The organism is Candidatus Nitrosocosmicus agrestis (assembly GCF_008389435.1).
In the GTDB taxonomy this organism is placed as follows: domain Archaea; phylum Thermoproteota; class Nitrososphaeria; order Nitrososphaerales; family Nitrososphaeraceae; genus Nitrosocosmicus; species Nitrosocosmicus agrestis.
The window spans coordinates 57,672-111,229 of record NZ_VUYS01000010.1; the positions used below are offsets into that span (position 1 = coordinate 57,672).

A 53,558-nucleotide genomic window follows, 5' to 3' on the forward strand; every position below is an offset into this window, starting at 1 on the left:
AAAAGACGGGGATAGTAATACGAGAGCGATTATATCCTATAAACCGGTTGAAGCATTTCACAATACTTGGATAGTCCTCGTAATGGAAACACTTCCATCAAATTAATCAAAAGCATTATATAGTGACTAAGAACGGATGAGAAACAGAGCGATTTTATTGACACCGCGAGTCATCATTTTAATTATTTTCTATATGTTTTCCCTTTTAATAAAATGTCACTAAATAGTACCAATTGTTCATTGTGAATAGAGCATCTCTTATACAATTAGGAACATAATAATCCAGTCCCATGACTTGAAAAGAAGTTTCTTGTTCAGTGTTATGGTTTGGGCTGTCAGTATTTTATTCCTCTCATTCATTCGGATTCCTATTCTGAACTCAGTCATGAATTCTGCCCTTTTGTATATTAAACAGATCCTCAATGAAAAATTCTTCTGAAACTTTCTGGTTGCCCTTAATCATGAGTAATTTGATGGCTTGTTATTTATTAAAGGTTCGTAACATGTCTACTAATTCACAAGCATTTGCTTAAAATAAATAATTTGCTCCTCTATCTTGAATATTTTGATTCTTCCTGATTAATAATCCAAATATCATTTTAAAAGTAAGATTAAATCGTAGGATGTTTGTCATTTGCAAGGATTACTATCTAACTTAAGGGATATCAAAATAATAAACCCTGTTTTCGACGGCATCGACAATAATTTTCTATCCATGATACCACTTGATAGTATTGATGATCAAACCTGATCAACTTTGATCACTTGCTATATTGAATTTTAAAGCTGACAAATCCATTTTTTATGGAACCAAATCTCCTGATTGATTATAAAGATTCTATGGAATTTAATCAATATTATTTTCCCTTAAATAATATTGTGCACTACTAGGTTTGATAAAAATGACTCATGTAGCAAAAGTAGTCGAAATCATAGGTTCTTCTTCCACTAGTTGGGAGGATGCTGCCCAAAACGCCATATATGAAGCCATCAAAACGGTTCGAGGAGTAAGAGGTATAGAAATAATAAAAAAGACTGCAACGGTGAATCCTGATGACGGGAAAATAGCAGAATACCGCTCCACTGTAAAGATAGCGTTTGCAGTAGAACATACATAATATATCAAATATTGTAATAAAGAAACATTCCTAATGGTGATTAATATTATTTCTTTCAAATTGTGAAAGATGTTACTAGATATCTATTTCTAGTAGAAAATATTTTTATTTACCGTGTATTAAGTTGAATTTAAATTTAGACATTATACTTACAACCTAATTGTACGATAACTTGCATCCGATACAATTTTTGTATATGTTATTTGTCATCAGTTCTACTGACAGTTATTTTATATTTATTCAAAGGAAACCAACAAGTGTCTATATTTATAGAATATGACTTGATGATCAATCTTTTGATACCAAATGAGGATTAAGAAATAAGTCAAAATATGCTTGGTTATTGAGCCATAATTACAATGTTTATTAAAACAAGATACGCCATCTATTTTCAAAGTTGTTTCAAAAAATAATGGCAAAAAAATATCTCGTCTAATTTAGATTTATTTGCAACTAACACTTTCATTTATGTGTGATACAATATGGCAGTTAATTTTTTTGAAAAATTTTTGGAATCTTTCTTTACAGTAATACTATTATATTTAAATCAAGTGTCGGGAGAAAATAAATTAATGATGTATTTGTACATGGTTGAAACAATGTCTATGGATTATTAACTTTTATTTGTATTTCATTTTTTTCGTTATTGTTATAGTCAATTTCACTTAAGGCTGAAAATTTCATTTCAGGTTCATTAGTAAATGTAGTCGAAAAGTGAATTCTGTAGTCTTGAGAAAAAGCCAATCCTCTTTTCGTAAAACTTTTAATGCTTTTCTTCTAAATGTGCAGGGTTTGGATATGTTAATATTTTTGCTTTAACCATGAAACATGATAAAAATAAGTAGTATTTGGTTTATAGTGGATTTTTTGCAGATTTTTTCTTAATACTCGTTCTATATTGTCAAGACAAATTTGCATGAATTTTTGCATAAAATAGTATCTTTTGAACTATGTTAAATAGAAATAAGATAATAAATTACAAGTAACGTTTGTTCCATCAGGAAAGGAATAAACACTCACATTCCTTTCTCATACCTTGTCCTTAAGAGATGACATGTCAATTACAAATCGGTATTTCACGTCGCTTTTTAGCATTCGCTTATAGGCTTCGTTTATATCCCTTATTTTGATCATTTCTGTGTCTGCTGTTATGCCATGCTTCCCACAAAAGTCGAGGAGTTCTTGAGTCTCTGCTATACCACCGATATCAGAACCTGCTATTGACCTTCGCCCCATCAATAGTGGAGTTGTGTTTAACGTGGATTCCAGGTTGCCTGGAAATCCTACGAGCACTAGGGTACCGTTTACCGATAATAATGGTATATAGGGATTGAGCTCGTGAGTATATGGAACAGTATCTATGATTAAATCAAATTCGTTATTTATCGCGTCCATCTGTTTAGTATCAGTTGAGATCACTACTTTGTCTGCACCTAAATCATGAGCATCATGCTCTTTACCTGGAGATCGTGTAAACAGTGTTACGTTTGCACCAAGCGCTTTTGCTAGTTTCAAAGCCATATGGCCCAGACCTCCCAAACCTATAACTCCAACATTTGATCCCTTGTCTATTTTCCAATGACGAAGTGGTGACCATGTGGTTATCCCTGCACATAGTAACGGTGCAGCACCCTTTGGATCTAGGTCTTTAGGAATAAGTAATACGAATTTTTCATTGACTATTATTTTTTCAGAATATCCGCCAAATGTTGGCATCTTATCACGTCGATCGATAGAATTGTATGTGAATGTCGGACTATCCTTACAATACTGTTCCAGCCCTTGATTGCAAGAAGAACATTTCTGACACGAGTCAACCATACAACCAACACCAACAATATCATTAGGTTTGAACCGATGGACGTCTTTACCTGTGTCTATAACTCTGCCGATTATTTCATGTCCTGGGACTAAAGGATAAATGCTCCTTCCCCAGTCGTTTTGGATGTAGTGTAAATCCGTGTGACATATCCCGCAGTAAAGAATCTCAATAACCACGTCATCAGCACGTGGATCGCGTCGAACAAAATTATATGGAACTAATGCTTCTTTTGCAGACAGTGAAGCATAACCAAGTACATTAGTTGTCATTTTCTTTTTTTATCTTCCTTTATTATCCGAAAATAAGATAATATTTAAATGATATTGTTAATTTGGCTTTTAAAATGTGCAAAGTTCAGAATGTGTTCGTGATATCTTTTAATTCTGACAATCTATTGCATGAAAAGCAGATCAAATTTGTTTTACATATTGCCAAACTCCACTATGATTGATAATAAGTGATACAATGCCAAATTCCTGGTTTTATTTTAACCATATTTAGTTATCAAGCATGACCAAAAAATCCATGCGCCCAAAAACCGGTAGCTATGTGATAATTTCAAAAATATTCCAAAACAAATATCAAAAGTTTATCATCTTCAAAAATATATAAAACTCCGTGATACTCAAATTCCTGCCCAAGTTGGATTTTTAAGACAATGACGTGAAAATTTTTAATTAACCACTTGAAATCAACTTGAATTTCTTTTATTGATCGATATCAGGCACTTTTTTCATACTGCTATTCTAAATTATATCCAAAGTAAGCCGTCGTCAAACCTCTTGCTGGATAAATAGGGTCAAAATTACCATTTTTTGAACAAATTAATCTTTGGAAGAGAATTTAAGATTAATATAACTTTTTAATTCTTAAAAATTTCTAAGGGATTTTGCGATTTGATTTTATCCTAAATATATAAAGAGGGTGCCGACCTATTCCAGATTTTCAACATATTTGATGCAGAAAAAATGATTTCATATCCAAAAATATTAGGTACAATTCTCGCAGTTGGACTTCTAACACTTGCTAACATCTCAGTTCTTGACTGCCAAACAAACATTGCCGATATTGATTATCTGTTAATTAATGCATTGTGTAATTTGTAAATATATTCAATCCTTTTAATCATAATAATGCTAAAGCAATAATCCCCAATAATTTTAATTATGGTCCTTCAAAAATTCCAAAAAAAAGTTCTATATTTGATCTCTAAATATTTCATCAAATTTAGTAATTTTATAAAGGCAATTCGGATTAGCACATTCAAAATGCCAATCACCTTCTTCGGTTACCTTAGCTAGGTTTTGGTTCAAGAAATACGGATTTGTAATTTGATTCTTTATAAATGATTTAAAGCTATCCTTCTGTTGACATTTAGGACATCCTGAATCCTTTAAACAGTTTAGCAAATATGTTATTGTGCCATTGAAATTCATGTCACTGGTTATACAATGGCATTTTTAGAGGTTTCTAATTACCTGGACTTTTGACTAACAACATGGATGTCGAATATTAAAAAAAGTTCAGGAGAGACTTCCTATAAATAGCAAACAAGATTTCCCGAACTTATAACACCTTAAAATAAAAAAAACGGCTCACCAAATATTACATATATCAGCACTCCTTGCAGCGGGAGCACATCTGCTGTTAGCGTGTTAATCTTGATGGTACAAGTATGAAATCACTAAACCCATAACCTGAGGAACTTAGTCTAATAGAGCATTTGATAATCTTATCATCTCTTACAGGAAATTAACTATTATTGTGTTACATACTAGATTCAATAATAGTTGCCTGCTTGACCAATATATTATTTTGAATCGAAGCATAATGGTCAAGGAAACAAAATTAGATTATATGATATTTAAAAGGTAACAATATCAATATGGTTCTGTATATTTTCCTAATAAGCATCAGAATCTTATTTACTTGACGATAGATATGAAGGAGAAGATAATTACGTGGTTTTGAAGGAGGTAGATTAGTGACCAAGAAAACCTTACTATTACAACTCTTCCATCCATGGCAGTTCTTTTATATAATAAGTTGAGTAAACATACATTAAACAATAATACAAATTATCCTTATTTACTATGAAAATATTTTCTAATCAATGATCGTAAAATTGAATATTATTTTATTCTTTTCCGTATTTCTGCTAATTGGATTGGTTACTTTGGTTGGACACTTTGTTCCAATCGCAAACGCCTTGCCCACAAGTCAGATAACACAGGTAGAAAATACCATTTTTCTAGGCAACAAGGTTATGAATAAATCCCAAATAAATGAAGTTTCAAATTCTACAATTCTAAAACAATTAGGACTTTATCCAGTTTATCAGCAATTGAATAATACCATAGCAAGTTTGATGGCTATAGCAGAGAACCCTCTAAATGGGTTCATTTCCTTTGATAATTTTCCTTTGGTAGATCTTACAAATGAGATGAAAATGAGGTATCATGGTATACCTAGTGACCAAGAGATAGAAAAGAGAGATTTGGCCAAAGATGTTTTAGCCAATAACAAAGCCCTGCTAGATATAAGCTTACTTTTACCAAATGGAGATCGTTATCTTGCTGAACCATATTATCCTTATCAAACGAATGGCAGTGTATTTAATTTTGCACATCGTGACCATTTTAAGGGTGTAATGGAAACTAATAAACCGTATCTGAGCGGTGTTTTAGAGGCTGTAACTACAGATGAACGAATTGCAATACTTGCCAGCCCAATTTATTCGGATCTGGAAAATCAAAAATCAATGGTAGGCATACAAATATTGACACTGAACTTTTCTTATTTTAATAATTTGCTACAATCAGCTATTCTGAGAGAGGGACTGAACAATACCCTAAGTAATGATACCATGGTAATTGTAGACTCTAATGGTACAAAAATAGCAGGATCATTCTCTTCTAGCAATGATAATAAGACAGAATTTGTGGATCTTCAAAGCTACAAAAATGCCAAGGATGGTAAATCAGGATCTCTGGTAGAAAATATCAATGGAAGAAGTATGACAATTTCTTTCGCTCCGGTTGATATTGCCCAAACGAAATGGATTCTGTTATCCATATCTCCTAACTATTAAAATTTTTATCGGCCTATTACCTTCCTTATTTTTATTTATTAAAATATAAGATCATTAACCAAACACAAACCATTTTTGACTGTATCGAATCTGTGGATATATTTATGATTTACATCAAACCTATAACAATACTGTCTTTTTATTTAACCGTTTATTATATTGGTATTTCCGGTGACTGAATCCGCATACCAGTGTATAATAAATTTAGTATGCAATAATAAGAAATAATTTACATTGATATCATTATATTAATTTATATTCGGTCTAACTAGACCTTTCCAGTTAAAGGATATTACTTACTATATTTATTCTCTCTTTTTTCATTTTGTCTTTATCTTTTATCGTTGTTCTTCCTGCAGAGACAGTATAAGAATCTACTTCACTATTAGGTTAATTATTGGTTAGACTAGCATTCCATTTTTTTATTGGAGCTAGGAAATGGTGCATTTGTGTATATTATGTCTAAAATAATGATATACTAGATGTATTTCATTTCATTTTTTTCTATTAATTAATGGCACCGCAAATTCAGGCATCAAAGTAATATACTATTTGATTATATTTTACCCCTATATTAAAAAACCCATTGTATCTCTTGCTGATGATTTTGGCACTGAAAGTTTGGCCATCTGTTTGATTACTTCTGTTTAACTAACTGTAAATAGGATTAATTTAAAATTTGTGGTCTCGATTTTAATACTCTGTTAATCTAGTTTTCATTTCATAGTTATGATGAGGGATAAATCTGTCATCCAAACCCCTTCCATACTTTAACTTCTAATTCTTTAATTTACAGCATGAAAATTAATAGTAAAAGCTTTAAACGCTGTAATCGAAATATTGTGTCATTTTCTTCAATAGGCACTTTTACAAGACCGAATTATTATAATTATTGGAATCAAGGACTTTCAATTATATGTTAAGACCATACTTTAAGTAATGTCTTGTCCCTGTGATAATTTCTGGATTCTATATCTTTTGGTAGGGATTCATCAGTAATTAGGCTGAATTCACATGAAAGATCTGGAATTTTATCTTCTAATATGTAGCGGTTATTTTCTTTTATGGAATGATATTTGCGTATCAAGTCCAATAATTCACATTTTATACACATACATGTAATATCCAAAACTAATATATAGATATTGTGTTTGCAAACCAATTATTAGCATAAACAAATTTCTTAGCTTTTTATGATTTTAGCTGGTTGTATCTTCTCTTAGTGTATATTTTCTTTTTAAATAAATACTATAGATTTTTGTATTGTAAATAAATATTACATCCAAAACCCGATGTGGTTCTGAAAGTATAATGCGATAGATGTTGGAAGCATTATTTCCAAAACGCAAAATACAATATCGCTTAACTACTATACCTTAATCAGTATTTACAACCGTATTTGTCCTTGTTTGAATGGGTAAATCCAATAGCACTTGGATTGTTTACCATAATCATAGTAGCTTTAAACCCTTTTAAACGAAGATTTTGGTCTGATCACAGATTCAGAATATCAAGAATACGAGCATGAAAAATATAGAGAAGTAATTGATAGAACTTGTCATTGACAGTGAATCAACAGTATACCTATCAAATAATTCACAGATCTTAATTGAAATGGCGATAGAGCAAAGCCACCTCTTTACCCTATTCGAAACCACTGCTTTAACAGAACTGAATTTTGATAATGGAAACTAACCATACAAAAAGTCAAATCACCGCCTGTATTTTTTTAATTTTTTTTGATCAATACAAATTCTATTGAGAAACCGCTGGTTTTTGCCAGGGTTTCAGCAAATTTCTTTCTAAACAAGAGTTGAACGACAAAAATCAGTCAATTCTTTAATACAAGGTATCGAATTGATACTTGATAATAGAAACTATATGATGATAATTGATTTAGACTATCTGTTAAATTTATGTATTTAAAAATAAAATGATCTTGGTTAAATTTACCATTATAGGTACTTGTCACCTATGCGTATATTTTGCCATTGATATCCAGGATGCAACACTACTACTTGGTTTGTTGACTGTCCTTGGTGTGTAGGCAGTGGATACCTATTTCCTACGTTAATATCTCAGCCTGATTGTCCACTCGCATTCTTTCCGGAATTTTCTTGAACATTCACATTGAAGTTGTTATCCAAACCTGCTATTCCTTCCAAATCTAAAACAAAGGTGCTAGTCGCACTTTCGGGTTTATTCAATCGTAGTTTGATTGTTAATAACATATTTTAATAAAATGCTATCAAAAAAAGTGAGAAACCTGCTATTGTTTAATAAATTTTCAGTAGGATATATTCCCAATCCTATTACCTTTCCCTTCTCAAAATCATGCTCATACGTTGCAATTTTAAAGTCATTGAATTGACCTGGCTGTGAATAAGGGACTGTTGCATTATAATCTAGTATAATAAGGACGTTGGGATTGGTGATAAACTGTTCTTCATGTTTTACATAGCCAAATGGATTATTCCCAAAAATAACGTTCGAAGCCAGAGCATAATTGCTACCTGTCCAGTTGGATGTGTCTGCTATCCACCTTTCTTGAATAATACTCTTCCATGCAGTCTTACCATTATATTCCCAATTATGTCCTTTAACTAGGGTTATGCTATCCGCATTGTCGTCATATGATACCTCTGCATACAAGGAATTGCTGTACATAAGAATTAGTATCCCCCCATTTGCAACAAATTGTTTGAGATGATCATACTCATCTTGTGTTACATATTCTTGATGCCCTAGAATTAAGATGTCATAATTATCTAAATTAATCTTACTGTTCTTTAAAACGTATCCATTATGGATATCAGCATCAGAAAGAAAGGAAATATTAGCATTTGGAATCAACCCCGAAATATGATTTTTAAGACCATATTCATTAATATCAGGCTGTGGATCTTTTTCTAGGTTCGTTGTTAGCAAGTTTAAATAATTTGTAATATTTTGGCCATATAAAGAATTTAAGTAAAGATTGTAAAAGATGTAAAAAGCATTGTTGTAAGCAGCATTGGTAAAAGTTGGTTCAACTATTGCAATACTAACATTTTTGAAAATATCCAAAGTGTTTGCATTACTTTTGGTATCGTCATCAAAAGTATCTGGTTGTTTATGATTAGTTGTCTCATACAATATCCAATTATTGCTTAAATTTTTTCCATTTTTAATGTTGAGCTTTATATTTTTATTATCAACAGTGGGTATATCGATATTAAGAAAATAAACCTCATCATTTGAGGTTGATTTGCCATTTACCAAGATAAACAATCTATTATCTGTGTCCGATATCTTGACTTGAGGATCAAAGTAGTCTTCGTTATCGTGGTACAATGCTGGTCCTTGGTCATACACTGAATAATTACTTCCATTGAGTGTAACCTTTTTTAAAACAATGGAGGGAGTTTGAAGTATATTTCCCTGAGTCCAAGCAACAAAAATATCTTTATTCACTGAATCAAAAGTTGGATTGAATGAGTCTTCACTATCATTGCTTAAGTTTACCTTGTAACTACATCCTTTTGAATAAGTGCTGTTAATAACACAAAAATATATATCAGCGTTTTTGTTTTGGTCTTTTTCTGTCCATATTGCAAATATTTCGTTACCCGAGGACTTAATCATTGGTTGAATAGACCAACCAGTATAGTTATTCAGACTAATGGCTTCTTGGAATGTTTGTCCAGAATTGTTGCTATACCTGAATATTGTATCGGTGAGCAGTGGAAATCCTTCTGAAACAATAGTGCCATTGGTCCAGGCAACAAATACATTATTCTTAGAGGAGGTAATTTGTGGATCAAGCGAAATCTTTGAATTAGTTGTTAAATTGAAAGATTTTTCAAAAGTCTTTCCACCGTTGTTGCTTTTTGCGAAAGAAACTTCTACCCGCTCTTTTTCGGTCCCTTTATCATATATGGTTACCCATGCCATGTACACATTATTTCCGGAGGTAGTGATCTTTGGAAAAAATGAAAGGGGATTGTTTTCGCTTAGTTTTATAGGTTTTTCAAAATCTTGTCCTCCGTTATCACTCTTTCTTATTATTATTCCATTAGAAGCGTCATGCCATGTTACATATACTTTGGGCGAATAAATAACAAATCCTTTTGTGTTCTCATTTGAAATTGCTATTTGAGGAGTCCCAGATAATCCAGTATTGTTTCCCAAGTTTATAGGTTTTTCAAAAGTCTTTCCACCGTCGATACTTCTTTGGAAGTATATTTGTCCGTTGCTGTCTGGAGATTGTTCCCAAATAACGTAAACATAATTATCGGCTGATAAAACCTGATGATCATAAATACCTGTAAAATTCCTTCCCAAGTTTATAGGTTTTTCAAAAGTCTTTCCACCGTCGATACTTCTCTTATAAAAGAGGTCTTTAGCTCCAAATGTATCATCTAACCAAATTACTGATATGTTGTTTCCTACGACATCGAATTTAGGTAGTTCTGAATGTCCTTTATTTGAACTTATATTAACCATAGTATGGATTTTACTTTCCACATTGTCAGTATCCATATTCTTCAAAAAATTCTCATTTAGATTCGTCTGATTGCTATCACTCCTGCCTCCGGTAAAAAGTGACATCAATGAGGACTCGGTGGAAAATCCAAAAGGAATAGATCCAACATAATTATAGATTTGATAATAGATTAACAGCAGAACAAATACAAATATGAGATTAGAAATTTTCAAACTAATTATTTAAGGTAACGAAATAACGGTTATATATGCTAATTCTTCGCAGTTTGTGCTAAATCATGTTTTCTCAAAACATTCTTCAGAACATACGACATATTAAATTTGTTTTACATTTTTGTCAATTTCTAATATTTCAGGTTTAAGAATGCTTTGTCAGTAATTTGCAATAATATAGTTGTTTTAATTTTATATTACTTTCTATGATTCTACTACTTGTATGACCTTCCATCATTTTCTAGGGTTGGAGTAAAGGGATATAGAGAACATAAAAATGGATGATGTGGTTTATCCAGTCAATCGTATCCTAGTCAGGATGTTTTAATGCAACGATGAGTCAAAATTTGGTTCGAATATCAATACTCCGATACCTGGTGCAGCAACGGATAAATATTTTATATCTTTCCCTTTTAGATTGATTGATGAAAATTATGTCTTGCTCTTTTTTGGTTTTAGCAACAATATTGACTATACATTTTTTGTTCTTATCAGAACAGGAACTAGCGTATTCGAAGCAACATCAACAAGAAAAAAACATTTCATTGAATTTAAACGACATTCAAAATACCAACTTGACGCTCGGTAAGCCAATTTATGTGGAAAACTTTAAAGTTCCGGTGTCTTCAAGTGGTGATGGAGGCGATACTACTGCTGATGTTGCGAACAGCAGTTTTGTAAACAGCTCTGGTAACCCCATATTTTCATTTAAAGGAAATGGAACTTTAAAAGATCTGAAAATATCTGCTAGCGGTAGCGGTATTGTGGTTCCAAGAGATGATGGCACGAGTTCTATAACAGGAAGGGCAATGTTTGTATCTCAAAATGGAAGTGCCAGTTATGCCTTTGAGGATATCGCAAATACTGTGGATAATATAACACAGAGATTGGGTTCCGCATTCTTTGATGCCAATGCAACTGGAAACTTGGAGTTTCTTAAAAGTTCGGTAGGGATTTATGAATCATATGTAGATAGTAGAAATGGACAAGGAATATTTGCTATGTGGGGTATCAACGGATTTACAATTAATTAAAAAAAATAATCCACTACTATCAACTTTTTCATATCATTATGCGGAACTTAGTCCTCGCGCGCACAAACTAAGTGATCATATATTTGATATTGATATGTAAATAATCGGGATTGAACTAATTTCTAACTCTCATCAAAATAATTCTAAATCTATTCATATTGAACCATTTCCATTAGGTACATTGATCAAAAGACAAGATTAATAAAATTTTCTCGTCATCTTCATTAGCGCGTGTTTATTATTGTTACTACAATACTAGATAACGTCATCCAATTAATAATTCAGTGAATATGAGAGGTTAAATCAAGGATACAAATTATCAATACAACTGATATCCTTGTTTTAAGACTCTTTACTTCAATCCAAAATTTCATAAATATTAATTCAGGAACCAGGATGTATGTTCTTCATCTAAAAAGGTTAAAGCCCGTGAATTATCTTAGTTGTATCTAAAAAGAAACAAATGGATATATTCGTCAAATATACTAACCATTTCATCTCGATTCTTTGATTCTGTTTGCATATCGGAGTTGCATTTATTTAATTATGGTGAGAAGATTTGTCTAATTGATCTACTATTTTTAGTATTTCCTAGACTTTTCATGAAGATTTTGATAGGGGACTAATTCTCTGTCTCTTTACTTCTCTAGTAAATGCTGAAATGAATAACAAATGAATAGTATTACAAAAAAATAGGGACATGTTGGAATCATGACTTTTTTTATCTCAATACAAAGAATGGTGGCTCGAATACAACCTTTATCAATAAAAGACAGGGACTTGGTATTTCTCTACCTATTTACTTGATTACTTGATTACTTTCTCAAATTCCCCAAATTGACCTAACTTCCTAATATCACTAATCCTATGGAGAAAGTATCTTTGATGCAGGACCCGATGTAGAAAGGCTATGTACGGGAGGATTAGATGAGAATTTTTATTCAATTGGCAAAGTGAAAACTGCATATTAATATACAAAAGTGTCGGTCAGAACTAGTATCGTCTGTTAACTAATTCACTAATTCACTAATCCACAAGGTAATCAAGTGGTCCAAACTCTGTTAGCCAAGCTAAAACAAGTAAATTTTCTATCAACTTTGTTTAAACCATTTATAAAGCTGAGTTAGTATAGATATATTAAGGAAAATTAATTAAATAAATGTGTCGCAAGTGACACAACTTTTTTGTTTTCTTTTTCATAACAACTAAAGCAAATATTCATATTCATATTCATACCCGAGGTCTCACTATATGCTAGCTGCAGGTTACAGTATGTTTATATATGTGTAATCATAGTATTTAAAGGTTTTTATACCTGATTGGACTCTGTTAACTAAAGCGTTAATCATCTCTGCGTTATGATGATCCACAAATAGATTAGATTCAACCAGTTTCTTACATGCTTTAGTTTACAACTCTTCTTTCCACAAGGAAAGTAATCATCGAAACATTCGGTTCTGTCCTTGATAGACTGCATAGTACTTTCAATAAGGCTTTTCTCTAGAGACGAACGGACGTGATGATCCATTTTGGAAAACTCAAATGCTTGTGGATATCATGTACCACCGCCATCAGTAGATCCTGGATACATGCTTTCCATAATCTCTTACGACCCCTGACAGAAACCTCTCGGCAACAAACATGTTTCTTTCTTGAGTTATATTTTGTGCTAGAATTTGATGACTTTCTGGCTCAATTGCTATCCATAGATAGCAGATGTATTTGGAACCAACTTTCATCAAGGTTTCATCTATACAATGAATTCTGCAATCTTGTTTTTTCTCCTTAACTTTGGTCTTTGAGATCGGTATTTCTGAATCTAGTTCCAGATTGCAACATGGATTCTCTTGACTCTGTGTGTAATAATAACAATGCTTTGACAACGTTTCTTAACGATAAACCAAGAAAGTACAAATACAAACCATAGTCAATGAACTCTGAAGAAGGTGTTCTGTTTCTTTTGACAACCATATGGAAATAGGGCATCTTCAAGCTATAGATTTTTCGTTAAGTTAACAGAGCCCATGATTGCCATCGTCAAAGTTTAGGTAATCCAATCAAGATTGACCCTATCTCAGTGAATAGAACCAATCAAAGTATTTCTTGCAACTGAATGACATTTTATTTTAATTCAAAAGGCATTTGAACACCTAATATGCTGAAAAATTTGTTAAGCATGATGAAATCATAGTCAATGCCAGGAATATGTGACATAATGGTTAGAGTATTCTATAAGAAAAGATGTTATTGCATAGTAGGTGACTGTAATAATTTCTCTTTAGAAATGGCAATATGATTTTTCAAAAATTTATTTATTATTTCTTGCAATGCAAAAAAAAGAATTCTATAACTGGAGGAAGCCATTTTGTATTGTTATTTTTATTGTTAAATTCAAATGATATGGACTCAAGGTTTGAGGTTGTGTATCAATAATAATTTTATGATTTAGTTTCTCATTGGCTGTCATAAATTGTTTGACCTTTTTAATAGTCGCAACAGACTCTATTACAGCAGGGATCTTAATTGCGGTTAACCCTTTTTTGTTTTTTTAGGTGTTAGAATAGGGCAATTTTTTAAGATACAATCGGCCCAGCCATGCTATAATTAGATAATTTATTTGCCTAATGGTAATATCTGTTTGATTTAGAAGCAAAATGATCCGATGCATGAATAATGAAAATTCCAAGAAATCCCATGATACATCCAAAGGTAGCTAAAAATATATTTTCAGGCAAATGGCTGGGATATCCCAATCCTTTTAAAAGTATTTGAATGGCAAATATCATTATGAAATTAGAAGAGCCTATTGTTGCTGTAAGAGAGGCACCAATTCTACGAAGACCAATTACATAGGATAAAGAACCAATGAATGGAATTAAGGAAAATAAAAGCAAGATAATTATATTTCTATGTATCGACAATAATTCGATTTGTGAGAATGATTTCTCCGAGTATGGCATTGTCGTTGTGAACATTGTATCATATAGTAATGGAAAGATCATACATAACACAAGAATGAGGCCGGCAACAAACATAGATGCACCTGCAACATGAATGGAAGGATATTTTGTGACTAATTTTCCAAGAAATAGTACACCAGCTGCAAAACCTACGGCCGAAAGGATTGCTTCCAAATCGCCAAAGCTAAATAACGAAAGAATTAGGGGAAAAGGCGAATTGGTATTAACCTCCCCAATTGGATTAGATAAATTTACATTGTAAATATCATCAAAAGAGAAATCACTTGCCAGAGATAGGAAGAACCCTAGTGATCCTATACATATACCAATAATATGGAATTTATTTAATCGTTCTTTTAAAAATAGTCTTGCTAAAATGACTATCAGGATAATTTCAATCGGCCCAGCTATGAGGGCCTCTTTTGATGCCCCTATACGATTTATTGCGTCATACCACATAAATATCCCTAACGATAGCGATAGGGATGCCATTAGAAGTGGTTTCCAACTTTTAGTAAATAATTTAACAATATCTTTATAGGTTTTAGTAACAATACAAGCTACTACTATCAGCATTAATCCAGAAAGTGTTATACTTGTTGACGAAAGTACAATAGGAGATATTCTAGCAAAATATATTGTGAGATACTCGATAATGACTGATTCTAAAGAGAGTGCAAGAGCATACACAAAAACAATCCATGATTTATAAAATAACAAAAGAACATTCCTTTATAGTATTTGTCTTATATATTAGGCATTTCATTTTCGTAAAAATATTGAGTCATAGCAGAATCATATTGACTCCTCCTAAATAATCTTTTAATCAAATGTTATAAATTAAAAGTTGAATCTATTTGCTATGCCAATAGCAGGAAAGTTCTTCAGGGGCTTGTTGGATTAACTTTAAATGATAAGAAGAGAAGAATAATTGTATCATTTTGGAGAAGATCCAAATGAAGAGAGTCCTATTGATTTTTTTGGTGTTAATAACCTCTCATTAGACAGATGTGGTTTGGACTCTCCTGAAATTTCGGTAAAATCTGGATCTTCATCTATTCTTTCATCAATATTTCTATCTGTTCCGTTTCTACAAATTTCATCAAAAATTTAAGATATTTACTTGGTTACTTTGCAATTTTATGACCGTTTTGAATCATTCATGAATAAGTGGCATGATATGTTTGTGGCTCTTCCGACCCTACTTCCGAGTTTTCTTACGGTGTATTGTAGAGATTGCATACTTGCTGCTTTAATATTGTGGGACCCGATCCTAATGAGGACTTGATCCTCCAATCCGGGTTCACATGCATATTATAAATAGCGGTTTATAGAAGAAGTTGGTTTAAATATATATTATTCAATGAAATTATGTTGATTAGAACTTGGTTTTTAAATGAAATGTCACAAAATGACAAAACATTTAGCATGATATTATTGTCCATTTTTTGCATTACTGCTTTGGTTGTGTTGCCATATATTGTTCATGATAGTTCCTTTGCTTTACAAGTTATATCGGGTGATCAGATTGCGATAAGGGAACCAGTTCAAGATGAAGTCATGATATTCGGAGAAACAGTTTCAATTGATGCACCCGTGAAAGGAGCGATGGTGTTTGCTAATAATATTTATGTTAATGCATTCATAGATGGTGACCTACTTGCGGCTGCAAGATTGGTGGAAATAAATTCTAATGTTACAGGTAAAATAGTAGCTGCAGCAAGCGATGTAGAATTATTTGGAAAAACTACAAATGCGATAGTGGCAGCTAATAGCATACATTTTGCAAATACGTCTTCTATTACCAATGATGCATACGTTGCAGGAGCAACTATAAAACAAGATGGTATCATATCAGGGCAATTAAAAGCAATGACTGACAATTTCGTTAATAATGGTACTGTAGGAGATTTACAGGTAATAAAACAAGAGTCCAATCTGCAAGATGCAAAAGGCTGGCTGGATCTATTTAATTTCTTACTTGCTATAGGATTGGGTATCTTGGGTATTATACTTGTCAAATTATTCCCAAATCAGTTTGATGCAGTACGATCAAGCATGAAAAAATCAGTCATAAAAAACACGGTCGTCGGATTTCTATTGATTATTTTGTCTGTAATAGTGATAGTGCTGTCAGCAGTAACAGTAGTTGGAATTCCCGTATCGGTTTTTGGATTGATGATTTTACTTGTAGGATTAATGCTTTCGTCATTGGTAGTGTCTTTTATTATTGGAAAAAAAATTCTCGAGTTACTGGGACAAAAGTCGTCTAGAGCTATTCACAACATTTCGTCTTTTATAATTGGATTTGTCATACTGAATCTTTTATACATCATTCCTGTTCCATATGTTGGTCCTATAGTTCAGGTGATAGTAATTAGTGCAGGATTTGGATCTATATACTACGCTATTCGAAAAAGTAGATCTCCTGCTTTTGAACAGAATGTAAACACATGAATTTATTTTGTGATCGACCCTATTGGCCGATGCTTTACATACTACACTTACAAAATAAATGAATATTATAACTATACAAGACATTGTGGTAGGAAACATCTTTCTCCTAATCCGTTTCTGGAATTCAAGCCCATATGGATTATTGATGAAGTCACTTCCTTTCAATCAAAGTGACAAATCAATTAGTAAATACTTTTGGAGAATTTCAAGAAATGGACTATTTGTGCCCGGTTTATATGTATTAAAGTGCATCACTTTTCTACAAAAAAAGGTCTGTTTGGTTACTTACCAATGGCCAACTTGGAAATACAGACAAAACCGAATATTGGTTTGAAGAATTCATCAGCCATTGCTAGGAATATGTAGATAATGGCATATGCTTTACCACTTTATTTATGAAGGGTGGAAAACCTCTTGTATATTGGTTTAAAAACTGAAAATCAATCTGAATCCATCAAACATCTTCAATATAATCAAACAAGTAGTTAAAGAGAAGTTAGAAAATACTTTAGTTTTAGGACAAATTTGGGTGAATAACTACAATACCTTATTCTTACCTGGTATTTATGGTCTAGTCTGAGATTTGAAAGAAGGGTTTTATAAGTAGGGGGAAGGTATTTCAACGACAAAAAAAGTCATATCTTCGGCTTGTTGTGGTGCAACAAGTTTATTGCAGTCTCCTGACTTGGACAACAATTTCTCTACTAAAAACAAGAAAGTAACTAGATTTGCTAATTCGTAGGAGCAAATTGTCAAGCAAGATATGGGTTTTTTTGTTGGAAGACAAGTTGAAAGAATTAGAAGACAAATTTGAGAAAACTGAAAATTTGATCCTTTGTTGTGGGTGATAGACAAATTATGACAGGTCAAAATCCTGCCTCTGTTTTTCCAGAAACTAAAAAGTAGTCGAGATTTTAAAATAAAAATAAAAAAATAGATATGTTTAAAATCTTTGCATTTTCTAATATTGGTATAAACCAATTATCTGCATAATAGCTAATGATTATAGTACTGGATTAGCAAAGGCCATTGTTTCTTTAGGTTGTAATTTATTTAAACGATTATGAGGGTAAATCAAAATCATTTATTTTAGAATATATCTATTAAACATTTTCAACATTCAATATCTTGTATGATAATAAAGAGAAATTGGCGAGAGGTATATCCTACAATAGCTCATAAGAGCGGCATAGATTGGAGGTTACTTACGATGAATACTAAAACTATGGGCGATATCGACGTTGATACTGATCCAATATTCCAATGCTTAAGATCTATTACATATGTTTCCTTGGCTAGACTTCAACCAGGTTTATCGTATAAAAGACATATACACCAAGACCATGAAGAATTGTATTATATATTCCATGGTAAAGGAACAATCAAATTAGATGACGATACGGCAAATTTTAGAGATGGAGACATTTTATACATTCCACCAGAAACAGAACATACTATAATCAATAATGGAGAAGAAATGATCGAATTCTTGGCATTTGGCGGTTTTACTGGAAAAAAAGATGAAGGATCTTTAAGATCAACATAAGTCCCTTACAAGATACAATATTTTCATAACATAGAATATACCGGCTAGTAAATTCTAAAATGTGTCAATTTAATTAATCAATAAATCTATTTTAAATCAATCAATTTGGCTAGTAAGAATTTAGCCATTTGTTTACCGTGGCTTACTATATTAGAGCAAAATTTGAATAATATAGTTAGATATTGAGAGGTGTATAATATCGTAAAGTAGTGTGTACCTCTTATGGTGGGATACCAATTCCTTTGTTCATTAACATATCAATAACTAAAGATGCAGTCCATGAAAAATCTCTCCCACCTAAACCTTGTCCTTTATAAGGGTCATAGTATTCTCGAAAACCATGGTTTTTGACCAATTCAAATACTCCTTCTTTTATTAGATTTGCCTCACTGAAATAGCCATATTTTTGGAGTCCTAACCAAATCATCCAATTAGTGTTGATCCATACTGGCCCTCTCCAGTAGGTAATTGGTTTGAAATAAGATACCTCAAGGTCAGTACTAGGAATAGTTGGAACATGACAATAACTTCCTTCTCCACAAAAATGAGCGTGAGTTATCCATCTAACAATTACTTCTGCTTCTTCTTTGGATAATAATCCTGTATATATTGGAATAAGTGAAGAAATTGTTTTCTTCTTTATTGATTTTTTTTGAATCAGATCATAATCATAGAACAAACTTTCTTCATTTGAACCTAATTTTGCTGCCGTATTATTTCTGCTATCGGATGAATTAAAGAAATATTTGTGAAAGTTTTGTTCGGTCCTTGACAACCATTCATTTATTTCCTTTAGATCTTCTCCAATTATTTTCGCAATTTCAATTAGAAATTTATTTGCAACATATAAAATAGAGCTAAATACGATATCTTTTACTTTAAAAGGAAAAAGTTCATAAAGTTTTTTTTGATCATAATCATACTTTTTCATTAATTCAATTAGGTATATGAATCGGTCATACTCCCAATTACTGGGAATTGTATCTGCAGCATCTGGCCCTCCTACGGCGATGATATCTAATCTCTTGAATGCCGGAAGATCCTTTACATTTATTCTTGACATGGGTTCATCCCATATGGGAGAATCGTCCAGCCCTGATTCCCAGGGATGAAATATAGTCACAAGACCCGATCTTTCTGGATCTCTATCGGTCATTAAGAATCTATGAAAAAGTTTTAGTTTAGGATAAATTCTTTTTAGAAATTCTATAGATCTAGTTTTGTCTGTTGAATTGATAAATATGTAGTAGCAAGAAATTGCATGCACTGGGGGTTGTGTCATCCCTGATGTTCCTATAGTCGCGGGTGCATTCTCAGACCTTTTTATATCATAAAAATCAGCAGCCGGAAAATATGTTCTCTCCTTTTCATTAAATACTATATGAGGGATCATACCATTCTTCCACTGTGCATCATAGAGAAATTCAATCTCTTTAATAGATTTCTCAATATCCGAATATGAGTTACCTATCGCTATAAAACCTGCGTCCCAACTCCATTGGTGAGGATAAAGCGTTGGTGAAGGAATGGTAAATCTTCCATTCCAATTCTTTTTCAGTATTTCTTTTGCTTTATTATATAAAATGGTTTCTTGTTGTTCCTTCTCTTCCTTTGAAGTCACGATTCTTACAACCTTTTAATAAGTCAGATACATGACCATTTAATAATTATACTATTTAATACCATCAACAAGTTATAGGGGAAGACAAACAATCTCTATTGTATTAGTAGAATAGTATAGATTTTTTAGCCTGTAAATAGAATGTTAAACATGACTGTAAAGATTTCTGAAAAAATTTATGATATTAGTCACACAATAAGTAAAGATATGACCGTATATCCTGGAGATCCTGAACCGGATTTTATGCCTTATCACACGAAAGAAAATGACAATTTTAATGTTACTAAAATTATTATGGGATCTCATACAGGGACACATATTGATGCTCAAACCCATTTTTTAAACTATGGTAACAGTATTGATAAAGAACCTCTTAATAAATTCATAGGAGAATGCATCATAGTTGATTTTTCTAAAAAGAAAAAAATTGGTGAAGGAATTACAGATTCTGATTTAAAAAGTTATTTCGAATCAACAAAAGTCAAAGAAAACGACATTATTTTGCTTTATACTGGCACAAGCAAAGACTGTTATTTGGGACATATGGACACCAAACATAATTTTACATTTATAGAGCCACCTGCAGCACGGTGGATCGTAGACAATAAGATAAAATGCGTTGGAATAGATACAATGAGTATTGAAAAATACGGAACAAAGGATGGGGTTTGTCATGACATACTATTGTCTAATGGGGTTGGAATAATAGAAAATCTTAATTCTAACCTTGAGGAATTGTGTGGTAAAAGAATGTTCCTCGTATGTTTACCATTATCATTTAAGGGTATAGATGGATCTCCGTCTAGAGCTATACTATTTGATATCGATTATTGAACTAATTTGAATATTATGGTATTATCTCATTCCTATTAATAATAATATCATAATTCTTCTATTTATCTACCTGGATCATTAAAAATTTTTTCCTAATTCTGACCGTGTCTATTTTTTCTTTTTGATTAATTTTTTTGGGGTCTCAATATAGTTGTCGATTCTATATTTATTTGATAACTTGCCTTATAGTTTTTAATTTGTCTAATGTTTGAAAGTGCATTGATCTACGATTAATAAAATAACAATCTATAAACTAACTTAAATAATATTACTTTGAACCTGTAATAATTGTCAATTAATGAAATGAAGTTAGGTATTGTAGGGTTGGGCAAGATGGGTGGAAATTTATCTTTACAGGCAATTGAAAAAAACATTTCTGTAGTAGGCAAAGTAAGAAATGGTAAGCCAGAGTTAGAAAACCAAGGTGTTAAGTTAGTTACTGATTATGATTCATTTTTTTCTTTTTTGGGTAACCCTAGAGTTATTTATCTTTCTTTACCAGCTGGCCATACAGTAGATGAAGTGATAGGAGATCTCTTACCATACTTAAACCAAGGTGATGTAATACTGGATGGTGGTAATTCATTTTATTTGGACTCTATTGAAAGGGAAAAAAGATTGTATAAAAAAGGAATTTACTTTCTTGATTGTGGCACAAGTGGGGGGATAGATGGTGCTAGACATGGTGCATGTTTTATGGTGGGTGGCAGAGATCAAGGAGTAAGAATAGCTGAACCTTTTCTAAAGAAATTAGCAATAAATAGTGATGGATTTGTACATACAGGCGCACCGGGAAGTGGGCACTTTGTAAAACTTGTGCATAATGGTATAGAATTTGGAATGCTGCAAGCAATAGGAGAAGGTGTCTCATTACTCTTGGAAAAAAATGATTTCAATCTGAATTTAGAAGAGATATTTCACAATTGGTCGAATGGATCAGTTATTCGAGGATGGTTAGTTGAGTTAATGGAAAAAGGACTAAAAGAAACCAATTTCAGTGAAATACAAAGTTATATCGAAGATACCGGCGAAGTCAATTGGCTTATTCAGGATGCAATCAATAAAGAGATTCCAATTCCTGTAATTTCTGCATCAATAATGAGCCTTTTTAGATCTCGTATCAAAGATATCATTACCTATAAAGCTATTGCATTAATGAGACACGAATTTGGCGGTCATCCTTTCGGAAAAAATGAAGATATAATAAAAGAACGATCTACAAGCAGGATTACTAAGATATAGTATATCTGTATTTATCCAATAAATCTGGCAGTGGATCTAATCTTTTTTGATGCCATACTAAATAAGTTCTTTGCTCCAATACAATTAAGCATCCATTTTTTATCATAACTATCTGAAAGCAGTTATACCAAAAGTATTCCAATTGAAGGTAAGACTTGATTCATATGGAGAAGGTCGTGACAACTATAACCAGGAGGTTTTTAAAATTAGAGTATTATATTCATGCTTCTTTTACTACGTGGTGATTAGGGCTAATTGAATGTATCACACATCTTGTCAGAAATAGAAAAACGAAACCCTGCAATTGCTTTCTTTGTGGAAGATATAATTGCAACCCAAGGATGTAAGGAAATGACGAGAATTTTTTCAAACTATAAGTTAGAGTATAAAATAAACCCGTTGAATCAAAAAACCTATGCTCATAAATATTAATAATTATATTCCTGCACCTAAATCATAATACATATGATCTTCTCGATGCCCTCCATGTCCCATTCCAATGTGCTTGTAATCTGATACAAATTCGATAGATTTTATCCATTTTACCATTTTATATCCAAGCTGTGTTTCTACTCTTAATCTAAGAGGTGCACCGTGAGGTACATCTAAAGGATTGCCATTCATTTCATATGCTAGTATAGTCTGAGGATGTTTTGCAAGTTCCATAGGTATTGCTTCATAAAATTGATACCCATTCGTATATTGATAGGAATGAAAGACAATATATTTTGCTTGAGAAAGTGGCTTACATACCGAAATAATGTAATCCATAGATAAACCACCCCATTCTCCTATGGCAGTCCATCCTTGAATACAAGAATGTTCTGTAATTTGTGTTTCTTTTTTTAATTTATGCAAGTCTACGAGTGAAAGTTTGATGGGATTTTCAATCAATCCATTAACATCCAGATTCCAATCGACAAACTTATTTTCTAATAGTTTTTTGTATTCATCTGTTTCTGGAGGGTAGCCGTTGACTCTAAAAAAAGGTGTTACTTCTGATTTTGAAAACTGCTGTCTTGATACAGCCTTTCTAAATAGGATACGTCTGAAATATTCTATTAAAGCACCTAGTTTAACCTGTACAAATCTGGGATTCCTAAGTGAAATGGCGGTAGCCCAAATATTGACCGCTAGAACTATGAGAACAAAAAGTGCAAATATTCCGATAGCAATACCTAGACTTGTAGCATGACCTAAGAAAATATTGCCCATGTTTTGTGAAAAATCAGATAACATTACCATGGCTATATGTATAATTATAAAAAGAACAAATCCTACCATTCCTAGAAAGTGTAGGCTGCGTGCGACCTGTCGTCCCCCAAATATCTTTGGATATTGTGGAAACCTAGCACCAATAGCAGGAGACATCGCAGCACCCGTTGCAATCATAAAAGGACCAAGTAAAAACACTATGCTAAAATATGTTAACTGTTGTATCGAGTCATAAGGATTGCCATAAAGATTGAATTGAAAACTTGCATATAAGGTTAGATCATGAAAAGCGTCTGGAAATATTGACCATGACGTAGGGATAAGTCTTTGCCATTGGTCGCTTGTAAAGAGAAGAATATAATACGCGACACCATTACCAATCCAGAAAAGGATTGAAAAGAAATGCCAATGTCTTCCCATTCCGAGATTTTTATGACCTGGAAGGGATATCCACGAGGGAAAGGATTTTTCTTCTTCAAGAGAAATCCATACTCTTTTCTCAAAACTAGGTAAAAATTTCTTTTTTGTAAATTTTATCCATTCGGTGCCGGGCCTTGCATGGTCATTCCAATATAATTTAGGAAAGGCACTAAGTATTTCTATACCGCTACGTATCAGCAATACTATAAATATTAAATTAATAAAGTGAGCAAATCTCAGCCAGAATGGAAAATCATCTATTACCATCAGAAATACCTACCGGGTAAGATAATCTATATAGAGTAGTTTTAAGTTCTCTTTATCAATATTGGTTACTTTTAATCTAAAAACTCGACCAAAAGTGGATGTGCTGTGAGTCACATTGCATTTCATTTGATGTTGATACATGAAAAAAACTATTTAAGGATAGCAAACTAATATTTTCGTATAATCACACCTATATGATTTACCGCTTTAACAAACTTGGCTTTTTTATTATATGGAAGTAAAGTCTTGAGGTTTGGAATAATGTTTATTTTACAAGCTAATACTTTAGATCTTTTTATTGGGAAAAACTGACTGAAACACTCATTCAGGTATCACAATAATTTCTATAGAACTTGGAACTAGGACGAAATAATCCCCTGAAGCCTTCTCGATTGGTCATTGTTTAAAGATATGGAAAATAATTTATTTCCTAGAATATTTTGCCCAATAATTCCGGATTTTGTTCGACCCAGATTACAAGTTTTATTTTCATCGCTCAATTTGAGAGGGCACAAACCAGATTCTGTCTTTTTTATGTTTATCTTTTTTAGCGGCAAAATGTCTAGGTTATCATTTGGTCAAATCTCATCCCATCATATTTATATTTTGTATGCATATAATTTATATATTAATAATTAGTATACTATGTATATGTCTGAGTATGGGCCTACAATTAATTATGAAGAGAGTTTCTTATTCTTGATAAACAGGACTGCAAAAGCATTAATTCATACGGTTGATCAAATGTTGCGTGCCAAAGTGGGCATTACCTATGGTCAATGGAGGGTCATTACTGTTCTATTTAAAAAAGCCAATTCTGAAGAAGGTAAAAATAAAGGTCTGACTCAGAGAGAGATTGCTTCTAATATTGGAATTGAGGATTCTACCGTTATTCCAATCATTGACAAATTGCAAAAAGATGGATTAGTTTCTAGACAGCCGGACCGAAATGATAGACGTAATAACCGGATTGTATTAACAGAAAATTCTGATAAAATAATCCAAGACGTAATCACCTACGGGGAAAAATTAAAAAATGTTATTCTTTCAAATATCTCGCAAGACGAATTATCAATTACTAAAAAAACTCTGGATAAAATGTGGGATAACGTGCAATCTAAAATACAGCAAGAATTATTGTTTGCTCGGATGGATGGGGCAGAAATGCCACAAAGGATGAACCGTAGTAGAATTGATGGCTGACGAAAGAATGTATAATCTGCAAACTAAGTCTGCTACTTTTAAATTCCCTTTATCTTGGTAAGGTTAAAACCATGGTTTCAAGTAAAAAAGAGTCTAATCATAATAAAAAAAAGAATTATTACAGGACATTTAAGATTCAATTAACTCGTATTAATGCTACCACATCCAACCAACATGGAGAAAAAATTCCTTTTTATTCATGGAAGGTCCTCATTATCTTAAGCTGTATTGCTACAATGGTAATGTATGCAGAGACTATGTTGATACCTGCAATTCCAACATTAGTTGATAATTTTCATATAAACTATGGATTGTCTTCGTGGCTTTTAACAGCTTATCTTGTTTCAGCTGCAGTCATGACTCCTATAGCTGGAAAACTTTCTGATATTTACGGACGGAAGAAAATATTGCTCATTATAATGCTAGTGTATACAGCTGGAGTAATTGTTGGAGCGATTTCAAATGACATCTACATGATGATATTTGGAAGGACTGTACAAGGTATTGGAATGTCGATGTTTCCAATAGCATTTGGACTTGCACGGGATCAGTTTCCTATCAACAAAATATCACTTGCCCAAGGAATCATAACCTCTATGTTTGCAATAGGTTCTGTGATAGGTCTCTCTGTTGGAGGTATTATAATACACTACTTTGGGTGGAGAATGACCTTCATAACGATAATTCCTGTTGCTATGATACTCTTGTTGGCAATAAAGAAGCTTATTAATGAAAATAAATCCTACGAATATAAAACACAAGTACCAAATACCGGTATTAAAACGAATATTACTCAGAACAAAAAAGAAGTAGACCCTTCTCATATTGGAAGACCTTACAGGTCCGGAAGCAATAGACAGATTGACATAAAAGGTTCAATATTACTTGCAATCCTCATTACTTCATTTTTGTTGGGTATAACGTTATCGCATCCCGATGTCTCTGAAAATGATGTTCTTTCAAATCAAAATACTGTTTCGATAGCCTTATCTTTTTTCGTGGTATCAGTAATATCTTTGATTCTGTTTATAGTTGCAGAAAGACGTGCCAAGGATCCGCTTTTGAACTTTAAAATATTTTTGGAACCACGGATATTGATTTCAAGTATTATAATCATGATTATAGGCTTGTCAATGTTTATGGTGTTTCAGACGATTCCAATACTTGTCCAGACTCCACAACCAGTCGGATTTGGTGGAAATCCAATTGACACTGGACAAATTCAATTGCCATTTGCAATTGTACTTTTGCTGTTTGGACCTACATCCGGGCTTATCATATCTAGATACGGTTCCATGAAACCAACAATAGTAGGTTCTATATTAACAACAATAGGATTTCTCCTCATACTATTGTTCCATTCGTCTGAGGTACTGATATCCGTTGGACTTGGAATCATATCTGCCGGATTATCTTTGGCTGCAGTAGGTGCCATGAATATAATCCTTGTATCTACACCTAGAGAATATTCTGGGGCAACAATAGGGATGAGTAGTATGCTGAGAATTGTCGGAAGCTCTATTGGTCCAGCTTTAGCTGCTATGTATATGCAAGCAAATCAAACTGCAATATCAACAAACGGAATACATCAGCTCCTACCTTCATCCTCTTCGTTTGATCTTATTTTCTTCACAGCGGTGATGTTATCGAGCATGTCAATTTTGATATCGATATTCCTAAAGAAAAAAGTAAAATCTTCAGCCGGAATTATTCCCTAAGAATTTTTAGATACATGGGGATGGATAATCCCTATTTTTTTAAGATATTTTAACCCTATCCTATGATATATTGTTAGGCTTAATGAGTATCTACGTGAGTTTGATACAAGATCTTTTAAACCCTCGAGAACAAGATTAAAAACAAAAAATATGGTTGCTGTCAGATTAATAACAAATTATTAAATTTCTTGTTTACCTATTGTTCTGCAACTAATACTTGGAAACAATGATATTTGTTGAACTAGGTTGCATCCAAATAATTTGAGAGCGTAAAAAGCTGAAAATAAATTTGATTTATCCTAATCTTTATCCATACGGAATTAATTCCGTCGAATCAGATATCAATTACAATAATCATATGAGATATAAAAATAAACAAACTGGTTGTAAGATTTATCCCATGATGTTTCAAAAAGATGATGAAAATTATGTAACCTTTTTAATTATAGTATGACTACTTTAACGCGTTTTCCAATAAAGTAAGTTGATTTGATTTCAGGATCGTCATTTTAATTTATCTGTCTAAATCAATCTACGAGAACTAGTAAAGTAGATTCCATATCAAATTTGCAAACCCTTCTTTATGTAATAGACCAATATTTGCAATATCAATGTCTTTGTGGTCTGCACTGGAGAGCAAAACGATTCCTTTATGAGTCGATGGGTTAAATGCAATTATCGAATTGAATCCGTCGGCAGTTATACCATTATGCCATACTACTTCACTACCATAATTGGTATTTATCATCCGTCCTAATCCGACATAAAATCCCTCACCGCTATTGTTATCTGATACTTGAACATTGTTTGGTCCCAAAAATCCATTGTAGTGTCGAATCAAGTGTGATTCTTGCATAGCTGCGTCCAATTTGGTCTTGATCAACCCAATATTAACTGAGACAAATTTGAGCATATCATTAGCAGTAGAATATATTCCTCCACTGGGGGTCATCACAGGGGCTAGATTCCACATGGGAAGTTCATCTCCATTAATATGTCCCACAGCCAAATCAGATTTCTGTTCCTCTGTTAAAGTAATGCTAGTGTTAACCATACCTAGCATTGATAGAACTTTCTTTTCTAAAAGATCGTCATAAGACATATTCGACTTTAAGGCTAAAATATTATCTAATAACCCCATACCAAAAGATGAATATCCAAATTTTGAACCAAATTCTGTTGAAATTGAAGTATTGGCGAGACCCTGATACAGTTCGGAGGGCAAATATTTTTGAGAACATTCTATTATTTTCATTCGATATTCAGTAGTATGGTTGAGATCAAAGTTATTCCAATAATCTTTACAAAAATTATCTGGGAATTCGGGTAATCCAGCAGTGTGGGTGGCTAGATTTTCCAGAGTCATATTTTGTATACTGTATTTCGGTATCGTCACATTCGAAGGCAAATATTTTTGCAATGGATCATCAAGTTTTACCAGTCCGTCATTTACCATATCAGCAAGTAGTATTGTAGTAAATACTTTTGTGATCGAACCGATACCAAAAATTGTATTTTGGTCTACTTGGGAATTAATTGATCCTGATTTATTACCATAACCATAAAACTGGGTTCCATTTGGATCGACATAACCTAAGATAATAGCAGCGTTCGTACTATTACTGTTGGAGATATGCTTTTGATGGCTTCCTGCACCTCATCTGATATAGCATAATTTGATGACGGATTCAATTGGTTGTTTTGCGGTACAGCTTCTTTTGGATTTGTCGTGCTAAGAAATGATGCATCCACAGGACTTGTCATCCTAGTGGTTAATAATACATTTGAAATTATCACCACGGAAAATAAATCAACAATTTTGTTGAAAAAGGAATTAAAATCAAGATACAACGTGCTAATAGCAATGGAATATATACATACTTGTGTTTTGGGGTCTGCGAAATAAAGCGATAATCTTGAAAGCAATTTGATGTAGTGATCAAATAAGAACTTTGATGAAGAAAGTTAATCATCAAATAAGCTATGTCTATTATTGATAAGAATCGGGAAATTAAAGATAAGAATTACTCATTTTTTGTAATCGATCACCAGCAGATAATTCAAACAAATCGACATTCTTGATATTGCACTATAAGGTACAAGTGCTAACAATACAACCATGCAACCATGGCAACCCTGTGGTTTAAACATTCTCTGTTTTAATATTGTCATAATAAAACAGAATTATACAAACAATTGAATTCGTTTCATAAATTACCGTAATTATGAAATTTTTTAGTAACGATATGGCTTGCAATATGTGTGATACATATAGTTATTTGACATTAATACTAAAAGGCTTTTTATAATTACAAAGAACAATAATCACTGAACCTAAATTGAAAAGAGTCGCAGCCATACTGTCTGATTTTGATGGTACTTTGTGTCCAACCTCTGATTTAAGATCTGGTTACAATGATTCAAATATGATGTCAAAACCGCTTGAAGACGTACTTGTTGAAATATCCTTGACGATCCCTATAAGTATTGTGACCAGCAAGGACTTTGATTTCATATATCCTAAAACCAAAAAATTCGCAAAAATTTTATCCTGCATTTTGGGTTTAGAAACTTTTGTTATGGATAAAAATGAACAAATAAGCCAAGATAAATATTTTCTCAATAAAGACAATGAGGTTGACATAGATACTACCGCTGGTATTCTAAAAGACAATTACTTATTTTTTGAGTATGAAATGGCAGAAATCAACTCTGCTGTTTTAACTGAAACGGCCGCTTATTTGGAAAAAAAATATGGAGAGGTTGGTATTGAAAAAAAGTTCCTAAAAGGCAAAAACAATCTATTAGGTGGAATTACTGTTAATTGGAGGCATCGTGCTGATTGGACTGGATGTAAGAGAATGTATGAAGGGATCGTCAGAGAATCACTTTCCATCGCTTTAGAGAATTCTAAACAGAGGAATGAAAATAGTATTTCAAAAGAAAAATTCGACTATTATACCTCACATCTTTTTATACAGGAATATTCTACTCACCCTTTTGTTGACATATATATTACAAAAGTGAATAAAGGGAATGCATTTGATATTGTTGTATCTAATTTGAGTCAATTTTCGGATATCAAAGGGCAAGTAATATATCTTGGAGATTCTGAAAACGATAATCCTGCTTTTCAAAAATCTGATATCTCAATTGGGATAAGTTCCGATGATAGGTTACGTCCTAATTTGGATTGCAAATATAACATAAAGTTTGAGAATTTGCCTGCTGTTTTAAAAAGACTAGTTGACAATAACTACATTTTTTCAGAATCTCTACTAACCTTCTGATGAATAACAGAATTTCGCCTTACCGAAATGATAGCGAATTCATCGAAATAATGAAGGTGGTTTATTTTTCTGAAGATTGTTGGTTAAATCCTAGGTGTTTATATTAGGTAAAAAAATACTTGATTCTATTCATTTGTTATTGGAGTTACTTGGGTCTAGAATAGATAGTAAATATAGCAGGTAGTCTATCTTGGCATTTACTCTGCTTTATTGACTAACTGAAACATAGACCAAATCTATTTTGTATTTAAAGCAAGGAATTTTCTGACAATTCGACCATGAGTTATTGTTCGTCTTAAAAGGTGCAGGAATGATTGAAGGCAAACAACTCTAAATAGTGGCAATTAATATGATGGATAATGTTCGTTTGTCTTTTTTTTTTGGCACAATAGGGAGAAGAATCTTAATAATTCATTGACTACAATACTAGTTTAATAATCATGACACTAAAAGAAATGATTTGTCTTTCCATTCGAATAAAGAAAAATGATAATGTGAATGGAAAAAGACTGGAAAAGACCATACTGGATTTTTTAATGAAGTCAAAGGTCCTGGGTGCCATAGTTTGGCTTGGAGTAGATGGTTTTGGAAGAAGAGGAAAATCAACAGTGCATTTGGAAGGCTTAATGATAAACCAGCCTATGATGATTGAAACAATAGATGAGGAGGAAAAAATACAACCACTGTTATTACCGCTAAAACAAATGATAGGTGATAATGGCTTTATTACTATTCATAAGGTTCAGGTAGTTTAAGAGTTTTTTTCGTATTCGAATTCAAAGGCCAATTCTATCCAAGTCGAAATAGTTTAAACCTGTTAGTTTAAAATTGCCATCTTTACTCTGTAAATCGAGGCTAACAAGTGATCAAATTTTATTAATATACCTCCCAATCAGATTCTGTTGATGGTAACGAAATTGATAAATGAAATTTTAGTATGAAATATGTGATCATAAATTGCTAATGGTAGATTAAGGATATTCTTTTCTCATTATTAACAGAATAAACTAGAAAACTAAAAGAAATGAGAAAATCTTGTGATGATGATGCTGCATCTTTTCAATCTGATTCTTGTATGAATAGACATGCATTATTAATATAACAAAAATTCCGACAATGTTATTAGTAACCGCAACTTTTGAATAAGAAAGTTTTGAATAGTATCGTTACCTTACAATTTAGGATATGTGACTAAATTCTCATCGATTGAATGACGAGCAAAAGGGGTTACTACATGGAGGCTTGGACGAGTACTGGTATTATTTCTTATAATATCATAAACAGGAGTATTTTTTACTATAATAAGGTAATCTGATATTAATCGCCTATGACAGCGCCATGGCACTGCTTCGGAACACATAATGGCAAGAGAACCCCTGCGATTTGCTGTTAACGAAAGTAATTTTTCTATTCCCTCTTTAAATGATTTTGTTAACATGTAATTTGCATAAGATCTGAAGGACTTGTTTTGCCATCCTTCATTATTGTATTTCTGAGATGCAGCAATGTTGTTTCGCCTTCCTCCAAGTTTTTCAATATGTTTATAGTAAATGTGTTTTGTTAAGAGTTCTTTGGCCAACGTTTCTTTATTAAATTGTGGAAAAGATTTAGAACCCGGATATCGTCTTACATCGACTACTGTATCTATCTGATTGTCCTTTAATAGATGGACAAATTCATCTAATTCGCGATTTGAATGTCCTATTGTGAATATCAGAGTCATAAACATGAAATCAACCTGATTGCAGATTTTTTTTAAATGATTTTACCCCAGAAAAGCCACATAAACCCAAGCATGATCCTCTTTTGGTCTTGATATTCATTTAGTTTGTAACTCCTAGTCCCTTTAAAAAATTTAAAGGGTGTAAATTAATGATCACACATTAAATAGTATGTTATATAGCTTATATTGCTTTTATAGGATAGAACTATAATTTCGCAAGAAAATATGGTCCTTTTCAATAAAAGCGTTTTTGAATATGATTCATAGATGAGTTAAATTCTAAAAATTCTGTTAGGTTCCTTGATATAAATCCCAATACTAGTTCCAGGACCAAGTTATTTTTGTTTATTATGACGACATGGCTTTTGGTAATCGTTGGATACGGATTATAGACATTTGTAACTCTTTCCATAGAGTCTAAAAATGAATATATTCATACATAGATTAGAATCTAAATATTATTAATAATGAATCCGATTGGAGTCATATTATTACAACTTCTGAATGTATAACCTAATTCTCACGATGTTTAATGTATGGTCAAAAAGGGAAATTCATAAAAACTTTTTTTTTGATGCTCTGACTACCCTAAATTATTTTTCTCTGTTAACTTACCCAAATTACATCTAGTTACGATCTCATCCCTTACCCATTTAAATACTTAACTTTCTATAGTTACTATTACAAAGTGATTTAATGTTGATAGGAAATCAGTGTGATTCAAACTGCAAAGTTCATTATGAAAGGGAAGGACATGGATCCTCCTACCAAGGTCATATCAAGTATGGTGGACATTGTGAATGCAACAGTTGTGGATGTGAAACAATGCATCATGGTAGTAACGCTAGTTGTTCAAGTTGCAACAGTGATCCAATTGAAGGTGCAAAAAGACTATTAGAAAGCGCATTCTTTGAAGCTTTAAGAGAAGTTCATGTAGAGAAAATAAAGAAAATAATTGAAAGAGATTGGGGAAATAATATAGACCAAGCGGCTGAGTTAGCAGTCAGAACAATCGAAAAACAATGGCAAACTTCGTTATCTACTTCATCCCCGAGTAAGGAGTTTTATGATGAACTAAAAAAGATAATGACATCAGGTAATAAATAATTATTAATGATGTTCATAAAGTAAGCAAACCATACTTTTTTTTGATGATTTAATGTAGCTAAATCTACTATCTTTTCTTTTTTTAAGACTATGATATTTGATAAGATGGCAACAATAGTGGATTAGTTAGAGTGTGATTCTTTCTAACGGAGATATACATTATACTAAATATAATCTTACTCTATCATTGGGATTTTTCTACAAAGTACACGGTTCAATACATCTGCCATACATACACGAAATCTAACAACTCCATGTAATCCTATGGGTAATTAAAAGCGTAACCAATCTATGCATTATGCCAATTAATCTTATTGGATACATTGATGTTCTGAAACTCTGACTAAGCAATCGGATATCTGAGAAAGAACTTTTCTTATTTTTTAATTCTATATAAATTTCTGCGTGAAATTATAACAGTCTTGTTATCTCTTAGGCGCTTAATTTTAAAATCAATGGACAATATACCATATTTTTCATAATTTTCTTCCCCTTTCTTATCAGATATTGTATACTCAACTTCCAATTCTTCTCCTGCATCGACTTCACCTATAAATCGGGTGTTCCGGTTATCCCATGTTGGGTCCCCGTCCATTCCATACAATAGCATAACACAATTTGAAAAAATATCTAGTCTAGTCATCTCACCTTCCGCTCGTGCTATTATGGCTCGACCGGGCAGAAGCATATTGCTTTTAATCCCTTCCTTTAAAGCAAGTTCAGGATTTTCGTGTAGAATGTTTTTTGTCTTCGCAAATGATAGGTATTTGTTAAAATCATTTTTATCAATACAGATATATGATTTAAATGTCTGTCCTATTTTAAACTCTTCAAATTTCAAATACTGTTTTGAAAACTGATATTCGACAATATATTTTAACTACTTCTCAACCAAACAGAATCAATTTAATTCAATAATATTGAACTGGGGTCCTAATGGTAAACTTTCCTGGAGTTTTGAAAACTCCTAATCTGTTCTTCAATTTTAGAATAGAAGAGAAATTGTATAAATTGATTTCTTTTTTTATATAAATTCAATCAATGGATCATGTGAATTGCTAATTGAGTCAAATTTGTTACGTGTACAACTAAACCCGTATACTGTGCGGAACTTAATCCTGCCAGAGGTATTATAGACTACCTAAAACTATTTCAAACAAAATAAGGTATATAACGACTCCTATTTCTTTCTATATATGTATAAAAATAGCGTTTAATATATTCAAATAGTTAAAAACATGCACAAAAAATATTCTATTGGCATACTCTTAATTGCCACTTACATTGTTATTATTTTTACAATTCCGCCTTTGGTATTTGAAAAGAGTGTTACTCCCATCTTAGCTGGCATCACGGTAATTATGGTTGCGATCTACGTTTTGCTCGGTTTAGATATTGTGCACAGAACTGTCATTGCAATGTTTGGAGCCATCTTATCCGTTATACTGGCTATCATATTAGGTTCTATGCTATCTGAAGACAGTTTACACTTTGTAGTAGAGTCTATTGACTTTAACACAATCGGCCTACTACTTGGAATGATGATCATGGTGGCTATTTTAGGCGAAACAGGGGTGTTTCACCAAGTTGGGATAAAACTCGGCAAGATTAGTAAGGGGAATGTTTGGATATTGATGGTGTTACTATGCACTTTTACATCTGTCGCATCGATGTTTGTAGATAACGTTACTACAATTTTGTTGATGGTTCCTGTTACAATTTCTATTACCCGAACTCTAGGAATTAATCCAATTCCATTCATAATGGCTCAGGTTTTAGTTTCAAACGTTGGAGGTGCAGCAACATTAATTGGAGATCCTCCAAACATCCTGATTGGCTCTGCAGCCGGTATTGATTTTAACACTTTCTTGATATATATGGGGCCAACTATTGCAATCCTTTTTGGATTTTCTCTATTGCTGATCAAACTGTTCTTTAGAAAGGAATTAAGCGGTGAACAAAAATTGGAACAGAAGGAAGATGTTCAGGAGTTAATGCATAGAGACGAAGATGTAATTGTAATACATCATAAGGGATTGTTAATAAAGTCTCTTATTGTATTAGTAGGAGTAGTTATTCTGTTCTCCTTACAAACTATCACACATTTAGAAGTGTCCATCATTGCGATTGGCGGGGCTGCAGTTTTATTAATCATAAGCAGAATTTCATTAGAAAAAATTCTACATGAGGTTGATTGGGCAACTTTGCTATTTTTTGTAGGCCTTTTTGTCATAGTAGGAGTAGCTGAACATGCAGGTTTGATTTCCGTACTTGCAAAATTATCAATTGACATTACCGGAGGTGATCCGTGGATTACCTTCGTAATGGTTATTTGGTTATCTGGGATTGCAAGTGCTTTTGTAGATAATATTCCATTTACCACTACTATGATTCCTTTAATTCATACGCTAAATGAGGATCCCTCTATCGCTTCTTCGTTTGGACCTGAAAGCGGTTTTCATACTAGTCCCTTATGGTGGGCCTTAGCCCTTGGAGCAGACTTGGGAGGTAATGGCACGTTGATTGGGTCAAGCGCAGGAGTAGTTGCTGCAGGATTAAGTGAAAAATTTGGGCGCCATATCTCATTTACGAGGTGGATACGTATAGGTTTTCCATTCATGATTGCAACTCTGGCAATGGGAACCATAGTTCTTTATGGATTGCTCTCGCTAATTCACTGAGTGAATGAAATATTATTATTTCCCTGTTGTTTACAGCAAAAGTACAAACGGTGAAAATTCATTTGGAATATGTTAAAATCTCCCATGGCTTTAATCCACCTAATTATTTTATAAAAATTTAATAAACATACCTAAAATTATAAATTATGATGGGGATTACTAACTATATTTTATTATTTGTTATTGTCTTTAATGTAATTATTTTTGGGCATTTATCGGGATTTCAAAATATTTCATTAGTTTTTGGATTAGACACACAATTAAATTCTTCACTGCCTCCATCAATATCACAAACGAATAATGCTCCACTAGAACTACTTGTACAGGACTTTGCCGTTATTATGATAATTGCCACAATAATGCTATTTATTACTCATAAATTAAAACAATCCGCGGTTATAGGATATATTATAGCAGGTATGGTTATCGGCCCGTACACTCCTCCTTTCTCACTAATTCATAATATAGATACCCTAAATGCTTTTGCAGAGCTCGGTATAATAATGCTGTTATTTGTAATTGGAACCGATTTTCCAATTAAAAGATTAAGATCTGTGGGACGAATTTCAGCGATTGTCGCGGTAGTAGAATCCATGGGAACACTTTTGATTACATTTATTGTTGCACAATTTCTAGGATTCTCTTACTTTGATTCGCTGTTTATTGCATTGGCTTTATCCATCACAAGTACAGCAGTTACGATAAAAATATTAGAAGAGCTTAATATGATAAGGGATACATCAACAACATTATTGCTTGGTATATCCATAGTTGAAGACATTCTTGCAATTACAATATTGGGTATACTACAATCAGTTGCTGCGCAAGAAGGAGATATGTCATTTGTAAATATCATTACATCAGTTTTAATTGTTGGTGCATTCATAGGCGGTACCTTAATCATCGGTTCAAGAATAGTTCCAAAATTGGTGGACAGAATAAGCAAAGTAAATGATTATGCAATGATACTAATCTCGATTCTGGGTCTAGCCTTCTTTTTATCCTTTTTGGCCAAATCTATTGGACTCTCTGTTGCTACAGGTGCTTTTCTGGCTGGAGTTCTTATAGCCGAGGCTAAAAGCTCTTCTGTTGCTCGTGTAATTACCACTCCACTAAGAGACATGTTTGCTGCCTTATTTTTTATTTCCATAGGTGCGTTAATGGATGTATATCTTGTTCCTTCCTTCCTGATACCTGCTCTCATTCTTATCGCCGTATCGGTTGCTTCAAAATTCTTTCTAGTAAGTGGAATTCTTTCCTTGGCCAAATATGGAATAACTACTGCTATTAGAACGGGTATAGGGATGTCTGCTGCAAGGGGAGAATTATCTTTGGTTGTGGTCAAGGCCGGACAGGATGTTGGTGCTATTTCCAATTCAGTTTTCCCAGTATTGGGTGTTGTAACTATTCTTACCACCTTCATAACACCATATCTTTTGAAATTAGGAAAAATTGTCAAGTTTCCTTCAGACTCTGTTAATCCTGCTACAACTACTAAATCAGATAAAGATGACAATAGTGCCTCTAATTCAAATAATGCCTAAAGTACCCTACACAACAGTTAATAATAGTAATAAAGTCTCAGTGAGCTTTCAAAAGTTTCGACATGATGGATAATAGCAAAGAGATGATCAAAGCATTCAAACTAGGCTAACAAAGGTGTGTCAAACGACTCTGCCTTTGCAGCTCTTGCATGTATTACATATACTTTAAAAATAAGATACTATATTATTAATTGGAACTATTTCAAATGTCTGATAATGATTCCGAATTGGACACGCTTGACCATGGAACAATGGAATTTATGAGATGGCTAGTATGCAAAGATACAAATTCTGGGAATTCTTTGATAACAGTCAAAGACTATTTTGATAACAAATACGTCATTTTATATGATAATAGTATTATGAATAATGTTATTGTTAGTTACAGGGACGGCTTGCCTTTATGCGTAACCTGCAATACTGATGATTGCGGTCATGTTGGATTCGCAATTTGTTTGAAGCAAAACTATGACCGCGATGATCATTTTGTTATTTGAGAACTGTTATAGTTTTATAATGTTCTAATGCTACATATGACTGCTTGAATAACATCCGGCTTTTTAAAAAAATTATTACTTTCAAGATATCAATTTAATATAAATTCTAAACCTAATTCGATCTGTTCTTTTGTTGACGTGTAGGTTCATCTGAAAGAAAACCTGAATCGAAATCGTTTTGTGAACCAAGCTTAACAAGAGTTGTTTTTGGGTTAAGCAGTGGATTTAGGTCATTGTTACAAAAGACTTGCCTTGAGATTTTTAATATATTGGAAAAGACTAGACTAATTTCCTTCCTAATGTTAATAACAGGATTAGAATGCAAATTCAAATACAAAGTTAATATCATCAAACGCATTAAACTATTAAATAATTTTACTACAATTTGAAGAAATCTTATCTTGGGTCTGAAGAAATCTCCAAAACGATTTTTGTGTTGGTGGATCGGAGGCCTTTATCAAAGACGGGAAGAGTACTAGAGATGGCAAAAAAGTGCAAGGAAGAAGTTGTCGAAATTTATATTCTGTTTTTCTTGTTATTTAGAACGCTTGTCACAACATGGATAAGAAGGACTATTAGAATATGATGTTAAGTGGATGAAAGTTTGTTTAAAAGATGTTGTATTTCTGGCTAGTGAAGGTAATACTCAGTTTGAGGTAATGGTGGACGTGATTCAAAATTTAATATAGAAGCGGTGCGTGGTAATCATATCCAAACATATTGACAATAATCTAGCACATGTCAGTGAGTAAATTTTGTAGTATATACCTCATAAGTTTTTTGATTGTGCTTGTCAATGTATTTCCAGTCCCGATTTTCTAGGGAAACTTTTTCAAATTCAGATCTTGTTTTGGGATGCAGTAATCCATAAAAGGCTCCTCCCAAAGAAATCCTGTTAGGGGAGGTAAGGGATGTTATTTTGGATGCAACGTTCATGACATATCCTATTAAATCAATTTGGGAACTTTTATCTTTTCCATATTGAATAACAATGTTTTCTCCTTCAGCCATTCCTATCTTGATCTGTAGATCAGGATAATTGTGACGGCGAAAAACAGGATTGATATCATTTCTGAGAACTGAGAGCATCGATTTAGCACAGATATAGGCCCTATCACATATCAGATATTTATTAAATCCGGAAGGGAAAAATGATATGATCGCATCGCCGACATATTTTAAAACAAAACCTCCATAACTTTCTATTACCGATGATAATTCGTGAGAGAATGCTTTAATTATGGTAACAACCTTTTCTGTAGGAAGAGTCATGCTCATTTTGGTAGAGCCAACTATATCAGCATACATTATAACAAGGTCAACTTTGGAATTTACATGGGGAAGTAAGAATTTTTGACCTCTGTCAACTGACGTATTGTATTGATATTTTTCACTTAATACACTTTCCAAGCGCCCCTGGCGTAAATTACATAGTGACTTAAAGTCCAAGATACTGTCCTCATCAAGATTTTCATCTTTATCACTAAGATTTTCGTTCTTATCCGAACCATTCATAGGCATACATCCTTTTCCATGGATTATACTACTGATTAATTCTGCGATGCTAATTTAAGTATCTTATTTTGATTTATCGATATAGCAGTCCATACATACTTTTCTACTGCTTACTACTGCACTTGCATTTCCGACTCATTAAATTGAACTTCTTGATTGATTTGGTTTGAGAATAATACTTGTCAAAATTAAAGAAACTTTGATTACAGCGGAATAGATCTATTGTCTAACTCGTACGAATATCCCTATGTTTTCTCAAAACCCGCATCAATTTTGTTGATTTTTAATTTGTCACTCGACTATTGTTAATTTGACTTCGTCTCAAAGGATATGGAATCGTACATCGGATAGAAAAATGAAATGCTAAATCTAAATTCTTCTATAGACCTATTATTGCAAGCTGCTGGTTAAACTATAAATCAACCATTGTATGCAATATACTGAATGTGGTTTCTATTATTGATAGGATGTTTCACATCCTCATCAGCACCAGTCACCAAATAATCTTGTTTATTTGTTCACTTTTTATCATTATGGATGACAGGTCAATAATACATAGTTATTAGATTTTTTTTAATTTAGCATTACGAATCGAAACCTAATACATAAGTTTTCATTATAAAAAATAGAATGGAAAAAGAGAACAAATTGGAATATAATCGAAAAGGTTTTTAATTGTCGAGCTAAATTAGCGTCTTGCTAATTCGGCTGATATTGAGTCCCTAATTTTCCAATTGGAGTCAAATACATTTTGATGATTAAATTCCAAATTGTATAACAACCGGCTAACAATCAATTGAAATTGTCTCTTGTAATTTGTTTCTGAAAACTTTCTCGATATATTGCGTATCCTGTTACTTTCCTTTGACATATTTTCCTTTGACATATTCGCTAATAAAGATATTATTTTGGTTGCATCTTCCAATGATTTGTATTGATATTCCATTGGAACGAATTCTGTTTGTCCTCCTTCAGCGGGAACAACTGGAATTAATCCAGCACTCATCGCTTCAACTATCGACATTCCAAAATGTTCACCTTCTCTTGGATGAAAAAAGATTTTGCTTTTTTTCATTAACTTAACTAATTCCTCAAAGCTGACATCAATATGCAATTCTACAATTTCTGAGACATCCAGTTCAGCTATCAACTTAATCATGTCGTTATAATAGTTCTGATAGTGGGATTCTAGACTGCCTGCGATGGTTATCTTTGCACTAATTTTTCTCTCTTTTAATAGCCTTGCAAGATAAATGGCATTCTCAATTCTCTTTGTTGGTTCGATTCTACATACGACTAGTATGCAGATTTCATTGCTAGATGCTGATGAATCAAGATCCTGATCGATTCTTACTTTTGAGATAATGGTATCTACATCTACGGGGGGACTTAAAACAAGAATATCATTTCTATCATATTCTTTTTGTATAGCGGCTTTGCTGTAATTAGAATTAGTGATCAAAAAGGAGTCTGTGATCATGCGATCATAGGTCGTTTTCGCCCAATCCACATACTCTTTCTTGCTATTTTCACTATCGTAAATATGATTTCCAGATCTAGTAACCATAGATTCAACCATTTGAGACATCATTTGGTTGGGATTTTTGTAAGCTACTTGAGATGTTACTTCAAAGCTTGGATTGGTGTAAGAATGCAATCTATCAATCTTGAGGTGATAAGTCAGATATTCGGTATCCTTGCTTTCTAAAAATAATTTGGCAGAAGGATAATGACAATAAACAATCGTATTTTTAGCATTTAAGGAAGGGTGGAAATATGGATCAATATCACCGTGGGTATTAATAACCAAGTCATAGTTATTTAAATGTAAGTTGCGATGAATACTTTGCTCATCAAACGTATCCAATAGGTTGATTTTTCTGATTTTTTTTAGTATTGACGCTAAATCCTTTCCAAATGCATTTTCTAATTTGGATAAGTTGGGTTGCTCTAGCGTTGTCAAATCCATCTCTACTCCCATCTCATACAATGCTTTCATGGTAACAAGGGTAAAACGTTCACCCCCTCCGCATGGATTCAGGTTTGAATATACAAAATTTGCTCTCAATTTCTTCACCTTATAGATTTAAAACAGCAAACGGTCTCAATTGGTGCATCTACTGTATCTTGTAGAAAATATAAAGAAGTAAGAAATACTTGAGAATTCATGTTTAGATCAGCTAATCCTTATTTTTCTGTGTAGTTTCTTCCTATATACGTACTTGAGTAACGACCTGACAACCATATAAGTTAATAATCCGCCCACTACAGGTGTGCCCAAGACCATTAGAATGTCATTTGTACTGAGAGCATGTAATTGAGGTATTCCATTACCGGACGCTTCTGGAGATGAGGCTGCTTGGACTTTGGAACGTGCCATATTAAAAGATTGATACCAATTATCTATAGCTTGCAAATGTCCTTGTTGTGCGTGAACTACAATACCATTGTCAGATATGAATGTCGAAGGAATCAGTCCTAATACAGAGATAAACCCTAATGACAATAAGCTACGTAGTGATTTTATTTTTTGAATGATTTGACTTTGACTTGTGTTGATGATTCTAGTTACAAACTTTTTTGTGTTCATAAAGAGACCACCGATATTATTTGTATTAATTTTTGAATATAAATTTTACTTCCAGTAATTGCTCTTACATTCCGTTAGAAAAAAATATAAATCTTAATTTAAAATACACCTTAAGGTGATTTAAGCAACTAATATGACACCATTTGATAACTTTCGCCGGTTTCGGGAATTTATTGATAGAGATGATGATAACCTGACTAGAAGGCGATTTTGGAACTTGTTTGATACCGATCCCTTTCAAGAGTTTGAAGACATGCAAAGAGAGATCCATGTGATGTTAGATCAGTTTGATAAATTTGCAAGGGGCACTTTGAAAGAGTTGATAAGTGATTATGAAGCACGCGATGAATCTAAAATGAGGGAAAGTGATCCCTTTGTATATGGATATTTTTTGACCTTTGGATCTAATGTAAAACCAACAATAACAGAATTTCGAAAGGTTGATCCAAAATATTTACATGCTGGAGGAGGAGGAGTAGGGAAGAAGAATATTGAACCCAGGGTATCTGTTGAAAGAGAACCCTTAGTAGACATCAATAGTACAGATAAGGAAATAAAAGTTGTATTGGAAATACTAGGAGTTGATAAAAATAATATAAAGATAACCGCATACAAAGAAAAAGTAGAAATAGCAACTAATGACTGCCAGAGAAAATATAATATGACTTTTAATTTGCCAGAAGAAGCAGATATTGATACTGCAAAAGCGACTTATAATAATGGAATACTAGAAATGACTTTTAACAAAAAAGGTGCAGGAAATATTGGAAAGAAAATAGAGGTAGACTAGATTTAAGAGATTAAATTTTTCTTATCTTTTTTGAATCAATGAACAGTTACTGTATTGTGTTAATAATTATACCTAAAATGTGTTTGGCTATTATGATAACAACTTTATTTCCCTTGTATGACGACTTGACTGTGATGTTTTGATTAGCGTCATTAGGCAAATCCTTTTTTTCCATCTATCTTGTCGTGGTCGATTTAAAGCCTACTTTTAACCTCATTTATTATTGGTGATTATTTGTTTAAAATACTCTAATTTTTTTATCTTTTTTATTTACATTATCAAACTTTTATAATTCATCTTTCAATTACATTTGAACTGATATGCCTTTAGAAATTTCTTATCGATTTTAAATAATAAAAAGTATATTATTGACTGTTGCTTTTTCTGGTCAGCATTTGTACTAACAGCTCTATGTTTTGAGTTCAGTGTGTATGAAAATAGGATTAACCCTACACCTTCAGATCCGAAACTGCTTGTCCGTAAACAATATCAAATACTATACATTGTGAATGATAAATTCATTTGCCAGCTCAATTGTTTATATCTTTTGAATTGATGTACGGAGAAAAGACTAAATTTAAATGACCATCCTAACTTGTTATGTTGATTCTAAAGGTTTATGCTAATTCAATAAGCTTTGATATTTTTTGCACTTGTAAATTCATACATGTCATGAAATATTTTCAATATTTGCGTTCATTTCGATCTGCATCATCTGGATTTAGATGGACGGTTGATTAGTAAAGGGAATGAGTGATCAAAAAAGACAATCTTATCGGATCTCTGATCGCAATAGAGATCTATTGTTTGTAGTTTTAACTTGTGTTTCAGGAACAGTAGATGCACTGGGTTTTTTTGGACTAGGTGGAATTTTCATATCTGCTTTATCAGGTAACACAGTGGTTTTAGCTGCATCGTTGATACAGGGAGAATCTACAACAACAGTATTGGGGATTTCTGTTTTTATCGGTTACCTATCCGGAGCATCTTTAGCCGCCTTCCTTTTCAAAAGGAAGTCAAAAACTGAGGTGGGATGGGATATACAAGTAACTTATATTCTTTGTATAGAGTTGATAGTATTGATATTCTTGTTCACTCAAGCATATTTTCATATTTTTGATTCCTCTTTTAACATTAAATCAATCTTGATGGTTACCACAGCCTCCTTCGGAATGGGAATTCAATTTATTTGTGCAAGACATGTAAATCGGATTGGAGTGATCACGACTATGATTACAGGCACCCTGTCCAACGCAATATATAGATTAATCAATAGAGAAGGACATTTTCTATCTATCGCTGGGAAAGATATTGAAAATTCGTCTGAGCCTAAAAAAATTGCTATATCAAAAATGGACTCTCAGAGAAGAACAACCATTTATCTTCTGACGGTATGGATGGGATATTTTATTGGTGCAGCCATAATGACTCTGTTTCTTATTCATTTACCCCTGTATGTCGCTACAACTTTACCCATTGCACTAATGATTTTCATTTTTTCATATGCAATGTTAAACCAAAGAAAGTTGCCAAAACCCTAAAAAAATTTCTTAATATGGTTATAAAGATGGTCCATACCAAATATTGCAGTAAAATAATACAAATCTAATATGATTTTATATTGACTATCTGTATCTAGATAAGTAAATAATCTAAAAACAAAGCCAGAAAGGGCGAATTCAACTTCTTCTTTATCTACATCATGAAACTGCACGGTAAATTTGTGTTGTGGTAGTGCAGCCGTTTAAAGCAACCAGTACATTTCTATTGGATTGGCACCGTGAACACCCCTTAATAGTATATAAGCTCAGTAGTTGTCAAATAAAAAAGAAAGACTTTGAGTATGATCTTTGCATGCTCAATCAAATCCAGTCATTGTATCGCCATCATATCCTCTATCGATCCATCTCACTATAGCATGAAAATGAACTGAGGTATTTGAATTGTCATGATTGCATCCATGGTTCCAAAAAGGCTTACAGGTCTTTTTAAAATGCCTATTTCATTTATCATTACTCTTTATGAATGCCTTCACCATAATTACCTTTTTACTTATATAGGATATACTTGTTCACCAGAACGTGAACACAATTTCAATATTCATTCCGGTGATGACAATTTTCTTATCGACAGCCGTATTATCCGGTATATTGCCTACTGCCAGTTCGATGGATGACGCACAGAATAACAGCAAAATTGCACCTGCACCTATCGACCAGCTTACATCAAATCTAACTCAGGCAAAATCACAACTGCCAATAAAACCACAGCTTAAAGTAGACATTCTAGTACCAATTCTTTACAACAATGGTACGAATGTAGAACCTGAAAAATATGGATTAATGTTTGAAGAATTAGTCAAACAATTTGGTGCAATTAGCGTTGAAGACAACAATGTGATAAATGGTTATTGGATCAACCCAACAGATAATAAAAATTATTCTGACAAAAACAAAATGTACTGGATAATAGTGCCCGACACAGAAGAAAATCGACATTATTTTGTCAATTTTCAAGACAAACTCGAGTCACTGTTTGACCAAGAATCTATCTTAATTTACTTCACTCCGGTACTGAATTTATTATCTTAGTGGTGATAAATGATATGAGAAACCCCGAGATGATCAATCAGGAGATAATGAAGCTTGGAAACGGATCATTTTGCAATCCAAATCTATTTAAATTACCTTATTTTACAAAACCTATTTGAATAAAATAATAAAGTCATCACTACCCCTAAATTTGTTGCTAATCTGCACTGTGGGAATTTTATCCCAATTTAGCACAGACTCATTAGCGCAGACCCCTGCCAGTACAACATGTGATCCTAATGCTCAAACACTTGTGAAGGGTAACACAGGTGAGATTGTTGTTACACTACAAAATCTATTAGTAGAAAATGGATATATGGATAGACACTTTGTAGATGGAGATTTTGGACCCGGTACAGAGACAGCCGTTAAACAATTTCAAATAGATAATAGTTTGACTACAGATGGAATCGTTGGTCCTTCTACATGGCAAGTATTATGTTCACCCCCAGTGTCGGCACTTTCTAATGAAACATCAGGTTTGATGAACTGTGCTGGTGATATTGCAGATACCTCATGCTCCCCAAAACCTCTCCAAACTTTTGGATCGAGTGTTTACAAACCAATTACCGCACCTTTAGATACTGCCGATTCAATTTATATCGCTGGTAAGACTGTATTCTTGGGTTCAAAAAATCTATCATCAACTCCATATCTTGTGACAGAGGAGCATTACACTGATCAGGGAATCCTAAAAGGTGTAGGAAATGTTACTAATAATCAGACTTACATAAGCACTCATTTGTCTGATGAATTAATCCAGAGTACGGGTAATGGGACAATGACAACTCAAGATGGAGAAAGTATTGCTTGGATTGATTCTTCTATAGGAAGACCAGCTGAAAATGGTAGTTGGGTTTTCTATGAGATAATATTATTCAACAATACGCAAAGCAAAACATTGGCTCTACTAAACAATAGTATCGGTTTAGTCAAGTCTACTGCAGGTAATGAACCGGACTACATGTGGCTTTTAAATTAGAGACCTATTTCGGTGACTAGATTGAAAGGTGCTTATAATACTATCAACTAATGTGGTTACCTATTACGGAACCTTATTCTATCTATTTTGATGACTCTAATGTTTATAAAAAATATGATTCAATGACTCAGTCCTACTTATTCTTAATCTTTTTGGATTCAAATAGGGTGAATGAAACAAGCCAAATTTGTTTCACATAACACAATCTGCTTAATAGAAAATTTTATTATTTGTAAAAAATAACTCAAAACGACTTCACAAAAATGATGGTAATAACAAAAAATATTTTGATTAAATCAAAATCAGAAAATGATATTATCGATATCACAGATCAGATATCAAACATTGTTAAAGAAAGCCTGATAGAAAATGGGGCTGTAATAGTTTTTGTTGCTGGCTCAACTGCAGCAATTACGACTATGGAGTTTGAACCTGGATTACAGAAGGACTTTCCGGAAATGCTGTCAAGACTGGCACCTAAAGATAATGAATATGCTCATGATGCTACGTGGCATGATGGAAATGGACACTCGCATGTTAGAGCATCTTTGGTTGGACCAAACTTAACCGTTCCTATTGTAAATGGTCATTTAACACTTGGCACATGGCAACAAATAGTGTTAGTGGAAATGGACACAAAACCTCGGGAACGCAAAATTATATTACAAATGATGGGCGAATAGACCCTATTGCAGCTAGATGGTAATAATGACTATTTGACAAATGATAGATTGTTCATTATTAATAGTAATATTGTACTCCGGTTTTTACAAACCAGTATTCATGATTAATTTTTCTTTCTAAATAACATGTCCGATCAAATTGATATTTGCGTATTACATGTAAGAGTATTGTAAAACATCTCCTTGCAAATCTAGATCAATTATTCCGGAATTGAGTTTTCTAAGTGCTATGGATTTAAATTGTGTATCCATCAGGTTATGACTCAGTGACACCATCCGAATCTTCTACATGTCCACATCATTGCCGAATTTAATTTCATCACTGCAATTTATTTTATAGTTGATTAAAGGATCAATTATCCTATATGATTCATGGGATGCTAAAATCAAAAACTAATAGAAAATATATAAAAAAAATTTATTTTGGATCTATTGCTGAGCTAATGCATTATTACCTGAATTCTCTTGGTTTTGGAAGTTAAAGTTGTTGCCCGAGTCTTCTGTATCGTCTCCAGAAACTACTTGACTATTCTGTTCTGAAGATTGGGACTGAACAATTGCTTGTGAGGCACTGTTACCATCACCGTCGTCATCATTGGAATCTTGAGCTAATGCATTATTACCTGAATTCTCTTGGTTTTGGAAGTTAAAGTTGTTGCCCGAGTCTTCTGTATCGTCTCCAGAAACTACTTGACTATTCTGAATAGATCGTTGAACTTGTGCTATAATTTGTGAGGCAGAATTTCCGTCATCGTCATCGTCATCGTCATGGTCATGGTGATGTCCACCTGCGAACGCCATTTGAGTATTGTAGTTTATTCCTAGTGGAGACAAAGTCATTGCAATAGCTAAAGTCACAACTGCGGCTAAAATAGATACTTGTTTTTTATTAATATTTGTCAAATTAGTAATTATTACCTAATTATATACAATATAACTTGTATCAAAAATAATTATGGTAAAATCGTCGGTAAAAATTTATCATATTATCAATGAATTCATAACTAAGATCTAGAAATTGTTATCAGAAATCACTAAAGTAAAATATGTCCCAATCTTAGCAAGTATGTTTAGATTCTATAAATACCAGTAAACTAGCAACTTATGATTGTGTTTGACAATTCAGTAGTAACGATTATTGACACAAACTTTAATTATACTATAGTTGCTTGCAATAACTCGTGATATTGGGTAACAGAAACTACTTTATAGATAAGAAAATTATTTGGGAAATGATCCATACGAAAGTTGTCGGCAAGATTATATGGTGCAGGAATTTTTGATACAACTTTGATTTTTACCATATTTACTAATTTGCAGATTGACAGTCACTATTGACGCATTCATTTTTATTTTAATCTGTTGTAAAAGATCATTCAAGGTTGTCTTAATATATGCTCAAAATCATATGTGGTTTCTCAAAGAGATAACTTTCAAAGCCTGTAATGTGTAAATTAACGACAGGCATCTTGAATATTGCCTTATCTTTTCTATCTAATGGATAAAGTAGATAATAAGTCAATCACTACAGTGGCCTAAAATGGCCTTATCTTAGGACCCCCTCCATGTCTATCCAGTGATAGATTTGAACTTGATTTAGTAGATAGTCTAGGTAAGACTATCAATCTTCATTAGCATGGACTTTACCTTTTCCTAAAAATATTTTGAATAAGATACTCCTTGATGTTCCTTAAATTGTAACACAAAATTATGCTGTAAACTTTCCAAAAAAAGATTTGTCTTCGGTTCTTTCTGATACCTTGTGTATTTGCATCACCTTTCTAACGGACAGGTTTTTTCAAGTTGTCCGGCCTGGTTATAATTGATTGATTGATTGAAACAGCGTCACTTTAGGTCTTAAAAATTGTCAAATAATAAACAATGACTGTTGTCATATTTGTGGAATTCGCATCAACTGAAATTCAGATATATTTACAAGGTAGAATATCTAAATACTCTGTAGGGTATGGTGAAATAAAAATGATTCATACTGTTGTTAGATACACTCCACGTAGAGAAATTATAACGATCATAGGACATTTTCAATGGGGTTGACGACGGACAGAGTATTGCTGGTTTCTCTTTAGAAATTGCGACGTGGAAATTCTGATGTACAATACTAATCCATATGAATCAAATTACGGCAATAGAACCTCCTACGCTGAAGTAATCAAATTACAAAAAGAACTTGCAAAAAAAGTAATATCAAGGGATTGTTTCGATAGCAGCATTAGATCTATCTGTGGAGTAGATGTATCCTATAAAAATAATATTGCATACTGTTCAGCAGTAATAATTGACAAAGAAAATTTCAAAATCATAGAAATGGTCAGCAGCGAAAGTAAGATAAAAAATCCATATATACCTAGTTTATTTATTCTAAGGGAATCCGAACCCATTCTTCAGACACTAAAATTACTTACAAAATCATTTCAAATTTTGCTTGTGGATGGTCACGGTGTACTGCATCCTAGAAGATGTGGATTGGCGTGTTATGTTGGTATATCTACAAATCTACATACCATTGGAGTTGCAAAAAGTTTGTTATGCGGTAACGTACAATCAAACAACTTTGTAAACCATGACGGAGAAACCCTTGGATACGCACTAAAATCCACTAATAACTTAAAGAAAGCGGCATATATCAGTGTTGGACATAAAATCAGTTTACCAACATCAATAGAATTGGTTAAGATGATAACAAAAACAAATCAATTTGTTCCAGAACCATTAAGAGTTGCTGACAAACTATCGAAAGAACAAAATAGCAAATAGCACGAAACTACACCAAATGAATTAAATGAAATTTATCAAAATATTACTAATTACTATGTACGAATATTCTGCAATAAAATTAATTATTGGATCTTTTAAGAATAAAAGGGATTCTAAAAAAATTAAGAATATAAAATTTTGAAAGGATTTAGATTCAGAATTATAAGTCATCATACCTAATAGATTTGCTTTAATATAGGACTAACTCATATCAGCCTATCATTATAATGAGATACTTAGTCTACAAATTTATCAATAAATAAACAAATAAACAAATAAACAAGTTTATCAATTAGCGCAAAGACACTCTTCAGTTATAGGAAAAATCTTGGCATAATTTTGGTGTCTTACTTTTGGATACAATTTTTATCCGCTTCACAAATGGTTATTTCAATTTATCTCATAAACTAATCGCAATAGTGATACAAGTGTGAGAATGGTGATTAAATATTTGTAGAAATATGGTTATTTCTTGAGTTCCTATGAGTTATAATTGAAGAGTCATTTCTTACAGTCGGTAATTCGGTTTCAGAATTGGAGTCATTTTTTTGTTTAATAATTCTAATTTATCTCTCTCCCAATTATTTTAGGCATCTAGAATCTAATTACATTCCGGAAAGGAATTCAAATTTATTGTTGATATATTGAAGTAAATTGCATTTACTAGTCTTTTCAAAATATTACATTGATTTATGATTTATAGTTGACATATGCATCTGAAATAATAACGGATCTAATATATGCAATGATGATTCAATGAAGAATTGTGTGAATCATCTTAAATCATTCAAAATATTTATCTATCATTTGGTCTAGATTATATCTATATTAAAGCAGTTAAAGTTCAAAAATGATCGGGGATTCATTAAGGATAGCGACGTCCTTGAATCTAATAAACTTAATGATGTTTTTGAATTTGTTAATTTCCTTTTTAAAACTAGTCCTCTTGGTGTTGATATTTATCTGGCCCGAAAAAATCTCATGGTGTTCTTTTCTGGGCGTGTTTTGAAAGAGTCTAATCTATGCCAATCCATAAAGAGTGGATCGAGAATAAGAATAATTACAAACATTACTAAAAAGGATATTCCTCACTGTGAAAAATTACTATCGAAGGGTCTTGCAATAAATCACGTGCCTGAACTCGACGGTGAAAATATGATATTAAATGATAGATTTCTCCTTAGTTTTACAATCCACAGGAGGAATTCTATAGACATAAGAATATCTAATGTTAAGGAAGTTATGGATCCCCATTTTTTAAGACTGCAACAAATATTGTTTAATAAGTTATGGGCGGATTCTATTCCTGCGAAATTCAGAGTATATGAATTAAAAGAAGAAAAAAAATTTAATCCCATCATCCAATTGCCTAAAACAGAAGTAATAGAAAATCCTATTGAAATTGAGAAACGATTATCTGATTTCATTAGGAATTCAACTACCATATGTACATGTACTTCAATTGGTGGAATCCAGATGATCCAAAAATATTTCCTTAATTTACACAAAGAAACAATGAAAAATTATCTAGCCGGGAAATACAAGGGGACAAAATGGATTACTACAGTTAATGATGAAATGGAGGTACAAACATTAAAAAAAATTCTAAACGATAGCATGGAGATAAGGCATATCCCTAATGTATCTGCATTAACAAATTTTGCTTTCAATGATGACTTTTTTGTATCATCAATTGATAGAATGAAAGACGGTAATTTAATGACGAGTTTAATAATTAGTAATGATCCTTTGTACTTAAATCACTATCGATCTATATTTGAAGAAATGTGGAAATCCAGTCAGCGAATTGAAGATCGCTTCATGGATATTAAAGAAAATATCTCAGATAGTATTAGTTTACTATATAACCCAGAAGAGGCTGTAGCATTTGCAAGGAAGGTATTTGAATCCGCCAAGCAAGAAATTTTAATAATACTTTCATCCACTAATGCAGCTTTTAGACTAGATCAAAATAAGGAGTTTGCTATGCTAAATGAAAACTCAAAAAAAGGCATTAAGGTGAAAGTCATAATACCTCTGAAGAAAGCAATGGATAATGAAATTAGGGAGATAGTATCAAAATATCCATTTATTGAATTTAGGTTTCTTCCATTTACTACATTTTTTCTAATTGGAACTGCTATAATAGACAGGCAAAAGATAATATCATTTGAAGTAAAAAATGATACTAAAAAGAGTTATTTTGGTGCTATACGCTTATGCTTGTTCATTGAAAGCAAATCAACTGCACTATCTTTCGGCACTTTATTTGAAAATTTGTGGAAGCAAACGGAGTTGTACAAACAATTACAATCAATTGAAAGGCTCCAAAACGACTTCATAAATATTGCTTCACACGAATTGAGAACTCCCATTCAGTCAATTATGGGATTTGCAGAAATTCTTCGAAGGGATCAAGATTTATCCAATCATAAAGAACATATCGACGCTATCAGAAGAAATGCAATTCGTATCAAAGAGCTTTCCAATAGATTAATTGAAGTAACCCAAATCGATAACAAATTATTAAAATTAAAAAGCGAAACTTTTGACTTCAAGGCGTTAATCTTGGAAGTCATCAAGGAACAAAATAGGAGAAGAATTGATAAATTCAGATCACCAAGGATCGATTTAAAATGTATATACAGGTCTGATTCAAAATGGCATTACCTTACAAATAGTCCAAATCAAATTCCTATTCTGATAACGGGTGATAGAATCAGGTTGTCACAGGTACTGACGAATCTCATAGATAATGCATATCAGGCTATTTCGCTTGCAAAAGATGGTCAGAGTAGAACAGTTATAATTAAAATTGAAAAAGTAATTCATCTTGCATCAACAACTACTACACCTAAGCGTTGGTTGGTAATAAGTGTCGTTGACAGCGGTATTGGTATTCATCCCGATTTAGTTCCAAGATTATTTGCCAAGTTTACAACGAACTCAAGCAATGGATTAGGTCTTGGGTTATATTTTTCCAAAGAAATTGTCAGTGAGCATGGTGGAAAAATATGGGCCAAAAATAATAAAAATGGCAAAGGATCCACAGTTAGTTTTAAACTCCCACTTTGAGTAGAACCAAGCAAGTTCAAATTCCACAGCAACATTTGAAAACCCAAGTAGGCGTTGATTACGTCTTGGTATGTGTTGATTATCTTGCTATTACATCTGGGACTTAATTTCTAACAATACCTGAGAATATCATAACTGCTTTAGCATTCTTACGATTTATTTTTCATCGACTTTGAATTACCGTATCATATATGCTAGAAAATTATCAAATACTCTGCAATATCCTTTATAATTATATCCAAATACAAAAAGGCCATTCCTTGACCAACTTCTAATCATGTCCCTCCTTTATAAGGCTTACAAATTGTAAGAAATATTTATATATTGTAATGTGTATTACATATATTACACATGAATAATAAAGATATAATACCAAATGACTGGTTTAACAGATTCTTTGACTTGCCTTTTGGAAGAAGGGGGAGAAGTCTACTTAATCGATGGAATACAAGTGATATTTTTGATAATG

General features: G+C 32.7%; 41 protein-coding genes (1 of these 41 only partly in view). 25 read left to right on the forward strand and 16 right to left on the reverse strand.

What is annotated here, in order from left to right; all coding sequences use genetic code 11:
• Together F1Z66_RS08025 and F1Z66_RS08030 are read left to right on the forward strand one after the other, a co-directional pair.
• On the forward strand, positions 1-106 hold the final stretch of the coding sequence (locus F1Z66_RS08025) for a cache domain-containing protein (RefSeq protein ID WP_149863092.1). Its footprint begins 896 nt before the window's first position; 106 of the gene's 1,002 nt are visible here — the last part of the coding sequence; its start codon lies beyond the left edge, outside the window; its stop codon occupies positions 104-106.
• Positions 107-902: 796 nt separating this feature from the next.
• A complete protein-coding gene (locus F1Z66_RS08030) occupies positions 903-1,118 on the forward strand; it encodes a dodecin family protein (RefSeq protein ID WP_149863093.1) in 216 nt (71 codons plus the stop codon).
• A gap of 1,029 nt (positions 1,119-2,147) precedes the next feature.
• On the opposite strand, the gene F1Z66_RS08035 is transcribed toward F1Z66_RS08030, so the two are convergent.
• A complete protein-coding gene (locus F1Z66_RS08035; RefSeq protein WP_149863094.1) occupies positions 2,148-3,209 on the reverse strand; it encodes an NAD(P)-dependent alcohol dehydrogenase in 1,062 nt (353 codons plus the stop codon).
• Between the two features lie 1,856 nt (positions 3,210-5,065).
• Here F1Z66_RS08035 and F1Z66_RS08040 point away from each other — a divergent pair.
• The gene (locus F1Z66_RS08040) at positions 5,066-6,031 is read left to right on the forward strand and encodes a cache domain-containing protein (protein WP_195907507.1); all 966 of its coding nucleotides are present in this window, start codon (positions 5,066-5,068) and stop codon (positions 6,029-6,031) included.
• A 2,078-nt stretch (positions 6,032-8,109) separates the two neighbouring features.
• Here the strand turns inward: F1Z66_RS08040 and F1Z66_RS16245 are convergent.
• Together F1Z66_RS16245 and F1Z66_RS08050 are read right to left on the reverse strand one after the other, a co-directional pair.
• Positions 8,110-8,238 (reverse strand): hypothetical protein, encoded by a 129-nt coding sequence (locus F1Z66_RS16245; protein ID WP_255437900.1) that lies wholly within the window; start codon positions 8,236-8,238, stop codon positions 8,110-8,112.
• The gene (locus F1Z66_RS08050; protein WP_149863097.1) at positions 8,231-10,621 is read right to left on the reverse strand and encodes a sialidase family protein; all 2,391 of its coding nucleotides are present in this window, start codon (positions 10,619-10,621) and stop codon (positions 8,231-8,233) included. Before F1Z66_RS08050 ends, F1Z66_RS16245 begins: the two co-directional genes overlap by 8 nt.
• A gap of 542 nt (positions 10,622-11,163) precedes the next feature.
• Here F1Z66_RS08050 and F1Z66_RS08055 point away from each other — a divergent pair.
• Entirely contained in the window at positions 11,164-11,763 is a 600-nt protein-coding gene (locus F1Z66_RS08055; RefSeq protein ID WP_149863098.1) for a hypothetical protein, read from the forward strand.
• Between the two features lie 1,571 nt (positions 11,764-13,334).
• Here F1Z66_RS08055 and F1Z66_RS15425 read toward each other — a convergent pair.
• From F1Z66_RS15425 to F1Z66_RS08065, 3 genes are all read right to left on the reverse strand, one after another.
• On the reverse strand, positions 13,335-13,502 hold the full coding sequence (locus F1Z66_RS15425; protein ID WP_154670519.1) for a hypothetical protein: 168 nt from the start codon (positions 13,500-13,502) through the stop codon (positions 13,335-13,337).
• 46 nt (positions 13,503-13,548) lie between these two features.
• Positions 13,549-13,734 (reverse strand): hypothetical protein, encoded by a 186-nt coding sequence (locus F1Z66_RS08060; RefSeq protein ID WP_149863099.1) that lies wholly within the window; start codon positions 13,732-13,734, stop codon positions 13,549-13,551.
• 650 nt (positions 13,735-14,384) lie between these two features.
• Positions 14,385-15,443 (reverse strand): EamA family transporter, encoded by a 1,059-nt coding sequence (locus F1Z66_RS08065; protein ID WP_149863100.1) that lies wholly within the window; start codon positions 15,441-15,443, stop codon positions 14,385-14,387.
• A gap of 211 nt (positions 15,444-15,654) precedes the next feature.
• Here F1Z66_RS08065 and F1Z66_RS08070 point away from each other — a divergent pair, with 211 nt between their 5' ends.
• The 3 genes from F1Z66_RS08070 to F1Z66_RS08080 all read left to right on the forward strand — a co-directional run bounded on the left by F1Z66_RS08070 (position 15,655) and on the right by F1Z66_RS08080 (position 18,726).
• Positions 15,655-15,837: a hypothetical protein gene (locus tag F1Z66_RS08070; protein ID WP_149863101.1), complete on the forward strand. Its 183-nt coding sequence runs from the start codon at positions 15,655-15,657 to the stop codon at positions 15,835-15,837.
• 287 nt (positions 15,838-16,124) lie between these two features.
• Positions 16,125-17,180: a polymer-forming cytoskeletal protein gene (locus F1Z66_RS08075; RefSeq protein WP_159357368.1), complete on the forward strand. Its 1,056-nt coding sequence runs from the start codon at positions 16,125-16,127 to the stop codon at positions 17,178-17,180.
• A 1,210-nt stretch (positions 17,181-18,390) separates the two neighbouring features.
• Positions 18,391-18,726 carry a cupin domain-containing protein gene (locus F1Z66_RS08080; protein WP_230207495.1) on the forward strand — a complete coding sequence of 112 codons (336 nt, stop codon included), beginning with the start codon at positions 18,391-18,393 and terminating at the stop codon, positions 18,724-18,726.
• A 220-nt stretch (positions 18,727-18,946) separates the two neighbouring features.
• On the opposite strand, the gene F1Z66_RS08085 is transcribed toward F1Z66_RS08080, so the two are convergent.
• Positions 18,947-20,347: an MGH1-like glycoside hydrolase domain-containing protein gene (locus tag F1Z66_RS08085; protein WP_149863104.1), complete on the reverse strand. Its 1,401-nt coding sequence runs from the start codon at positions 20,345-20,347 to the stop codon at positions 18,947-18,949.
• Positions 20,348-20,497: 150 nt separating this feature from the next.
• Between F1Z66_RS08085 and F1Z66_RS08090 the strand changes: the two genes are divergently transcribed.
• The 3 genes from F1Z66_RS08090 to F1Z66_RS15430 all read left to right on the forward strand — a co-directional run bounded on the left by F1Z66_RS08090 (position 20,498) and on the right by F1Z66_RS15430 (position 22,855).
• The gene (locus tag F1Z66_RS08090; RefSeq protein WP_159357369.1) at positions 20,498-21,181 is read left to right on the forward strand and encodes a cyclase family protein; all 684 of its coding nucleotides are present in this window, start codon (positions 20,498-20,500) and stop codon (positions 21,179-21,181) included.
• A 288-nt stretch (positions 21,182-21,469) separates the two neighbouring features.
• Entirely contained in the window at positions 21,470-22,423 is a 954-nt protein-coding gene (gnd, locus tag F1Z66_RS08095; RefSeq protein ID WP_230207496.1) for a phosphogluconate dehydrogenase (NAD(+)-dependent, decarboxylating), read from the forward strand.
• A gap of 255 nt (positions 22,424-22,678) precedes the next feature.
• On the forward strand, positions 22,679-22,855 hold the full coding sequence (locus F1Z66_RS15430; RefSeq protein WP_154670520.1) for a hypothetical protein: 177 nt from the start codon (positions 22,679-22,681) through the stop codon (positions 22,853-22,855).
• 3 nt (positions 22,856-22,858) lie between these two features.
• On the opposite strand, the gene F1Z66_RS08100 is transcribed toward F1Z66_RS15430, so the two are convergent.
• On the reverse strand, positions 22,859-24,325 hold the full coding sequence (locus tag F1Z66_RS08100) for a molybdopterin-dependent oxidoreductase (RefSeq protein WP_149863106.1): 1,467 nt from the start codon (positions 24,323-24,325) through the stop codon (positions 22,859-22,861).
• A 651-nt stretch (positions 24,326-24,976) separates the two neighbouring features.
• Between F1Z66_RS08100 and F1Z66_RS08105 the strand changes: the two genes are divergently transcribed.
• Positions 24,977-25,528 carry a MarR family winged helix-turn-helix transcriptional regulator gene (locus tag F1Z66_RS08105; protein WP_159357370.1) on the forward strand — a complete coding sequence of 184 codons (552 nt, stop codon included), beginning with the start codon at positions 24,977-24,979 and terminating at the stop codon, positions 25,526-25,528.
• Positions 25,529-25,599: 71 nt separating this feature from the next.
• Positions 25,600-27,246 carry an MFS transporter gene (locus F1Z66_RS08110; RefSeq protein ID WP_149863108.1) on the forward strand — a complete coding sequence of 549 codons (1,647 nt, stop codon included), beginning with the start codon at positions 25,600-25,602 and terminating at the stop codon, positions 27,244-27,246.
• A gap of 541 nt (positions 27,247-27,787) precedes the next feature.
• Here F1Z66_RS08110 and F1Z66_RS08115 read toward each other — a convergent pair.
• On the reverse strand, positions 27,788-28,879 hold the full coding sequence (locus F1Z66_RS08115; protein WP_149863109.1) for a serine hydrolase domain-containing protein: 1,092 nt from the start codon (positions 28,877-28,879) through the stop codon (positions 27,788-27,790).
• The gene (locus F1Z66_RS08120; RefSeq protein ID WP_195907508.1) at positions 28,840-28,998 is read right to left on the reverse strand and encodes a hypothetical protein; all 159 of its coding nucleotides are present in this window, start codon (positions 28,996-28,998) and stop codon (positions 28,840-28,842) included. Before F1Z66_RS08120 ends, F1Z66_RS08115 begins: the two co-directional genes overlap by 40 nt.
• Before the next feature lie 587 nt (positions 28,999-29,585).
• Between F1Z66_RS08120 and F1Z66_RS08125 the strand changes: the two genes are divergently transcribed.
• Complete coding sequence (locus F1Z66_RS08125; RefSeq protein WP_149863111.1) at positions 29,586-30,536, forward strand: HAD hydrolase family protein; 951 nt, start codon at positions 29,586-29,588, stop codon at positions 30,534-30,536.
• A 440-nt stretch (positions 30,537-30,976) separates the two neighbouring features.
• Positions 30,977-31,291, forward strand: coding sequence for a DUF190 domain-containing protein (locus tag F1Z66_RS08130; protein ID WP_149863112.1), 315 nt, complete (start codon positions 30,977-30,979; stop codon positions 31,289-31,291).
• A 416-nt stretch (positions 31,292-31,707) separates the two neighbouring features.
• On the opposite strand, the gene F1Z66_RS08135 is transcribed toward F1Z66_RS08130, so the two are convergent.
• The gene (locus F1Z66_RS08135; RefSeq protein WP_201448534.1) at positions 31,708-32,259 is read right to left on the reverse strand and encodes a DUF488 domain-containing protein; all 552 of its coding nucleotides are present in this window, start codon (positions 32,257-32,259) and stop codon (positions 31,708-31,710) included.
• A 696-nt stretch (positions 32,260-32,955) separates the two neighbouring features.
• On the opposite strand from F1Z66_RS08135, the gene F1Z66_RS08140 reads away from it, so the two are divergent.
• The gene (locus F1Z66_RS08140; RefSeq protein ID WP_149863114.1) at positions 32,956-33,366 is read left to right on the forward strand and encodes a hypothetical protein; all 411 of its coding nucleotides are present in this window, start codon (positions 32,956-32,958) and stop codon (positions 33,364-33,366) included.
• A gap of 376 nt (positions 33,367-33,742) precedes the next feature.
• Here the strand turns inward: F1Z66_RS08140 and F1Z66_RS08145 are convergent, their stop codons facing one another.
• Positions 33,743-34,207, reverse strand: a complete 465-nt coding sequence (locus tag F1Z66_RS08145) for a hypothetical protein (RefSeq protein ID WP_149863115.1) — start codon at positions 34,205-34,207, stop codon at positions 33,743-33,745.
• 397 nt (positions 34,208-34,604) lie between these two features.
• Between F1Z66_RS08145 and F1Z66_RS08150 the strand changes: the two genes are divergently transcribed.
• The 3 genes from F1Z66_RS08150 to F1Z66_RS08160 all read left to right on the forward strand — a co-directional run bounded on the left by F1Z66_RS08150 (position 34,605) and on the right by F1Z66_RS08160 (position 38,088).
• Positions 34,605-36,047, forward strand: coding sequence for an SLC13 family permease (locus F1Z66_RS08150; RefSeq protein WP_149863116.1), 1,443 nt, complete (start codon positions 34,605-34,607; stop codon positions 36,045-36,047).
• Between the two features lie 146 nt (positions 36,048-36,193).
• Positions 36,194-37,591: a cation:proton antiporter gene (locus F1Z66_RS08155; protein ID WP_230207497.1), complete on the forward strand. Its 1,398-nt coding sequence runs from the start codon at positions 36,194-36,196 to the stop codon at positions 37,589-37,591.
• 206 nt (positions 37,592-37,797) lie between these two features.
• Entirely contained in the window at positions 37,798-38,088 is a 291-nt protein-coding gene (locus F1Z66_RS08160) for a hypothetical protein (protein WP_149863117.1), read from the forward strand.
• Positions 38,089-38,829: 741 nt separating this feature from the next.
• On the opposite strand, the gene F1Z66_RS08165 is transcribed toward F1Z66_RS08160, so the two are convergent.
• The 3 genes from F1Z66_RS08165 to F1Z66_RS08175 all read right to left on the reverse strand — a co-directional run bounded on the left by F1Z66_RS08165 (position 38,830) and on the right by F1Z66_RS08175 (position 42,193).
• Positions 38,830-39,603: an adenylate/guanylate cyclase domain-containing protein gene (locus tag F1Z66_RS08165; RefSeq protein WP_159357372.1), complete on the reverse strand. Its 774-nt coding sequence runs from the start codon at positions 39,601-39,603 to the stop codon at positions 38,830-38,832.
• A 688-nt stretch (positions 39,604-40,291) separates the two neighbouring features.
• Positions 40,292-41,671, reverse strand: a complete 1,380-nt coding sequence (locus F1Z66_RS08170) for a glycosyltransferase (RefSeq protein ID WP_149863119.1) — start codon at positions 41,669-41,671, stop codon at positions 40,292-40,294.
• Between the two features lie 108 nt (positions 41,672-41,779).
• A complete protein-coding gene (locus tag F1Z66_RS08175; RefSeq protein WP_149863120.1) occupies positions 41,780-42,193 on the reverse strand; it encodes a hypothetical protein in 414 nt (137 codons plus the stop codon).
• 133 nt (positions 42,194-42,326) lie between these two features.
• Here F1Z66_RS08175 and F1Z66_RS08180 point away from each other — a divergent pair, with 133 nt between their 5' ends.
• The 5 genes from F1Z66_RS08180 to F1Z66_RS08200 all read left to right on the forward strand — a co-directional run bounded on the left by F1Z66_RS08180 (position 42,327) and on the right by F1Z66_RS08200 (position 47,239).
• Positions 42,327-42,983, forward strand: a complete 657-nt coding sequence (locus F1Z66_RS08180; RefSeq protein ID WP_149863121.1) for an Hsp20/alpha crystallin family protein — start codon at positions 42,327-42,329, stop codon at positions 42,981-42,983.
• 749 nt (positions 42,984-43,732) lie between these two features.
• Positions 43,733-44,524: a YoaK family protein gene (locus F1Z66_RS08185; protein WP_149863122.1), complete on the forward strand. Its 792-nt coding sequence runs from the start codon at positions 43,733-43,735 to the stop codon at positions 44,522-44,524.
• Positions 44,525-45,064: 540 nt separating this feature from the next.
• On the forward strand, positions 45,065-45,574 hold the full coding sequence (locus F1Z66_RS08190) for a hypothetical protein (protein WP_149863123.1): 510 nt from the start codon (positions 45,065-45,067) through the stop codon (positions 45,572-45,574).
• A gap of 169 nt (positions 45,575-45,743) precedes the next feature.
• Positions 45,744-46,556: a peptidoglycan-binding domain-containing protein gene (locus tag F1Z66_RS08195; protein WP_201448535.1), complete on the forward strand. Its 813-nt coding sequence runs from the start codon at positions 45,744-45,746 to the stop codon at positions 46,554-46,556.
• Between the two features lie 287 nt (positions 46,557-46,843).
• Positions 46,844-47,239, forward strand: a complete 396-nt coding sequence (locus F1Z66_RS08200; protein WP_201448536.1) for a secondary thiamine-phosphate synthase enzyme YjbQ — start codon at positions 46,844-46,846, stop codon at positions 47,237-47,239.
• A 429-nt stretch (positions 47,240-47,668) separates the two neighbouring features.
• Here the strand turns inward: F1Z66_RS08200 and F1Z66_RS08205 are convergent, their stop codons facing one another.
• Entirely contained in the window at positions 47,669-48,142 is a 474-nt protein-coding gene (locus F1Z66_RS08205) for a hypothetical protein (protein WP_149863126.1), read from the reverse strand.
• A gap of 1,206 nt (positions 48,143-49,348) precedes the next feature.
• Between F1Z66_RS08205 and F1Z66_RS08210 the strand changes: the two genes are divergently transcribed.
• Both F1Z66_RS08210 and F1Z66_RS08215 read left to right on the forward strand, forming a co-directional pair.
• Complete coding sequence (locus tag F1Z66_RS08210; protein ID WP_149863127.1) at positions 49,349-50,014, forward strand: endonuclease V; 666 nt, start codon at positions 49,349-49,351, stop codon at positions 50,012-50,014.
• Between the two features lie 1,005 nt (positions 50,015-51,019).
• Complete coding sequence (locus tag F1Z66_RS08215; protein ID WP_159357374.1) at positions 51,020-53,089, forward strand: sensor histidine kinase; 2,070 nt, start codon at positions 51,020-51,022, stop codon at positions 53,087-53,089.
• The last annotated feature ends 469 nt before the right edge of the window (positions 53,090-53,558 follow it).

What these genes read in the sequence shown, in the direction of transcription:
- F1Z66_RS08030 (WP_149863093.1), top strand. Translation starts at nt 903, where the DNA reads ATGACTCATGTAGCAAAAGTAGTCGAAATCATAGGTTCTTCTTCCACT.
- F1Z66_RS08035 (WP_149863094.1), bottom strand. Translation starts at nt 3,209, where the DNA reads ATGACAACTAATGTACTTGGTTATGCTTCACTGTCTGCAAAAGAAGCA.
- F1Z66_RS08050 (WP_149863097.1), bottom strand. Translation starts at nt 10,621, where the DNA reads ATGTCACTTTTTACCGGAGGCAGGAGTGATAGCAATCAGACGAATCTA.
- F1Z66_RS08055 (WP_149863098.1), top strand. Translation starts at nt 11,164, where the DNA reads ATGTCTTGCTCTTTTTTGGTTTTAGCAACAATATTGACTATACATTTT.
- F1Z66_RS15425 (WP_154670519.1), bottom strand. Translation starts at nt 13,502, where the DNA reads ATGAAAGTTGGTTCCAAATACATCTGCTATCTATGGATAGCAATTGAG.
- F1Z66_RS08060 (WP_149863099.1), bottom strand. Translation starts at nt 13,734, where the DNA reads ATGGTTGTCAAAAGAAACAGAACACCTTCTTCAGAGTTCATTGACTAT.
- F1Z66_RS08075 (WP_159357368.1), top strand. Translation starts at nt 16,125, where the DNA reads ATGTCACAAAATGACAAAACATTTAGCATGATATTATTGTCCATTTTT.
- F1Z66_RS08080 (WP_230207495.1), top strand. Translation starts at nt 18,391, where the DNA reads ATGAATACTAAAACTATGGGCGATATCGACGTTGATACTGATCCAATA.
- F1Z66_RS08090 (WP_159357369.1), top strand. Translation starts at nt 20,498, where the DNA reads ATGACTGTAAAGATTTCTGAAAAAATTTATGATATTAGTCACACAATA.
- F1Z66_RS08100 (WP_149863106.1), bottom strand. Translation starts at nt 24,325, where the DNA reads ATGGTAATAGATGATTTTCCATTCTGGCTGAGATTTGCTCACTTTATT.
- F1Z66_RS08105 (WP_159357370.1), top strand. Translation starts at nt 24,977, where the DNA reads ATGTCTGAGTATGGGCCTACAATTAATTATGAAGAGAGTTTCTTATTC.
- F1Z66_RS08110 (WP_149863108.1), top strand. Translation starts at nt 25,600, where the DNA reads ATGGTTTCAAGTAAAAAAGAGTCTAATCATAATAAAAAAAAGAATTAT.
- F1Z66_RS08130 (WP_149863112.1), top strand. Translation starts at nt 30,977, where the DNA reads ATGACACTAAAAGAAATGATTTGTCTTTCCATTCGAATAAAGAAAAAT.
- F1Z66_RS08135 (WP_201448534.1), bottom strand. Translation starts at nt 32,259, where the DNA reads ATGACTCTGATATTCACAATAGGACATTCAAATCGCGAATTAGATGAA.
- F1Z66_RS08140 (WP_149863114.1), top strand. Translation starts at nt 32,956, where the DNA reads ATGTTGATAGGAAATCAGTGTGATTCAAACTGCAAAGTTCATTATGAA.
- F1Z66_RS08150 (WP_149863116.1), top strand. Translation starts at nt 34,605, where the DNA reads ATGCACAAAAAATATTCTATTGGCATACTCTTAATTGCCACTTACATT.
- F1Z66_RS08155 (WP_230207497.1), top strand. Translation starts at nt 36,194, where the DNA reads ATGATGGGGATTACTAACTATATTTTATTATTTGTTATTGTCTTTAAT.
- F1Z66_RS08160 (WP_149863117.1), top strand. Translation starts at nt 37,798, where the DNA reads ATGTCTGATAATGATTCCGAATTGGACACGCTTGACCATGGAACAATG.
- F1Z66_RS08165 (WP_159357372.1), bottom strand. Translation starts at nt 39,603, where the DNA reads ATGAATGGTTCGGATAAGAACGAAAATCTTAGTGATAAAGATGAAAAT.
- F1Z66_RS08175 (WP_149863120.1), bottom strand. Translation starts at nt 42,193, where the DNA reads ATGAACACAAAAAAGTTTGTAACTAGAATCATCAACACAAGTCAAAGT.
- F1Z66_RS08180 (WP_149863121.1), top strand. Translation starts at nt 42,327, where the DNA reads ATGACACCATTTGATAACTTTCGCCGGTTTCGGGAATTTATTGATAGA.
- F1Z66_RS08185 (WP_149863122.1), top strand. Translation starts at nt 43,733, where the DNA reads ATGAGTGATCAAAAAAGACAATCTTATCGGATCTCTGATCGCAATAGA.
- F1Z66_RS08210 (WP_149863127.1), top strand. Translation starts at nt 49,349, where the DNA reads ATGTACAATACTAATCCATATGAATCAAATTACGGCAATAGAACCTCC.